Here is a 57212-nt window from a genome sequence, read left to right as displayed (position 1 = left end):
GTGCGTGGACGTGTCACCGAAGTCGAAGGTCAGGGTCTCCCACGCCCCGGCGACTGTGGTGAACGCATCCGTCTCGACGTTCTGCCCCGGGTTGGCGGCGTTCTCGGCTTTGATCCGCACCCGCACGCCCGCAGCGGGGCTGTAGACCCGCATCGCCATCCGGGTCTGTGTTGCCGTGAACGGGATGGTGTCGACGGACAAGTTCGCACCGGTGGACACCGTGGATCCCGCCGTCGCCGACGCCGTGACGGCCTTGGACACCGTGGCGACCTTGTTCGTGCCACCGGCCGGGTCGGCCACGACTGCGCCACCGTTGTTACCGAAATCGGTCAACGTGTACGTTTTCGCGGGGTCATCGAAGGTGATCGCCCAGGACGGCGGCGGCGGCGGCGTTGAGGTCGTGTTGTAGGCCTGCTGCGCGGCGGTAGCGGTGGTGTTCGCGTTGCCGGCCAGATCCGTGAACGTGCCCGCGGCCACGCTGACCCGGGCGGTTCCCGTCGAGTCGGCCGGAGGCGAAACCACGAGGGTCGCGTGAGTGGCATCGACGCGAACGAACGCGCCGTCGGTGCCACCGGTGGTCACGATGTCATCGGCGGTGAAGCTGGTGCCGACGTCCCTGTTGAACGCGAACGCGAACGTCACATCACCGGTCGCGGTTGCGGTCGGGACATTGTCCGTGATTGCGAGCGTCAGCGGGGTTGTCGTGTTGAACCCCTGCTGGGCGCTGGCGGCCGCGGTGTTGGCCGTGCCGGGCAGGTCGGTGAACGTGGCCTCGGCCATGCTCACGTTGATGGTTCCACTCGAGTTCTCAGCGGGCGGCACAACCAGGGTGGCCGTTTTGGCATTCACGCGGGTGAAGGATCCCCTCGAGCCACCGGTGACGACGATGTCGTCGGCGGTGAAGCTGCAGACATCCTCGCTGAAGGTGAAGGTGAAGGTGACCTTGCCGGTTGCCGTGTCGCCGTCGACGTTATCGGTGATGGCGACCGTGGGCGGCGTAGCGTCGTCCGAGGGATAGAGGACCACGCAACTGGGAATCCCGACTCCGGCCGAGTTCACCGCCAGGCCCTTGTCGTTGATGACGTGGTCAAGGGTTCCGGCACCGAGCTGGACGCTCAGCAGGTTGTGCATCTTCACGCCCGGCTTGCGGGGCACCTCGAAACCGACCGAGGCGTGGATGGTGGGATCGACGTTGTTGAAGACGTAGCTGCCACCGCCCCACAGCTCGTTCTTGGTGACCGTGTCGGCGACCTTGTAGCCGGCCCAACCGAGGACGCCGTCGTGCTGCCAGGCTGCCTGGTTGGGGGCGTCATAGGGGAGTTCGTTCTGGAAGAAGACTGTTCTGCCGTTCTCCCCGTTCCAGATGACGTTGTACTGCTGGTAGTGCTCGACGAAGAGTCCGGTGGCGGTGACGTTGTCGCCATTGACGATGACGCCGTTCTGGCCGGTGTTGATGTCCCAGCCGACGCTGCCGGGCCTGCCGTGATCGGCACGCCAGGCCCAGATGTCGTCGAGGATGGTGTTGTCGTTGTTGACCTCCAGGCTGACGGTCGCCTTGCCCACGTGCGGTCCCCCGACGCGGAAGAAGACGTCCTGCAGGGCGGTCGGGTTGGCCGCACTCGTCGTCCCCCGATGGCCCGTCTTGGTGCCGATTTTCAGCAGCACCGGTGAGTTCATTGTTCCCGCATCGATCGTGATGCCGGCGATGTCGATGCCTTGAACGTCGGCGGTGCTCATCACGACGGCACCGTTCACGGCCGTCAAGGTGGCCAGGCCCATGCCCAGCACCACGGTGTTCGCGTTCTTGACCGTGATCGTCTTGTCGACGTCATAGACCCCGGGCGTGAATAGCAGGTTCAGGCCTTTGGCGAGCTTGCTGTTGATGGCGGACACCGAGTCGGACGGCTTGGCGACGAAGAACTTGGACAGCGCGATCGCGCGACCGGGCGTGGGCCCGTTCTCCCAGGTGGTTCCGGTGTAGTTGGTGCGGGGAGCCGGCATGAAGACCTGCCACGCGCCCGCGGAATCGATGAAGAGGTAGGGCTTTTCCTTGCTGGCCGGGCTCTTGGCGAGGGTGGTGTACGGCGGGTCGGGGTAGGACTGCGCGGGGGCGCCCTGCACTCCGGCGAACACCTGGTTCCAGACCCCGTTCGACCAGGCACCGATGCTGCTGTCCCGCACCAGATACTGCTGCTGGGAGCCGTTGATGATGTCGCCGGTCTTGGAATCGGCGATGAAGCCGCCGCTGGCGTACTGCGGTCCGTCGGTGCAGTAGTCCATCAGGGATAGTTTGCCGCCGGTGATGTTCACCCGACGCATCGGCGAGGCCTGCGATGCAGCCCAGAAGTTGGTTCCCGCCCGGCAGCCGTCCCCGCCCGTGACGTTGATCGTGAGGTTCGACACCGAACGCCAGAAGCTGTCCAGGGCGAAGCAGCCCGTCTCCGGCCGGCACCGGTTGTAGACGTCGACGTGGCCGTTGATTGTGACATCCGTCGGTGAAGCGCCCAGGCCCGCCACCTCGGTGTAATAACCGACCTGAATGATGAGGGGTTTCTCGGCGCTGCCGTAGATGCCCGGCTTGAACAGGAGGGAATAACGGTTCGTTCCCATTTCGTCATTGACCTGGGTGTCCCTGATGGCATCGACCGTGGCCTGGATGTCGGCTACGGGCATGCTGGGATCGAAGATCTTGACGTTCGGGCCGAAGTCCGGGGCGGCCACGGGCGGCGGCTTGGCCGGCGCGGCGAAGGCCGCATCGGGGACCAGCCCTGTTCCGGCAGTCAGGACGCCCAGCAGCACGGCAACGGCGCCGGCAACCAGCCGCGTGCGGAGGCGAGAAGGCCTCCCGATCGGAGGCCTTGGGGCAACCTGCCCCGTTCGGAAAATGGATAGCGACATTGCTCGTCCTGCTCTCTGTGGAGGTCGCGGGCTCCGGTTTGCGGCTGAGACAACAGCGTGAGAGCGCTCCCACGCGAGAGTGTAACACCCCCATCCGGGGCTAGGCAAGAGCTTTTCGCCGAGCCCGGAGTGCGGGCAGGCCGCAGCGCGGGCTGGGTCAGCGGGCGGGATGGGTCAGCGGGCGGGCTGGGTCAGCGAGCGGGCTGGGTCAGCGAGCGGCGGGCGGCGACGGATGCCGGTGCGCCGTAGCGAGCGCGGCCGCCGCGAACGCCGTGGCCGTGCCGCGTGCCCGGAGGCTGACCCGGCTGCCGACGACGGTGCCGGTGGTGCCGTGCTGCCGCACGTGCACGATGGTCTCCGGGCTGCCGGGCACGTGCAGCCGCACGGCCAGCTGCACCTCGGCTCCGTAGAAGTCGACCGCCTCGACCTGGCCGGTGCAGGCTCCCGTGCCGGTTCCGTCGGCGTCGCAGGGCTCCACCACGATCTGCTCGGGGCGGAGCATGATGCAGGCATCCCCGTGCAGGGTGGTCGGGGCGACGCTGACCTGGCCGAGGGCGCAACTGGCGACCCCGTCACCGATGCTGGCCGGCAGCACGACGGCGTCGCCGAGGAACCGGGCGGTGAACAGGTCGACCGGCCGCCAGTAGACTTCCCGCGGCGAACCGACCTGGCCGAGGTGGCCGTCGCGGAGCACCGCGAGCTGGTGGGCGAAGCTCATTGCCTCGGCCTGGTCGTGGGTGACGAGCACCGTGGTGATCCCGGCGCGCTCGAGGGTGTCGGCGACGATGTCGCGGGTGGCGGCGCGCAGCCCGGCGTCGAGGGAGGAGAACGGTTCGTCGAGCAGCATCACCTTCGGGCGGCGGGCGAGCGCGCGGGCCAGGGCGACGCGCTGCTGCTGGCCGCCGGAGAGCTCGTCGGGGCGGCGGTCGGCGAAGCCCGGGTCGAGCGAGACCATGCCGAGGAGTTCGGCGACGGCCTTCTTGCGCTCCCGGCGGGTGCCGCCGCGGAGGGCCGGGCCGAGGCCGAACGCGATGTTCTGCCCGACCGTGAGGTGCGGGAACAGGGCGCCGTCCTGGGCGACGTAGCCGATCTCGCGCCGGTGCGCCGCGACCTGGGCGCCGGGACCGGCGACCAGGCGGCCGTTGACGGTGATCGTGCCGGCATCCGGAAGCTCGAATCCGCTGATCAGGCGGAGCAGCGTGGTCTTGCCGGACCCGGAGGAGCCGACGATGACCGTGCGGCTGCCCTCCGGCACGGTCAGGGAGACCCGGTCGAGGATGGTCGTGCCGCCGAAGCTCTTGCTGACCCCGGCGAGCTCGATCGCGGCCCGGCCGGCCGGCATCCGCTCGGCCGCTGCGCCCGCACCCGCACCCTCGGCCGCACCGGCTGCCGCACCGGCGGCCACACCGGCGGCCGCACCCTCGGCCGCACTGGCCAGGTCCACGTCGGTCACGAGACGCTCGTCAGGCGGGAGCGGGCGAACAGGAGGTAGGTCACGGGGAGGCTGAGTGCGATCATCAGCAGGGCATAGGGGGCGGCGCCGACGTAGTTGATGTCATTCACTTTCGACCAGAATTGGATCGCCAGGGTGCGGGTGCCGTTCGGGGCGAGCAGCAGGGTGGCCGTCAGCTCGGTGACGATCCCGAGGAAGACGAGCGCGCCGGCGGCGAGCGCGGACGGGGCGAAGAAGCGGGCGGTGACGCTCAGGAACGCGCCGATCGGGTGCTTGCCGAGCGACCGGGCGGCCTCCTCCAGGCCCACCGGCACCTGGGCGAGCCCGGCCCGCAGGTTCACGAGCGCCCGCGGCAGGAACATCAGCAGATAGGTCGCGATCACCAGCACCACGGACTGGTAGAGCGGCTGCACGAAACGGATGCTCACCGTCACCAGGGCGAGCGCCGTCACGATGCCGGGCAGGGAGCTGGTGAGGTAGTTGACCGACTCGAGGCCGCGGGCGAGCCGACTGGGGTAGCGTACGGCGAGGAACGCGATCGGGAAGGCGAGCAGGCAGGTGGCGACAGCGCCGATCAGGCCGTAGCCGACGGTCTGCAGGAAGGCTTCGCCGACGACTCCGTCGGCCCAGACCGCGGGGCCGCCCTGCACCAGCCAGCGGAGCACGCTGGTGAACGGCACGCCGATCGAGAGCACGAACAGCCCGCCGAGCACCAGGTAGCCGAGCGGCGTGAACCGGCCGAGGGAACGGCGCGGGGCGGGGCGGGCCACGCCGGAGCCGATCCGGGCGTAGCGGGCCCGGCCCCTCGCACCGGACTCGCCGACGAGGAGGAAGAGGCAGCAGAGCACGAGCACGCCGGCGAGGGCGTTCGCCGCCGGGCCGTTGAAGGTGGACCGGTACTGCTCGACGATGGCCGTGGTGAAGGTGTCGAAGCGCACCATCGCGAAGGCGCCGTACTCGGCGAGCAGGTGCAGGCCGACCAGCAGAGACCCGCCGAGGATCGGCAGGCGCAGCTGGGGCAGGATCACCCGGAAGAAGACGCCCCATGCCCCGCTGCCGAGCGAACCGGCCGCCTCCTCCACGGTGGGGTCCAGCCGCCGGAGCGCCGCCGCGCAGGGCAGGTAGACCAGGGGGAAGTAGGAGAGGGTGGCGATCAGGACGCCCGACCAGAGACCGTTCAGCGACGGGATGGCGCTCACCCAGCCGTAGCTGTTCACGAACGCCGGAACGGCGAGCGGCGCCGCGAGCAGCACGGCGAAGACGCGCGCGCCGGGCAGCGAGGTGCGGCCGACCAGCCAGGCCGCGCCGACCCCGATCGCCGCGCAGAGCGGCACCGTGATCAGGACCAGGCCTACCGTGTTGACCAGGAGCTCGCCGACCCGGGGCCGGAACACCAGCGCCGAGAGTTCAGGCCAGCCGGTGAGGATCCCGGTGACGATGACATAGCCGAGCGGGAGCAGTCCGAGCAGCGAGACCGTGCACGCCACGGCGACGATGAACGGGGAGGGGCACCGGCCCACCCGGCCGACGGCATCCGTGCGCTCCGGACCCGCGTCGGCCGCCGGCCCGGCCGGGCGGAGGGACGCCGGATCCGGGCGCTCGGGCGCCGGGCTCGCGGGTGGCAGGGTGACGGACATCACTATCGAGTTTACAGAAGCCCGGCCTGGGTCATCAGATCGGTGACCTTGGTGCTGTTCAGCTTCGACGGGTCGATCTTCGGCGCGTCGAGGTCGCTGATCGGCAGGAGCGCGGGGTTCGCGCTGACCCCGTCGGCGATGGGGTATTCGAACGAGGTGCCGGTCTGCAGGATGGTCTGGCCGGCCTTGCCGGTGATGAAGGCGAGGAACGCCTGCGCAGCCACCGGGTTGGGGCTGGACTTCAGCACGCCGCCGCCGGAGAGGCTGAGGAAGGCGCCCGGGTCCTGGTTCTTGAAGTAGTGCAGCTTGGTGCTGTCGCTGTTCTCGCCCGTGCCGGCCTGGTCGCCGAACCAGTAGTAGTGGTAGATCACGCCGCCGGGGATCTCGCCCGCGTTGATGGCCTTCATCACCGTGCTGTTGCCCTTGTAGACGACGGTGTTGCTCTTCATCGCCGTGAGCCAGGCGCTCGTCGCCGACTCGCCCTTGACTGCGAGCATGGCGCTGACGATGGCCTGGAAATCGGCGCCCGACGGGGAGGCGGCCCAGCGGCCCTTCCAGCTCGGGTCGGCCAGGTCGAGCAGCGACGCGGGCAGCTGGTCTTCGGTGAGCAGGGCCGGGTTGTAGGCGAACACGGTCGAGCGGGCGGCGATGCCGGTCCAGTTGCCGGAGCTCGGCTGGAACTGTGCGGGCACCTGGGCGAGCGTGTCGGCATCGACCGCGGTGAAGAGCCCGGCGTTGTCGACGAGGCTGATCGCCGGGGAGTTCTCGGTGAGGAAGACGTCGGCCTTCGATGCCGACCCCTCCTGCACGAGCTGGTTGCCGAGCTCGGAGTCGTCGCCGTTGCGCAGGGTGACCTTCACCCCGGTCTCCTTCGTGAACTCGTCGGCCCAGGCCTGGGTGAGCTCCTCGTGCTGCGCGTTGTAGACGGTGATCGAGCCGGACGGCTTGCCGCCGGACGATGCCTCAGGGCCGGATGCCGCGCCGTTCCCACTGCAGGCGGTGGCGCCCAGCACGGTCACTCCGGCGATGCCGGCAATCATGGCCCATCTGCGTGTCAGTCTCATCGTGTCGCGTGCCCCATCTGTCGTGCGGGCATCGCCCGCGGTATTAGGTAAGCCTACCCTAATTCATCGACGAGTTCGTCGAGGTGCGTGTCGTGGAGCCGAGCGCCCCGGCGAACAGGCCGAGTTCGTGTTCGGCGACCGTGCGCACGAGCCCGCGCAGCGACCCGGCATGGCCGTAGCGCACGATGGCGTGGGCGTTCAGCCCGTCGATGATGCCGAGCAGCTGCCAGGCGACCGCGTCGGGATCGGCGGCGGTGAACTCGCCGGCGGCGACCCCCGAGCGGAGGAGCCCCGAGACGAAGGCCTGCCAGGCATCCATCTGCACGCCGACCTCGACGGCGAGCGCCGGGGTGCGCCGGCCGAGGCTCCAGGCATCCAGCCAGAGCGCGGTGACCGGGCTGCGCTCCGGTCCGAGCAGGGAGTCGATCAGGGCGCCGAGCGCGGCAACCGTGCTCGGGCACGGCGCCAGCTCCTCGGCGACCTCGCCGATTTCGGCCGAGACGATGGCGCCGAAGGTGTCGGCGACCAGCACATCCATGCTCGGCTGGTAGTGGCTGACCAGTGCAGGGGTCACCCCGATCCGGGCGGCGACGCCGCGCAGGGTGATGCCGGCCAGGCCGTCGGCCAGGGCGATCTCCCGGGCCGCTCCGGCGATCTCCGCCGCGCGGTCGGCCGGCGACTTGCGGCGGGCGCCTGGCCGAGGTTCGCTCTGGACGGTTGACATGGAACCTCAGTGTATATAGCTTTGCTTCTACCTTGTTGATCGCACGATCAACTAATCCCCGCAGCCCCACCGGAGAACTCATGCGCCTCATCCTTGCCCCCGGCATCGCCGTTCCGCTCACCCGCGTCGCCCCCGCGGTCTCGCCCCCGCTGCGGGTCGCGCTCGTGCAGCATCGGTGGCACGCGGACCGGGCGGCGCTCACCGCGGAGCTGGCCGACGGCATCCGTCTGGCCGCCGCGGAGGGCGCCCGGGTCGTGTTCCTGCCCGAGCTGACGCTCTCCCGCTACCCCGGCAACGAGCGGGCCACGGGCGTCCCCAAGCTCGGCGCCGAGGACCTGCTGACCGGGCCGACGTTCGCCTTCGCGGCGGCCCAGGCCCGCGAGCACGGCGTCGTCGTGCACGCCTCGCTCTACGAACGCCCGGACGACTCCGACGCCCCGGCCGACCCGCGCGGCTACAACACCGCGATCCTGGTCTCGCCGGCCGGCACGCTGCTCGGCCGCACCCGCAAGCTGCACATCCCCGTCACCGAGGGCTACTACGAGGACACCTGGTTCCGGCCGGGCCCGGCGGAGGACGCCTACCCGGTCTACGCGCCGGACGAGCTCGACGGCGCCCGCCTGGGCCTGCCCACCTGCTGGGACGAGTGGTTCCCCGAGGTGTCGCGGCTGTACGGCCTGGCCGGCGCGCAGCTGCTGGTCTACCCGACGGCGATCGGCTCCGAGCCGGGGTTCCCGGCCTTCGACACCCAGCCGATCTGGCAGCACGTGATCGTGGCCAACGGCATCACCAGCGGCCTGTTCATGGTCGTGCCGAACCGGCACGGCGACGAGGGCGACCTCACCTTCTACGGCTCGTCGTTCATCTCCGACCCGTACGGCCGCGTGCTCGTGCAGGCGCCGCGGGACGAGTCGGTCGTGCTGGTGGCCGACCTCGACCTGGCCCAGCGGGAGGAGTGGCTCGCGCTCTTCCCGTTCCTCGGCACCCGCCGGCCCGACAGCTATGCCGGGCTCACGGCGCCGGTCGACCGGGCGCGCCCGTTCGGCGCGGCGGGGTCCCCCACGGGCATCGACGCGGCAGCCGGGGCCCGGTCGTGACCTGGCGGATGCCTGCGGAGACGGCACCGCAGGACCGCGTCTGGATGGCATTCCCCGCGTCGGCCTACACCCTGGGCGACGACGCCGGCTCGGCCGCGGAGGCCCGCCAGGCCTGGGCCGACGTGGCGCACGCCGTGCTCGAGTTCGAGCCGGTCACGATGGTCGTCGACCCGGCCGAGGCCGACGCGGCCCGCCGCTACCTGTCCGCGGCGGTCGAGATCGTCCAGGCGCCGCTCGACGACGCGTGGATGCGCGACATCGGCCCGAGCTTCGTGCTCGGCGAGGCTGGGCCCGGCGCCGCTGGGCCCGGCGCCGGCACGCTCGGCGCGGTGGACTGGACGTTCAACGGCTGGGGCGGCCAGGACTGGGCGCGCTGGGGCAAGGACGCCGAGATCGGCCGCCTGGTCTCGGGATTGTCGGGGGCCACGGGCATCCCCTCGTCGCTCGTGAACGAGGGCGGCGGCATCCAGGTCGACGGGCTGGGCACGGTGCTGGCCACCCTGAGCGTGCAGCTCGACCCCGGGCGCAACCCGCTCGCCGACCGGGCCGCGGTCGAGGCCGAGCTCGCGCGCACGATCGGGGCCACCCACGTGGTCTGGCTGCCGCGCGGGCTCACCCGGGACCAGGAGCGCTACGGCACCCGGGGCCACGTGGACATCGTCGCGGCGATCCCGTCCCCCGGCACGCTGCTGGTGCATTCGCAGGACGACCCGGCGCATCCCGACTACCAGGTCAGCCGGGAGCTGCGGCGGGTGCTCGCCGAGTCGACGGATGCCGCGGGCACCCCCTGGACGATCGTCGACCTGCCCGCCCCGGCCGTGCTGCGCGATTCGGAGAGGTTCGTGGACTACAGCTACGTCAACCACCTCGTGGTGAACGGGGGTGTGATCGCCTGCAGTTTCGGCGAGGAACGCGCCGACGAGGCCGCACGGGAGATCCTTGCCGCCGCCTACCCCGGCCGGAGCGTGGTCGCGGTCGAGGCGCGGCCGCTGTTCGCGCGCGGCGGCGGCATCCACTGCATCACGCAGCAGCAGCCGTCCGTCCCGGCCTGACGCTGCCGGCCTCCACGGTGCCGAGCGCTCCACTTCCGCCGCGACGCTCCTGGTGCACCTGGCGCGGAACGGCGCAAGTGGCGCGCTCACCCGCTGAGGCCTGGCCGCGGCATCCGCGGACACGGCGCGATCACGTCACGGATACGGCGCGGACACGGCGCGGGCGGCTATCGGGTCAGCGCGGGGGCATCCGGATGGCGCCGTCGAGCCGGATCGTGTCGCCGTTGAGCATCGGATTCTCCACGATGTGCCGCACCAGCGCGGCGAAGTCGGCCGGGTCGCCCAGCCGGGCCGGGTGGGGTACCGATGCCGCGAGCGACTCGCGCACGCTCTCCGGCAGCCCTTGCAGCAGCGGGGTGTCGAAGATGCCGGGTGCGATGGCGACCACCCGGATCAGCGAGCGCGCGAACTCACGGGCGAGCGGCAGGGTCATCGCGGCGACCCCGCCCTTCGACGCCGCGTAGGCGGCCTGCCCGATCTGCCCGTCGAAGGCCGCGACGGAGGCCGTGTTGATGATCACGCCGCGCTCCGGGATGCCGGCCGGCCCGCCGGGGTGCGACACGACGGCCTCGGCTGTGTCGATGCCGGTGCCGGTGCCGGTGCCGGTGCCGGTGCCGGTGCCGGAGCCCGCACCCGAGCCGATGCCCGCGGCGCCGACCGGGTCGGTCGCCTGGATCGCGGCCGCGGCCAGTCGGATCACGTTGAAGGTGCCGACGAGGTTGATCCGGATCACCCGGTCGAAGTCGTCGAGCGGCAGCGGTCCGTCCCGGCCGACCGTGCGGTGCCCGGGGGCGATGCCCGCGCAGTTGACCACGATCCGCAGCGGTCCGAGCCCGGTCGCCGCGTCGACGGCGGCCTGCACGTCCTCGGCGCGGGTGACGTCCCCGGCGACGAACCGGGCCGGGCCGCCGAGCGCGGCGGCGGCCTGCTCTCCCGCGGAGCCGGGCAGGTCGAGCAGCACGACCGCCGCGCCGGCCGCGGCGAGAGCGCGGGCGGTCGCCAGGCCGAGGCCGGATGCCGCGCCGGTGACGAGCGCGGAGCATCCGTCGATGCGCATCAGAGCCTCTCGATGATGGTGGCGTTGGCCATGCCGCCGCCCTCGCACATGGTCTGCAGGCCCCACCGCCCGCCGGTGAGTTCGAGGTGGTTGAGCAGGGTGCCGAGCAGCCGGGTGCCGGACGAGCCGAGCGCGTGCCCGAGGGCGATTGCGCCGCCGCGCGGGTTGAGCAGGGCCGGGTCGGCGCCCATCTCGCGCAGCCAGACGAGCGGGACGCTGGCGAACGCCTCGTTGACCTCGTAGGCGTCGAGGTCGTCGATGCCGAGGCCGGAGCGTTCGAGGATGCGCCGGGTCGCCGGGATCACCCCGGTCAGCATGAGTTTCGGGTCGCTCCCGGTGACCGCGAAGCTGTGGAACCGCGCCCGCGGGTTGAGCCCGAGCCGGGCGGCCCGCTTCGCGCTCATGATCAACGCCGCGGAGGCCCCGTCGGTGAGCGGCGAGGAGTTGCCCGCGGTGATGTGCCAGTCGAGCTTCGGGAACCGGGCGGCCAGCGCGTCGGTGCGGAACGCCGGCGGCAGTGCGGCGAGGGAGTCGAGGGTGGTGCCGGGGCGGATGGTCTCGTCCTCGGTGACGACCCGGCCGTCGGGGAGGGTCGTCGGCCGGAGCTCCCCGTCGAAGTCGCCGCGGTCGGCCGCGGCGGCGGCGAGTCGGTGCGAGCGGGCGGCGAAGGCATCCAGCTCGCCGCGGCCGAGCCGCCACTGCTGGTTGATCAGTTCGGCCGAGACCCCCTGGTTGACCAGGCCCTGCGGGTAGCGGGCGTGCATCAGGGCGCCGTGCGGGTCCAGGCCGGGACCCTCGGTGCCGGGGTCCTGCCCCGGCCTCGGCCTCGCGCCGAGCGAGGAGCCCAGCGGCACCCGGCTCATCGATTCGACGCCGCAGGCGATGACCACGTCGCAGCTGCCGGACATGACCGCCTGCGCGGCGAAGGCTGCGGCCTGCTGGCTCGAGCCGCACTGCCGGTCGATGGTGGTCCCCGGCACGGATTCGGGGAACCCCGCGCTCAGCAGTGCCGTGCGCACCACGTTGTAGCTCTGTTCGCCGACCTGGCTGACACAGCCGCCGATCACATCCTCGACGAGCGCCGGGTCGAGGCCGTTACGGCTGACCAGTTCGCGCAGCACGCCGGCCAGCAGGTCGGCCGGGTGCACACCCGAGAGGGCACCCCCCGGCTTGCCCCGGCCGGACGCGGTGCGCACGACATCGACGATGACAGCATCATTGCTCATGCCCTCAGCCTAGGCTTCCGCGCCGACGCCGCGTCGTCCGCGCGCGTCGCCCCCTGCCGACCCGCCCCGCGAGTGTGGCCAACTCAGGAGATCCGGCGCGGCATCCGCGCACCGCCGCACTGGTCCGGGGGCGCGGACGCGGCCGCCCCCCGGAATTCCTGAATTAGCCACGGGGGTTGTGCCTACTCGGGCGTCAGGAGCCGCGGGTCGGCTGGGGCGGGTCGGCCGCGGGTCAGCCAAGGGCGGGGTCGGCCAGGGCCGGTCGGCCAGGGCCGGTCAGCCAGGGCCGGTCAGCCGGGGGCCGGTCAGCCGGAGAGCGCCCACATGGCGACGGCACTGGCCGCGGCCACATTGAGCGAGTCGATGCCGTGCTTCATCGGGATCTGCACGATGCTGTCGGATGTCGCGAGCGCGTCGCCGGTGAGCCCCTCACCCTCCGCGCCGAGCAGCAGGGCCAGCCGCTCGTGCTCGGCGCCGCGGAAGTCGCGCAGGCTCACGGCATCCTCGGCCAGGGCGAGGGCTGCCACGTGGAAACCGTGCCGGTCCAGCAGGGCGCGGGTGCTCGGCCAGTCGCCGACCCGGGTCCACGGCACCTGCAGCACGGTGCCCATCGACACCCGGATCGCCCGGCGATAGAACGGGTCGGAGCAGCGCGGCGTGACCAGGATCGCATCCGCACCGATCGCGCCGGCCGAGCGGAAGATCGCGCCGACGTTGGTGGGGTCCGACACGTTCTCGAGGATGACGATCCGGCGGGCGCCGGCGAGCAGGACGTCGGGGGCCGGAAGCTCGGGCCGGTGCATCGCCGCGATCACCCCGCGGTGCAGGATGTACCCGGTCAGCTCCGCGAGCAGCTCGCCCGGGCCGACGAAAACGGGCACGTCCTCGCCGACGAGAGCGCGCGCCTCGTCGACGGTGTTGCCGAGCGCCAGCACCGACCGCGGCCGATGCCCGGCCCGCAGCGCACGCTGCAGAACCAATGCCGATTCGGCTATATACAGGCCGTGCTCGGTTCCACGCGCCTTCTTCAGGGCGACATCGGTCAGATGGGCGTAGTCGACCAGCCTCGGATCGCTGAGGTCGCTGATCTCGATGACGGGCATCCGCAAAGTCTAGCCGCGGGCCCGCCGGCCCCGGCCCGAGCGGGCGCAACGGTGGCCAACTCAGGGGATCCGGGAACAGACGGGCAACCCGGCCCCGGACCAGTGCGTCGAATCCCGGATGCTGCCGCAGTTCTCCTGAGTTAGCCCCCCGCTCCCGTGCACGGCCGGTCGATGGGTCGGTGGGGACCGGGGCAGGGGGCGGCGCCCTCCTAGTCGAGGAAGGGATCGGGCAGGAGCGTGTACTTGGTCGAGAGGTACTCGTGGATGCCCTCGAGCCCACCCTCGCGGCCCAGGCCGGACTGCTTGACCCCGCCGAACGGCGCCGCCGCGTTGGAGAGCACGCCGACATTCAGGCCCATCATGCCCGTGTGCAGGCGTTCGATCATCCGGTGCCCGCGGGCCAGGTCCTGGGTGAACACGTAGCCGACCAGCCCGTACTCGGTGTCGTTGGCGAGCCGCACGGCCTCGTCCTCGTCGCCGAACGTGGAGATCGCCAGCACCGGCCCGAAGATCTCTTCACGCAGGATGTCGCTGCCCGGCGCGACGCCCGAGAGCACCGTGGGCTGGTAGAAGGTTCCGTGCCCGGCGATGGCGGACCCGCCGGTCAGCAGCGTCGCCCCCCTGCCGAGCGCGTCCTGGACGAGCGTGTCGGCCTTGTCGATGGCGGCCTGGTTGATCAGCGGGCCGATGGTGACGCCGTCCTCTGTGCCGCGGCCGACCGTGAAGTCGGCGACCTTCTCGGTGACCCGGCGCGCGAATTCGTCGGCGATGGACTCGTGCACGATGAACCGGTTCGCCGCGGTGCAGGCCTGGCCCACGTTGCGGAACTTCGCGGCGATCGCGCCGGCGACGGCCTTGTCCAGGTCGGCGTCTTCGAAGACGACGAACGGGGCGTTGCCGCCGAGCTCCATCGAGGTGCGCAGCACGCCCTGGGCGGACTGCTGGATCAGCTTCTGCCCGACCGGCGTCGACCCGGTGAAGCTGAGCTTGCGCAGGCGCGGGTCGGCGATGATCGGCCCGGACACCGCGGCCGACGTCGAGGTCGTGATCACGTTGACGACCCCGGCCGGCAGACCAACCTCCTCGAGCAGCCGCACGAAGAACAGGGTGGTCAGCGGGGTCAGTTCGGCGGGCTTGATCACGACGGTGCAGCCCGCGGCGAGCGCCGGGGCGATCTTGCGGGTCGCCATCGCGAGCGGGAAGTTCCACGGGGTGATCAGGAAGCACGGCCCGACCGGGTGCTGGGAGACGATCATCCGCCCGGTGCCCTCCGGGTTGGTGCCGTAGCGGCCGGTGACGCGCACGGCCTCCTCGCTGAACCAGCGCAGGAACTCGCCGCCGTAGGCCACCTCGCCGTACGCTTCGGCGAGCGGCTTGCCCATCTCGATGGTCATCAGCAGGGCGAACTCCTGCTTGCGCTCCTGCAGCAGGTCGAAGGCCCGGCGCAGGATCTCCCCGCGCACCCGGGGCGGGGTGGCCGCCCAGCCGGCCTGCGCTGCGACGGCCGCGTCGAGGGCGGCCGCGCCATCCGCGACGCCCGCGTCGGCGATCGTCTTGATGACCTTGCCGGTGGCCGGGTCGTGCACGGTCAGGGTGGCCCCGTCGGCGGCGGGCACCCATTTCCCGTTGATGAACAGCTCGTTGGGTACGTGCTGGAGCAGTTCGGCTTCGGTGACATGCGTCATAGGGTCTCCCATACTTGTGTGTGCCCGTCGAGCGACGGTCGAATTCTATCCAAGGCAACGTGGTCGGGGCAGCAGCCCGGGTTCACCCCCAGGGCAGCGGCAGGAGCATGCCGGCGGCCATGGCGGCCATCGCCAGCGCCATGCTCACCTGCTGGGTCGCCTCCAGCCTGTCAGCAACACCGGCTCCCCGCCACCCGGCGCGGTGTTTCGCCGCGCGCACGGCGCGCACGGCGGCGGCCGCCAGGGCGACGGATGCCGCCACCACCAGCCAGCCCAGCAGCACCGCGCCGCCGGTCCACGCCGGCCCGTGCCCGGAATGCCCGGCCGCGGACACCGCCGTGCCGGCGGCCGATACCGACGCCCCGGCGGCCGACAGCCCGGGCGCTGACGCGGCCGCCGCATTCCCGCCGTCGGCGCCACCACCCGCCGCCGTGCCCGGCAGCATCCCGGCCCACATCACGGCCATCAGCAGCAGCGCCGCCGCGTGGTGCGCCGCCGCGACCCGTCGGCGCCGGTCCAGCAGTGCGAGGAGGGCCGCCCCGACCAGCAGAGCGGCCCAGGCCAGGGGGCTGAGCAGGTGGGCATCCGGCCGGACCATGTCGAACGTGGACGCCGCCATCACCACCATGGCCGGTGCCGCCGCGGCGCTGCGCCCCGGCGTGCGGAGCGCCGCGAGCGCGCAGACGGCAGCGAGGCCGGCCGCACCGGCGGCGGCGGCCAGGCAGACGGAGACCCAGATCGCGCTCATTGAGCACCACGCTAGGCCGGTCCACCCGGTCCGTGTTGATTCTCGGCGCACGGCTGCGGCGGGCCGGCGCACGACCGCGCGCACACCCCCGCCCGCGTCCGGTTGCCCGGCGCAGCCCACCCTCCGCTCCGGGTCGCTGCGGCGCGGGGCCAACTCAGGAAGACTGCCTGGCCGACCGATCGCCGCCCGCGGACCAGTCCGGCCGCCGACTCGCCGTCCCGTCATTCTCCTGAGTTAGCGGCACCCGAGACCTCGCCGGGGAGGCGGATGCGAGAATGGCGACGTGTCGATGCAACCCAGCCAGGCCGGCGCGAGCGCCGCGCCGCACTCGCAGACCCTCTCCCGCGGCATCCGCGTGCTCGAGATCCTGGCCGACGCCGACTCCCCGCTCACCATCGCCGAGGTCGCCGCCGCCCTCGGCGTGCACCGGTCGATCGCCTACCGGATTCTCCGCACCCTCGAGGACCACGGCGTCGTGGTGCGGAACGCCGCCGGCGCCGTGCGCCTGGGCCCCCGGATGGCCGCGCTCGCCCGCGGGGTGTCCCGCGACCTGCAGGCCGCGGCGCTGCCCGAGCTGACCAGCGTCGCGAACGAGTTCGGGATGACGGCCTTCATCGCCGTGCTCGACCGGGTCGAGGTCGTCACCCTCGTCAGCGTCGAGCCCCGGCAGGCGCACGCGACGGTGGCCCAGCGGCCGGGGACGCGGCATCCGCTCGCCGCCGGTGCGCCGGGGATCGCCATCCAGTCGCTGCTCTCCTCAGCCCAGTGGGCCGAGCTCGGCGGCGACGCCGGCCGGCGGGCGGAGGCCTCCGCCCTCGGCGCCCCGGGTTTCGCGACGAGCCACGACGAGGTCATCCCCGGCCTGGCCTCCGTCGCCGTTCCGCTGTCCGTGCCGGGCGAACCGCCCGCCGCCCTCGCCGTGGTCTACCTGGCCGGGGCGCGTGAGCCCGCCGAGCTCGGCGCCCGGCTCGGCCTCGCCGCCGCGGCGATCGCGGCACGGATGCGCTAGCCCGGCCAGGCGCGCAGGTCACGGTCCCGCGTCGGTTCGGCCCCCTGCCACACATAATATACGATTTGTGATATGGTCCTCGCAGATCGTGACGCACCATCTGGGCACCGCCCGTGCACCACCGCTCGACTTTCCCCGCACCGAATACAAGGGAGTATTCCATGGCTCTGACGCATGAACCAACGACGACGAACGCGAAACGACTCGAGGAACGACGCGTCCTCGTCGGCACCATGGTTGGGACCACGATCGAGTGGTACGACTTCTTCATCTACGCGCAGGCCGCCGGCCTCGTACTGGCCGGCCTCTACTTCGCCCCGCTCGGCAGCGACAACGCCGCACTCGCCCAGCTCGTCGCCTGGGCGTCGATCGGGATCAGCTTCCTGTTCCGCCCGCTCGGCGCGATCGTCGCCGGGCACCTCGGCGACCGGCTCGGCCGCAAGGCCATGCTCGTGGTCACCCTCGTGATGATGGGCGCGTCGACCGTGCTCATCGGCGTGCTGCCGACCTACGCGCAAATCGGTGTCGCGGCTCCGCTGCTGCTCATCCTGCTGCGCATCCTGCAGGGCTTCTCCGCCGGTGGCGAGTGGGGCGGCGCCGCACTCATGTCGGTCGAGCACGCGCCGGACAACAAGCGCGGCTTCTTCGGCGCCTACCCGCAGATCGGCGTGCCGTCCGGGCTCATCCTCGCCACCGGAGTCATGCTCGTCGTGACCAACTCGATGACCGAGGAGGCATTCCTCGCCTGGGGCTGGCGGATCCCGTTCCTCCTGTCCGTCGTCCTGATCGGGATCGGCTACATCATCCGTCGCTCCGTCAACGAGAGCCCGGTCTTCACCGAACTCCAGGAGCGCAAGAAGGAATCCGCCGCACCACTGAAGGAACTCTTCGCGCACAACTGGCGCCAGGTCGTGCTCACCGCCCTCATCTTCATCGCCAACAACGCCGCCGGCTACCTGCTGATCGCCTTCTTCTCCTCCTACGCCACGAAGCCGGCCGAGGCCGGCGGCCTCGGCATGGAGCGCTCCCCGGTGCTGCTGGCGAGCACGGTCGCTGCGGTCTTCTGGCTGGCGGCCACGATGTTCGGCGGGATCCTGTCTGACCGGATCGGCCGCATCCGCACCTTCCAGATCGGCTACGCCTGGCTCTTCGCCTGGGCCATCCCGATGTTCCTGCTGATCGACACGAAGAACATCGTCCTGTTCGCGGTCGCCCTGGTCGTGCTCGCGGTCGGCCTCGGCCTGTCCTACGGCCCGCAGGCCGCGCTCTATGCCGAGATGTTCCCGGCCCACGTGCGCTACTCCGGCGTGTCGATCGGCTACGCCCTCGGGGCCATTCTCGGCGGGGCCTTCGCCCCCCTGATCGCCCAGCTGCTGCTCGATGAGACCAGCTGGTCGCCCTCGATCGGCATCTACATCATGGTGCTCGCCGCCATCTCCTTCGCCGCGGTCTCCGTGGTCAAGGAGACGCGCGGGGTGCACCTCGGGGTGTCCGCCCGCGACTAGGGCAGACGGCAATGACGGGGCAGGGGAGCGGCGGAAACGCTGATCCCCTGCCCCGCCGTTTGCCCACGTTGTGCCGCCGTTGTGCCGCCTGCCCAGATCGTATATGATTTGATACATGCCGGTCGAGAAGGCCGGCGGCCACCAGCACCGCAGGCTTCAACACCGCAAGCACCAACACCGCAGGCTTTCAACACAGAGGAGTGTGGGATGAGCGACACCATCGCATCCGCCGTCGAGGCGCTCGTCGGTGCCCGGCCCGGCAAGGTCATCGCCGTGCACATCAACTACCCCAGTCGAGCCGCGCAGCGGGGACGGGTCCCGGCCCAGCCGTCGTACTTCCTGAAGCCCGCCAGCTCGCTCGCCCTCTCCGGCGAGATCGAACGCCCGGCCGGCACCGAGTTGCTCGCCTTCGAGGGGGAGATCGCCCTGATCATCGGCCGGACGGCCCGCCTGGTCGACCCCGTCGAGGGCTGGAACGCGGTGGCCGGGGTCACCGCCGCCAACGACTTCGGCGTCTACGACCTGCGTCACGCCGACAAGGGCTCCAACCTCCGCTCCAAGGGCGGCGACGGCTTCACCCCGATCGGGCCGGCCGTGCTGCCGGCCGGCGAGGTCGACCCGGCGGCCCTGCGCATCCGCACCTGGGTCAACGGCGTCCTCGCCCAGGAGGACACCACCGGCACCCTGTACTTCCCGTTCGGCCGGCTCGTCGCCGACCTCTCCCAGCTGATCACCCTCGAACCGGGCGACATCATCCTGACCGGCACTCCCGCCGGCGCCTCGGTGCTGCGGCCGGGCGACGTCGTCGAGGTCGAGGTCGACGCCCCGACCATACCGACGCCATTGTCCACGGGCCGGCTCCGCACCGTCGTCGTCGACGGCACCGTCCCGCTGGCCGGCTACGGCGCCGCACCCCAGGTCGATGACCTGCAGCGCACCGAGGCCTGGGGCTCGGCGGAGGCCGCCGGGCTCGCTCCGGAGGCTCCCGCATTCACGCTCACCGCCACCCTGAAGGAACGCATCAACAGCGTCGGCACCGCCACCCTGAGCGCCCAGCTGCGCAAACGCGGCCTCAACAACGTGTCGATCGACGGTCTCCGCTCGACCAGGCCCGATGCCCGCCTCGTCGGCCGGGCGCGCACCCTGCGCTATCTGCCGAACCGGGAAGACCTGTTCGAGTCCCACGGCGGCGGCTACAACGCCCAGAAACGCGCCTTCGACTCGCTCGGGCCCGACGACGTGATCGTGATGGAGGCCCGCGGCGAGCGCGGCACCGGCACCGTCGGCGACATCCTCGCCCTGCGCGCCCAGGTTCGCGGCGCGGCCGGGATCGTGACGGATGGCGGCGTGCGCGACCTCGCGGCCGTCAGCGCCCTCGCCATCCCCACCTACCATGCCGGCGGGCACCCGGCGGTGCTCGGCCGTCGCCACGTGCCGTGGGACACCGACCTGGCGATCGCCTGCGGCGGCGCCGCCGTGCAACCGGGCGACGTGATCGTCGGCGACGCCGACGGCGTTCTCGTCATCCCGCCGCACCTGGTCGAGGAGGTCGTCGCCTCCGCCATCGAGCAGGAACGCGAGGAGGCCTTCATCGCCGAGATGGTCGCCGCCGGCCACGGCGTCGACGGGTTGTACCCGATGAACGCGGACTGGAAGGCCCGCTACCGGCACTGGCAGGAGGAGAAGTGATGACGGTTTCCCCGGGTTCGGCCGCCGACGGCCTGAGCAAGGCCCAGCTGGCCCACCAGTGGATCAGGTCGCGGATCAGTGACGGCACCTACAGTCCCGGCTACCGCCTGGTGCTCGGCCAGATCGCCCGCGAACTCGACGTCAGCGCGGTTCCCGTGCGGGAGGCCATCCGCCTGCTCGAGGCGGAGGGCCTGGTCACCTTCGAACGCAACATCGGCGCGCAGGTCGCGATGCTCGACGCCACGGAGTACGTGCACACCATGCAGACGCTCAGCCTGGTCGAGGGCTACGCCACGGCGCTCTCCGCGCCCGTGCTCGACGCGGACACGCTCCAACGCGCCCGGCGGATCAACGCGGAGATGGCCGACTGCCTCGACCATTTCGACCCGGTCAGCTTCACCCGGCTGAACCTGGAGTTCCACTCCACCCTGTTCGAGGCCTGCCCCAACCCGCACTTGCTCGACCTCGTGCACCGCGGCTGGAGCCGGCTGAGCGCCCTCCGCGACTCCATCTTCAGCTTCGTGCCCGGCCGCGCCCACGAATCCGTCGCCGAACACACCGCGCTGCTCGACCTGATCGAGAACGGCGCGGACGCCCTGCAGGTTGAGCTCGCCGCCCGCAACCACCGCCTCGGCACCCTCGACGCCTTCCTCACCCGCCAGAAGTCCCCTTCCGCCCCCTAACAGCCGCAACTGTTCCCGTACCGGACATCTGTTGCCCGCACACCGGGAACATCCGTCCGATTCGGCAACAGTCGCGAACGCATCCGTTGCCCTCGAAAGGAAGAACAATGAAGTTCCGCAGTGACCCCAGCCAGATCAGGGGCTCCATCGCGCCCCTGATGACGCCGTTCACGGCCGACGGCGCGCTCGACCATGCCGGCCTGGCCAACCTCGTCAACTGGCAGCTGGCCTCCGGCACCCACGGGATCTCGCTCGGCGGGTCGACCGGGGAACCGAGCTCGCAGAGCATCGCCGAACGCGCCGCCGCGATCCGCACCGTGGCCGAGACCATCGGCGACCGGGTTCCGTTCATGCCCGGCACCGGCTCGGCGAAACTCGACGAGACCCTCGAGCTGACCGCCGCCGCGCGGGACGCCGGCGTGGACGCCGCCCTGATCATCACCCCGTACTACGCCCGGCCCACCCAGGAGGCCCTCTACGTCTGGTACAAGACGGTGGCCGAGGAGTTCCCCGACCTGCCGATCGTGGCCTACAACGTGCCCAGCCGCACCGCCGTGGACATCGCCCCAGAGACCATCAATCGGCTCTACCGGGACTTCGACAACTTCGTCGGGGTCAAGGAGACCACCAAGGACTTCGAACACTTCTCCCGGGTGCTGCACCTCTGCGGAAAGGACCTGCTGGTCTGGAGCGGAATCGAGCTGCTCTGCCTGCCGCTGCTCGCGCTCGGCGGCGTCGGCCTGATCAGCGCCACCTCCAACATCGCCCCCGTCGCCCACGTCGAGCTGTACAACGCGTGGATGGCCGGCGACCTCGCCCGGGCCCGGGAGATCCATTACGGCCTGCACCCCCTCGTCGACCTGCTCTTCGTCGAGACCAACCCGGCACCGGGCAAGTGGGTGCTCGAACAGCGCGGCCTGATCGCCTCGGGGTTCGTGCGCCCGCCGCTGATCACCCCCACGGATGCCGGCCTCGTCACCATGAAGAAGTTCCTGGCCGCCGGCGAAGCCTACCTCTCCCCCGTCGACGGTTTCACGATCGACGGCCACACCCCGGCAGGAGCCTGACCATGACCACGACCGACGCCACCACGACCACCGCCGGCTCCCACGCGGCCGGCCACTTCGTCCCCGAGAACCTGCCGACCCGCATCCAGCACTACATCGGCGGCCGCTTCGTCGACAGCGTCTCCGGCAGGACCTTCGACGTGCTCGACCCGGTCTCCAACCAGACCTACGCCACCGCCGCCGCCGGCCAGCAGGAGGACATCGACCTGGCCGTGGCCGCCGCCACGGAGGCCTTCGAGAACGGGCCGTGGCCGGGCATGAAGCCGCGCGAGCGGTCCCGCATCCTGAACCGGATCGCCGACGCGATCGAGGCGCAGGATGCCCGCCTCGCCGAACTGGAAACGTTCGACACCGGCCTGCCGATCACCCAGGCCCTCGGCCAGGCCAACCGGGCGGCCGAGAACTTCCGCTTCTTCGCCGACCTGATCGTGGCGCAGGCCGACGACACCTACAAGGTGCCCGGCAGCCAGATCAACTACGTCAACCGCAAGCCGGTCGGCGTCGCCGGGCTGATCACCCCGTGGAACACCCCGTTCATGCTGGAAAGCTGGAAGCTCGCCCCGGCGCTGGCCTCCGGCTGCACGGTCGTGCTCAAGCCCGCCGAGTTCACGCCGCTCTCAGCCAGCCTGTGGGCCGGGATCTTCTCCGCCGCAGGTCTCCCCGACGGGGTCTTCAACCTGGTCAACGGCATCGGCGAGGAGGCCGGCGACGCGCTGGTCAAGCATCCGGGCGTGCCCCTCATCTCGTTCACCGGCGAGACCACGACCGGCCAGACCATCTACCGCAACTGCGCCGCCAACCTCAAGGGCATGTCGATGGAACTCGGCGGCAAATCCCCCGCCATCGTCTTCGCCGACGCCGACCTCGACGCCGCGATCGACTCGACCCTGTTCGGCGTCTTCTCGCTCAACGGCGAACGCTGCACGGCCGGCAGCCGGATCCTGGTCGAACGCACGGTCTACGACGACTTCTGCGCCCGCTACGCCGCCCGCGCCCGGAACATCGTCGTCGGCGACCCGCACGACCCGAAGACCGAGGTCGGCGCGCTCGTTCACCCCGAGCACTACGCCAAGGTGATGAGCTACGTCGAGATCGGCAAGACCGAGGGCCGCCTGCTCGCCGGCGGCGGCCGCCCGGCGCACCTGGCCGAGGGCAACTATGTGTCGCCGACCGTGTTCGCGGATGTCCCGCCCACGGCCCGCATCTTCCAGGAGGAGATCTTCGGCCCGGTGGTGTCGATCACCCCGTTCGACACCGATGAGGAGGCCCTGGCGCTGGCCAACGGAGTGAAATACGGCCTCGCCGCGTACCTCTGGACCGGCAACCTCACCCGGGCGCACACCTTCGCCCAGGCGATCGAGGCCGGCATGGTCTGGCTCAACTCGCACAATGTGCGCGACCTCCGCACCCCGTTCGGCGGGGTCAAGGCCTCGGGACTGGGCCACGAGGGCGGCTACCGTTCGATCGATTTCTACACCGACCAGCAGGCCGTGCACATCACCCTCGGCGCCGTGCACACCGCCCGCTTCGGCGCCGCCTGACCTGGATCTCGACAGGCTCGATCACCGGCGGTCAGACTCGATCACCGACGGCTGAGCCCGTCACCGGCGGTCGAGCCCGTCGAGACCACAACCACTGACACTCAATGAGGAGGATCCCCATGACCACCACCCCCATCCCCACCCCCGCGGCCACCCCGCCCGACATCCTGCGCTGCGCCTACATGGACCTCGTCGTCACCGACCTGGCCGCCTCCCGCGAGTTCTACGTGGACATCCTCGGCCTCGTCGTGACGGAGGAGAGCGACACCGAGATCTACCTGCGCAGCTTCGAGGAGTTCATCCACCACAACCTGGTGCTGCGCCAGGGCCCGGTGGCCGCGGTGTCCGCGTTCGCTTTCCGGGTGCGCTCCCCCCTCGACGTGGACCTTGCCGAGGCGTACTACCGCGAGCTCGGCTGCCGCACCGAGCGCCGCGCGAACGGCTTCGTCACGGGGATCGGCGACTCCGTGCGCGTCGAAGACCCGCTCGGCTTCCCCTACGAGTTCTTCTTCGACACCGAGCACGTGGAACGCCTCGCCTGGCGCTACGACCTGCAGGGTCCGGGCGCGCTCGTGCGTCTCGACCACTTCAACCAGGTCACCCCCGACGTCGGCCTCGGCCGCGGCTATCTGGAGGACCTCGGCTTCCGGGTCACCGAGGACATCCAGGACGCGGACGGCGTCACCTACGCGGCCTGGCTGCGCCGCAAGGACACCGTGCACGACACCGCCCTGACCGGCGGCGACGGCCCGCGGATGCACCACATCGCCTTCTCCACGCACGAGAAGCACAACATCATCTACATCTGCGACAAGCTCGGCGCGCTGCGCAAGTCCGACCTGATCGAGCGCGGCCCCGGCCGGCACGGCGTGTCCAACGCGTTCTACCTCTACCTGCGCGACCCCGACGGCCACCGGGTCGAGATCTACACCCAGGACTACTACACCGGCGACCCCGACAACCCCGTCGTCACCTGGGACGTGCACGACAACCAGCGTCGCGACTGGTGGGGAAACCCGGTGGTGCCGAGCTGGTACACGGATGCCTCCCTCGTGCTCGACCTCGACGGCACCCCCCAGCCCGTGATCGAACGCACCCAGTCGAGCGAGATGGCCGTGACCGTCGGCGCCGACGGCTTCTCCTACACCCGCAAGGGCGAGGAGATGCCCGAATACAAGCTCGGCCACCAGCTCTAACCGCCCGGGCGCCTCGAGGGCGATGAGAAGTGTCGCCGATGCGGACAATAGTCGCCGATGTGCGGGCGACAGTCGTCCGGCCTGGCGACAGTTGTCGAACGAAGGAGCAGGGGCCGGTCAGGTGGCGCGCAACTCGCCGCGCACGATGGAGTCGCCGGAGTGGGCCGGGTCGCCGTTGTCCGGTTCGGCGGACACGTCGACGAGCGGGTACTGGGCAAGGTCGAGCCCGTCGGGGATCGAGAACCGGCCGGTGGCGCCGTCGAGCAGTCCGATGCTGACCAGGCCGGAGGCATCCGCCTTGATCAGCCACACCTCGCGCAGGGGGGCGCTGCCCGTCCCCCCGGTGAGGTCGACCACCACCTCTCGGTGGCCGTCGGCGGCCTTCTCCACGTAGGCGGTGCCGCCGGCCGTCCAGCCGGGGAACGGGTCCAGTGTCGCCTCGGCGATCTTCGCTTCGACGACGGGGGGCGCGGCGTCCTGTCGCAGCGACTCCCACCAGATCCCGCCGCCGAGGCCGCCGACCAGGCCGACGATCCCGGCCGCGACGGTCAGCGGCAGCCAGAAACGGGCGCGGCGGGACCGGCCGTGAGCGTCGATCCGGGCGACCGGCGCGGGTCCGGCCGGAGGCGCCGGCTCGACGGGAGCCGAGACGGGACCGGGAGCCGGACCGGGACCGGGAGCCGGACCGGGACCGGGAGCCGGGCCGGGAGCCGAGACGGGACCGGGAGCCGGAGCGGGAGCCGAGACGGGACCGGCAGCCGGGACCGGACCGGGGACGGCTGGCGCGAGCGCCGCGGCATCCGTCACCGGTGCTGCGCGTGCCGGCCCCGCGCTCGCCGGAAAGTCGGAGCGCCGCGGAGTGCCCGCGACCGCGTCGGAGAGCCCGAGGGCGGAGTGGATGCGACCCCAGACGGCGTCGCCCGGCTCGAGGAGTTGCACGTCGCGCGCCGCGCGTCCGACCGCGACGGTGTGCTGCAGCGAGATCAGTTCGAGCGAGCACTCCGGGCATTCGGCCAGGTGGCGGCGCTCCGGTTCGGTGAGGTCGAGCTCAGCCATGGCTATGAGCGCGAGATCGTCCCGGTCAATGTGTGTCATCGTTCGCCTCCAATCTGGTGCGCAGCCTGGTCAGGCTTCGTCTGATGTGACTCTTCACGGTGCCGAGGGGCAATCCGAGGTTATCGGCGATTTGCGCGTGGGTCAGGTCGTCGTAGAACGCCAGCTGCATCACCCGCTGCGGCACCGGTTCGAGGCGTTGCAGCTCCTCGCTGATCAGCAGCCGGTCGGCGACGTCGGCCGATTGGTCGGGCTGGCTGAACTGGAGTTCCCCCATCACAGCCGCCTCGATCCGGCGTCGCCGCGAGCGGGCTTCGTGCGCGTCGGCCACCGCGTGCCGGGTGATGCCGACGAGCCAGGCCGGAAGCCGGGCGCGGGAGGGGTCGAAGCCGGCCCTGCCGTTCCAGGCTGAGATGAAGACCTTCTGGGTCACGTCCTCCGCCTCGCCGTGGTCGCCGAGCGAGCGCACGGCGATGGTGTGCACGAGCGCTGCCCAGCGGGCGTACGTCTCGGCGAGCGCGCGTTCGTCCCCCGAACGGAAGGCGGTGGCCAGCCGTGCGTGGTCGTCTGCATCGGTGATTGCGCTCACCACGCTGGGGTGCCTCCCGGTCGAATGCCGCTGCGACTGGTCGTACACCTCAGGCCTCCCCGCGAAGGACGCCTCGACCACCGTCGGCCTCAGCATAGCCACACCTTCTCACTCTGGGATGGATCGTGATCATGGGAGCGGATCCGCCGAGACGATCACGTTGGAGAGGTAGCGCTTCGCCTCGTAATCGAATTCGCCGCCGCAGGTCACCAGTGTCAGCCGGGAGGCACCCGACCGATCGAAGACACTGTCCCACGGGACGTCCGGTTTGAGGATCGACTGCACGCCGGTGACCGAGTAGCCGCGCTCCGACCCGTCGCTGAGCGTCAGAACGACCCGGGTTCCGGCAGACGCCGAGGCGAGCCGGGCGAACGGGCCGATGTCGTAGACGAGCGAGTCGACATGGGCGGCGATCACGGTCGCCCCGGCCGGGCTGGCCGGTGACGGGCCGAACCGGTACCAGGCGGCCACGGCGGGGTTCTTCGGCAGTTCCATGACGTTCTCCGCAGTCTGGCCGACCGCCTCGACCGCCATGTCGATGCCCAGGGTCTCCACTCGGATCCGGACGGGGGGTAGCGGGGCCGGCGCCTGGTTGGCGCTCAGGGTGGCGCTCACCGTCGGCACCGTCACCTCGGGGGCCGGCGCGGGGGCCGGCCTGGGGGGCGGAAGCACGGATGCCGGCGCGGGCGTCGTGACCGCCGTCGGCGCGGATGCCGGCGGAACCTGAGCCCCGGAGCATCCGCTGAGCAGAACGAGAGCCACAGCGAGCATCCCGATGGCGCCCACTGTGGCTCTCATCGTGCGGTCCCTGCTAGCGGCGCGCGGCCGCGGCCGAGCGACGCAGTCCGACGACCGCGGCCGCGCCGAGTGCGAGCAGCATTGCGGCGAAGGCGCCGAGCCAGAGCCCGGTCGTGTCCGCCGGCTTGTTCGTGGCGACCAGGCCTGCCTCACCGGCGGGGATGTTGCCGGGGTTCGAGTGCAGTCCGGCGATCGTCTGCACGCCGAGGGCGAGGTTCTTGTCGGCCAGGCTGCCCCAGGCGTAGACGATCGTGTTCGTGCCTTCCGCGACGTTGACATCCGCCGGCCCGATCACCGGGGCCGTGGTCCCCGTGGCGGCGACCGCCGCCGAGATGGTGGCGGCCGGCAGGTTCAGCACCGACTCCTTCGGGTTGACCAGGTTGGTGATGGCGGCCGCTCCGTTGGCGAGCACGTCGACCGCGGGCGCAGCGGCCACGTGCCGCACGGTCAGCCGGCCCTGGCCGGCCTCCAGCTTGCCGATGTCGTTGGTGAAGAGCGTCGCGGTCGGCTTGCCGGCGGCGTCGAGATGGGCGACGGCGGTGTAGTCCATCCCCGCCACGAGGGGCAGGTCAACCGGCCCGATGGCGGGCTTGCTCGCGTCGGCCGCATCCGACGCGGTGATCGCAACCTTGTAGGTGCCGGCCGGCAGGTCGAGCGGCCCGGCGAGGTCGCCCGGCTTGAAGTTGTCCAGGGTCAGCTTGTCGTTCACGTACACGTCGACGGTGAGGCCGGGTACGCCGTGGAAGACGGACAGTTTGGCGACCGGGTCGGCTGCCTGCGCCGGTGCGAGGCCGGTCAGGGCGATGAGGGCGCCGAGCGAGGCCGCCGTCATGCCGATCGTGAGGGACTTGCGCATGATTTCCTCCTGATGTGTGGGTCGCGGGGGGAATCCCCGCCGGGTGTGCCGGAGCACTCTTTAGCCATTACTTCCGGCGGACGGCCCGGATCGGATGCACCCGAACCTGATTTCTTTCACCCGGACACGTCGAGGGCCGCACGTCAACTGTCGTTGGGCGTGCGGCCCTCGAGGTGCGGACGAAGCCCCGTCGGTCGATGCGACCGGGCGTCGTAAGTGGCGATCCTTACTTGTGGTGGTCGTTGTGGTGGTCGTCGTGGTGGTCCTTGTGGTGGTGGTGTCCACCCCCGGTGAGGCCGACCGTCTGCACGGCGAACGCGAGGTTGTCAGCGTCCAGGCTGCCCCAGGCGTAGACGATGGTGTTCGTGCGCTTGGCGATCTCGACGTCGGTCGGCCCGATCAGCGGGTCGGTCGTTCCGGTTGCGGCCACCACGGCGGAGATGGTGCCGACCGGCAGGGTCAGCTCTTCCTCGTCGGGGTTGGTCAGGTCGCTCACCGCGGCCGCACCGTTCGCGAGCACGTCCACGGATGGCGCGGCCGCGATGTGGCGCACGGTGAGGCGCCCGTTGCCCTTGCCTGCCTTGTCGAGGTTGTTCGTGAACAGGGTGGCGGTGGGGTCACCGGCTTCGGTGAGGTGCGCTGCGACCGTGTAGTTGTCGCCTTCTTCCAGCGTCAGGTCGATCGGACCGATCACCGGGTGGCTGTCGTCGGTCGCGTCGGCGGCCGTGACGGCCACCGAGTACGTTCCGGCGTCGAGGGTGAGAGTGTCGGAGAACGTGCCCGGCTCGAAGTCGTCGAGGGTGAGCGCGCCGTCGACGTAGACGTCCACGGTCAGGCCCGGCACGCCGTGGAAGACGGTGAGTTCGGCGGTGCCTCCGTCGGAGTGGTGCCCGTCGTCACCGTGGTTTTCGCCGGCGCTGGCCGGCAGGATTCCTGCGAGAGCGACGAGTAGGCCGGCTGCGGTGCCAATTGCGATGGTCCTGTGCATGGTTACCTCCTGCATTTCGTTGGACGGGTGACCGCGCGGCCTCCCGCTGTCAATTCCAGCAACAAGGTAGTTCTGGATGCAACCCTTGAAGAAAAGTTTGACAAACCCCCCCGAATAGGGGACGGAATCAGGACAGGAAGTCCAGGGCCGCCTGCTTGAACTCGCGGGAGGTAAGCGAGTTCACGTGATCGCGGCCGGGCAGCTCCCGGTAGGCGGAGCCGCGGGCACGGGCCAGCTCGGCCACCCCGTCCGGGATCGGGTCGGCGCCGCCCGCCACGTACAGCACGGGGATGCCCGGCGGCAGGTCGAGTGCTGCCCCGGCGAATCCCTCCACGCAGGCCAGCAGGGCAGCCAGGTCTCCTCCCGCGGCGACGGCGGATGCGAGCACGGGTCCGAGCACGGCCGCGACCACCGGATCGGCCGGGGTCTGCCCGGCCAGCAGCCCGGCCAGCGTCGCCGGGCCGACGGACTCGAACAGTTCGACCGGCCCCGCTCCGCCGAGCACCAGGCGACCTACGCGTTCCGGTGCCAGCCGGGCGAGCGCCGCCGCGACCCGGGACCCCATCGAATAGGCCACCACGTCGACCTGGTCCAGGCCGAGCGCGTCGAGCAGGACCACGAGGTCGGCGGCCAGCTGCCGGGGTGCGTAGTCGGCGGCCCGGTGCGGTTTGTCGCTCCGCCCGTGGCCGCGCAGGTCGGGCGCGATCACGCCGCGTCCGGCCTCCTCAAGGAAGCGCAGCCAGCCCGTGCCGGCCCAGCTGAGCCTGGCGGTCGACGCAAACCCGTGCACGAGGAGGATCGGGCGATCCCCCGGCACGACGTCGTAGGCGATCCGCACGCCGTCGAGGCGCCGGGCGAAGGAGTCCAGCACGGGCGCGGGTCCGGCCCCCACCTAGGCGACCACGTCTGAGGTTGCCAGGACGGCCCCCGCGTAGGCCAGTTCGGCCAGCGCCGCCTCGCTGGCATCCGGGTTGACCCCGGCGACAAGGTCGGTGAGCACGCGCAGGTGCTGGCCGTGTTCGAGGGCATCGAGTCCGCTCGCGCGCACGCAGTGGTCGGTGGCGAGGCCGACGATGTCGACATCCGTCACACCGTTCGTGATCAGCAGTTCGCCCGTCTTGTCGCCGCCCTCCGAGACGCCGTCGAAGATCGAGTAGCCGGCCTCGCCCTGGCCCTTGCGGATGTGGATGGTGTGTTCCGGCAGCGTGAGCGCCCGGTGGTACTCGGCGCCCGGGGTGCCCGCCACGCAGTGCACCGGCCAGCTCTCGGAGTAGTCGGGTTCGCCGGACAGGGCGAAGTGGCCGCCGTTGTCGCCGTCGGGGTCGTGCCAGTCCCGGGAGGCGAACACACACGCGTAGGCGTTCGGGTGCTGTGCCAGGAGCGCGCTCACCCCGGCGGCGACGGCCGACCCGCCCGCGACGACAAGTGCGCCACCCTCTGTGAAATCGTTCTGGACGTCGATGATGAACAGTGCCCGTGTCACAGGTGGCTCCTTCGCTCGCCGGATGGGATCAGGTGTTCGACAGGTTGTCACCGCATCGGTAGAAACCGGCGGTGATGGTGTCGATCGCCTGCTTCGCATTATCGCCCACATCCCCGAGCGCGTAAACGGCGAAGGTCAGCGGCGTGCCGTCCGCGGCGTGGATCACACCGGCCAGGGTGTAGCCGGTGTCGATCCACCCGGTCTTGGCGAAGACGGAACCGTCCGCGACGGCGTTGTCGCCCGTGAACCGGTCGCTGTAGGACAGTGACCCGCTGTCCCCGCCGGCGACGGGCAGGCCGTCGAAGATGACGCCGAGGTTCCCCTCCCTGGCATTGATCTTGACGAACAGTTTCGTCAGGTAGGACGGCGGAACGGCGTTGTTGTCGCTCAGGCCTGAGCCGTCGGCGATCAGGATGCCGGTCGTGTCGATGCCGTAGGGGGCGAGCCCGGCGAGGGTGGATTTCTGCAGTGCCCCGAAGGTGTTCCCGGCCCCGGATTTCACCGCGACGAGCCGGGCGAGCATCTCGGCGAGCGCGTTGTCCGACACGATCAGCGCCTGTTTGATCAGGGTGGACACCGGCTGGGACTGCACCGAGGCGAGCTCTGCGGCGCCTGCCGGGGCCGTTCCGCGGCTGATCTCCACGTTGCCGCCGAGCGCGTCGGCGAACGCCTGCCCGGCGCGCCCGATCGGGTCGCTGCTGCGGGCGGAGGTGCTGCGGCCCGGGTTGTCCCGGTCGCCGTCGACCTGGAGGGCGGTGATCTCGGGCATGTACCCGTCGCCGAGTTCCTTGCGGTTCCAGCTCGGGTCCCAGCCGGGGTCGCCGAAGGAGGAGGAGTCGAGCACGAGCCGCGTGATCGGCGGATGCGCCGGGTCGGCCTGCCACGCCGCGATGGTCTTCGCGGCAAGGTCGTCGAGGTGCGCGGCCCCGGTGTACACCGATTCATCGCCGGTCGGGGTGCGGGACAGGGTGAGGTCTCCCCCGCCGACCAGCACGACCGTTCCCGGTTCGCTGCCGGCCAGCACTGTCGTCGTGGCCCGGTAGTCGGGGCCGAGCACGCTCAGCGCGGCTGCCGAGGTCAGCACTTTGAGCACGCTCGCGGTGCGGGACGGCGTGTTGCCGCCACGGTCGAAGAGGACCTCGCCGGTGCTGGCGTTGACCACCTGGGCCTGGAAGTTCGCGAGCCGGGGGTCGGCGGCCAGGCCGGCCACCGAGCAGCTGCGGAGCCGGCTGGCGGTGGTGGCATCGGACGGGGCGGGCCGGGGCGGCGCGGCCGTCGGGGTGGGGCTGGGGGTGGCGGCCCGGACACGGAGGGCGGCGGGAGCGTTGGCCGGGACGGTCGAGGCGCCCGCGACGACGGCCCCGGTGCCGAGGAGGGCGAACAGCGCCGCACCGGCTCCGATCAGGGCCAGCGTGCGGTGCCGGGCGATGAAGCCGGCGATGCCGGGCCGCGGGGTGTCCTGTTCTTCCACCCGTGTACTGTACCTGCCGTCGATGTGAGGCAGCCTCGGCTTGGCGGGCCCGCGTCTCCGCCCGTTACGCCGTGGCAACCGCCGCGCGACGCAGGAGGAGCCAGGCGTCCAGGTCGGCCACGGGGAGCGGCCGCGACAGGTGGAATCCCTGTGCTTGGTCGCAGCCGTACCGCACGAGCTCGTCGTAGGCCACGGCATCCTCCACTCCCTCGGCGACGGCGCTCATCCCCAGGCTGTGGGCGAGGTCGACGATGGAGGAGACGAGCGCCGCGGCGCGCGCGTCGTCGGCCATCGGCATGATGAAGGACCGGTCCAGCTTGAGCTCGTCGATGGGCAGGTCCCGCAGGTAGGCGAGCGAGCTGTAGCCGGTCCCGAAGTCGTCGACGGCGATCCGGATTCCCGTCTCGCGTAACTGGGTGAGGATCTCCTGCGCCCGCTCCCGGTCGTTCAGCAGGAATTCCTCGGTGATCTCCAGGGTCAGGGCGGAGGTCGGCAGGCCCCGGGACGAGAGCTGCGCGCGAACCCGCGCCGGCAGTTCGGCGTCGAGCAGTGAACGCGCCGAGAGGTTCACGGCGACCGCGAGCGGATGACCCTCGGCCCGCCAGAGCGCGGCCTGGTCGAGGGCCTTGTCGAGCACCACATGCGTCATGGCGTGCATCAGCCCGGATTCCTCGACCAGATCGAGGAACTGCCCCGGTTGAAGCAGGCCGCGGGCGGGGTGCTGCCAGCGCACGAGCGCCTCGACGCAGTTCACCTGCCCCGTCGGCAGGTCGATCTTCGGCTGGTAGTGGAGCACCAGCTGGTCCTCGTGAATTGCCAGGCGCAGCTCCTGCACGGTGCGCAGCCGGGCGTCCCCGTGGCTGTCGTCGGAGCTGCGGTAGACGTGGTGCCCGGTGCCGCCGGCCTTCGCCTTGTACATGGCCATGTCGGCCTTCCGCAGCAGCCCGGTCAGGTTGTCGCTCTGCTCCGGGTAGAGCGCGATCCCGACCGAGACGCTGGTCTGCAGGGTGATCCCGGCGAGGGTGAACGGTTCGGCCAGGGCCGCCTGCACCGTCGCCGCGACGGCCTCCGCCTCGGCGGGGCCCGCGTCGTCGAGGAGGATCGCGAATTCGTCTCCGCCGAGGCGTGCCAGCAGGTCCCGCGTTCGCAATTGGTCGGCCAGGCGTCGACCGACCTGCACGAGCAGCTCGTCGCCGACATCGTGGCCGAGGCTGTCGTTCACCTCCTTGAACCGGTCCAGGTCGAGCAGCATCAGTGCGCTCCTCGGGCCTCCCGAGGCGAGGCGTAGGGGCACGTCGAGGTAGAGCGCCCGCCGGTTGGGCAGTCCGGTGAGGTCGTCGGTGCGCGCCTGGCGGCGGAGGTCGGCCATCCGGCCGAGATCCCGGAACGCGACGGCCGTGCGCAGGCTCGCCCCGGCGAGGGTCGCGGTCGCCAGCACGACGGCGAGGAGGGAGAGCCTCACCTGGGTGCCGAGGAGGAGCACCAGGACCCCGGCGGCCGTGGCCACCACGGGCACGATCAGGGAGAGGACGCCGGTCAGCCGGCGGCCGACCGCACCCGGCGGCCGGGTCAGGCCGTCCACCCAGAGGGCGATCAGGGTCAGGCCGACGGCCCAGCCGCCGTCCAGCAGCGTGCCGATCGCGTAGCTGTCGCCGGCGATCTGCTCCGCGTAGATCACGTCGGTGGCGGCGAAGACCAGTAGGCCGGAGACGAGGATGCCCCAGCGACCGCCGACGTCCAGCCCCCGGGCGGAGGCGACGCCGACCACGGCGGCGACCAGCACGAGGTCGAGCAGGGGGAAGGCGGTCGCGACCGCCGTGGCAAGACTGAACCCGCCGGCCTGGGCCGCGAGGAGGATCGGACTGAGCAGAGCCGCGAGCAGGGCCGCGGCGCCGAGCGCGCCGACCGCGCTGTCGAGCGAGACCGCCCGGGGAAGCGCGCGAAGCTGCCGGGAGACCAGAATGGCGAGCGCCCCGAGGATGAGCGGGTAGAACAGCAGGTATCCGAAGTCGGCGGGCGAGGGGAAGCTCAGCGCCTCCCCATCGCCGAGCGCCAGCACGTAGTACTGGTTCGAGGCCGCGAAGACGGTGACGGCGGCCCCGGCCAGGAGCACCAGCATCCGTCGGAAGCCGGAGCGGTAGACCGCGCGCCAGCACAAAGCCGCGGGGATCCACTGGGTTATCGTGCCCAGCCAGCCGTTGACCACCGGACGGAGGTCGTCGCTGGGGAGCGCCAGCCCGGCCAGGTAGACGGTGAGCAGCAGCAGCATCGCCCAGACCAGCCGGTTGCCGGGTCCGAACACGCGGGCGGAACGTGTCGGCAGGCTGGTCGTCGCGGCTGTCCCCACACCTGCCCCCTCCTGCTCCTTGATCAGGATATCGGCGGCACCAGGCGGGCCGGCCGGTTTGGCCGGCCCGCGCGCACCCCAGAATGGGTGACGCGGCAGAGTCCGGCGGCTACTCGCCGGGGTAGCGCAGCCCGATCTGCTCGCGCACGGCGTCGAGGGTCTCCATGATCGCGACCATCTCCTCGACCGGCAGGATGTCGCTCGAGATCTTCCCTGCCCGGATGAGCTTCTCGGCCTCGATCGCCTGGAAGTGCATGCCGCGCCCGGTGATCGGGGCGCTGAAGGTTTCGATGATCTCGTTCGCGCTGTCGCGCACCCGGATCGTCGTGGGCGCGTACCAGGTTCGGTCGATGTCGATCCGGCCGGCGGTGCCGAGGATGGTCGCGGTGTTCGGGCCGGCCGTGTCGCTCGCGGAGAGGGTCTGGGCGATCTGACCGCCCGGGTAGCGGAACGTCGTCGCGACCTGGGCGTCGGCGCCGGTCGGCTTGAACGTCGCGGTCGCCAGGATCGTCTCCGGGCGCCCGAACAGTTCGGAGGCGAAGGTGAGCGGGTAGATGCCGAGGTCGAGGAGGGCGCCGCCGCCGAGTGCCATCGAGTTGAGGCGGTGCTCCGGGGCTTCCGGCAGACTCTGGGTGTGGTCGGCGATGAGCGTGTGCACGTCCCCGATCGTGCCGGCGGCGAGGATCTCCCTGATCCGCACCATGTGCGGCAGGAACCTGGTCCACATGCCCTCGAGCACGAGCAGCCCCTTGCTCGCGGCGAGGTCGACGATCTCCCGGGCTTCGCGGCCGTTCAGCGTGATCGGCTTCTCGATCAGCACGTGCTTGCCCGCGTTGAGCATCAGGCGGGCGTTCTCGGCGTGGAACGGATGCGGCGTGGAGATGTAGACGATGTCGACGTCGGGGTCGTCGGCGAGGGCCTCGTAGCTCGGGTGGGCGGTGGGGATGCCGAACTCGGCCGCGAACGCGTCGGCAGAGGCCTGGGCGCGGGAGGCCACCGCCTGCACCCGGAAACCGCCCAGGACGAGGTCGTTGGTGAATGCGTGGGCGATCCCGCCCGTGGCCAGGATTCCCCAGCGGATTGCGTCGGTCATGGGCTTCAGCCTACCCACGGCGGAATAGCCCGCCCCCGCGCACCTCCCGTCGAATTCGACGGAGATTTTCACGTTTTGGCGCACAGAACGCCGTTTTTGGGGCATCCAGGCCAAAATCTCCGTCGAATTCGACGGGCAGGGCGCTCGCGGCGCCGCTGTGAGAAGCCGGCGCAGGGTGCCCCGTGAGCCGGCTTCCAGGACGCCGGCCACGAGAGACAGTGGAGCCGCCTATCAGAATCGAACTGATGACCTTCTCATTACGAGTGAGACGCTCTACCGACTGAGCTAAGGCGGCGTGACGCACGATTCCTCCCTCACGGAAGGGCTCGGTGACACAGCAACAAAGCTTAGCTGGTCCGGAGGGTCATCTCGTACAGTTCGGCGAATGACGCGCTGACCTGGTCGGCCAGCGGCCGGGACGCGTCGCCCTCGGCCCAGCACCGCCAGGCGTGGCGTACGGCGGCCACGGCCACGAGCGTGAAGAGCAGCGCGCGCTGGTGCAGCCGCACCGGGTCGGCGGCGAGGTCGGGATCGTCGGCGGCGAAACGTTCGGTGATGATGTCCTGCAGCCGGGCTTCGAAGTTGCGCAGGGTCGCCATCCGCAGGCCGAACAGGTAGGGGTTCTCCTTCATCACGGTGCGGCGCAGCTGGTGGATCTCCCGGTCACCCTCGGTGTTCTTCAGGCTCGAGGCGAGCAGTTCGGCGAGCTGGGCGAGGATGTCCCCCGAGGGACCGCCGTGCACGAAGGCGGCGATGTCTTCCGCGGAGGCCAGGTCCAGTTCGTCGCCGACCATGGCGGCGTCCTTGGAGGAGAAGTAGTTGAAGAAGGTGCGCGGGGACACGTCGGCGGCCCGGCTGATGTCCTCCACGGTCACCTTGTCCATTCCGCGCTCGCAGGAGAGGAGCAGCACCGCTCGCTGGATGGCTCGCCTGGTGGCCAGCCGCTTACGCTCGCGCAGGCCTGGTTCTTCGTGTTCCGCCGACATCCTTCAATTCTTACACAGTGCGCAATTCTGCACCCCGGCAGTCGAGGATGGTCGATTCTCCGGCCCGGACGGTCAGCACCTGGGGTCGGTCGCCGGCACCGTGCCCTTGAGCAGGAAGTCGTCCACCGCGTTGTTGACGCAGGCGTTGGACTTGTTGTAGGCGGTGTGGCCCTCGCCCGTGTAGGTGACGAGGTGGCCGCTGTCGAGCTGGCCGGCCAGGTTCTTCGCCCACACGTAGGGGGTGGCCGGGTCGTTCGTCGTGCCGACGACGAGGATCGGTGCGGCGCCCGTGGCGTGGATCTGCGTGCGCTGACCGGTGAACGTGTGCGGCCAGTTGGCGCAGCCGATGTCCCCGAACGCCATGTACTTGCCGATCACGGGCGCGGCGGCCTCGATCTGGGCGGCCTGGGCACGCATCGCGGCCGGGTCGTCGTTGTAGCTGTAGTCGACGCAGTTGATGGCCATGAACGCCTCGGTGGAGTTGTCGCGGTAGCTGCCGTCCTTGTTGCGGCCGTTGTAGCCGTCCGCGAACTGGAAGGCGGCATCCGCGTCGCCCTGCAGAACAGTGGTGAACATCTCGCTCAGGTTGGGCCACGCCTCGGCCTGGTAGAGCGGGTAGATGATCGCGGTGAGCAGCGTGTTGGCCCCGAGCTTCCTGCCGTCGGTGGCCGTGATCGGGCTCGCGTCCACCGAGGCGAGCAGCGAGCCGATGGTGGACATGGCGTCGTCGACGGTACCGTCGAACGGGCACTTCGCGCCGTCGAGACAGTCGGCGAGATAGGCGCGCAGCGCATTCTCGAAGCCCGTCGCCTGCACCCGGGTCACCTCGGCGTTGCTGGTGGACGGGTCGAGCGCGCCGTCGAGGGCGAGCCGGCCGACCTTGCCGGGGTAGAGGTCTGCGTAGGTGGCGCCGAGGAAGGTCCCGTAGGAGTAGCCGAGGTAGCTGAGCTTCTTGTCGCCGAGGGCGGCGCGCAACAGGTCGAGGTCGCGGGCGGCGCTCACGGTGTCCACCTGCCCGAGCAGCGCCCCGGTGTTCTTCGCGCAGGCTGCGCCGAAGTCGGCGGACGCGGTCTCGAGCTCCTGGATCCAGGCATCCGTTCCGCGCGCGGCCGTGGTCAGGCCGTAGAGGTACTGGTCCATCTGGGCGGGCTGGTAGCACTTCACCGCGGAGGACCGGCCGACCCCGCGCGGGTCGAAGCCCACGATGTCGAACCCTGCCTGCAGCTTCGCATCCGTGGCGTAGTCCAGCGAATCCTTCACGAAGTCATAACCGGAGCCTCCGGGGCCGCCGGGATTGACCAGCAGCGAGCCGACCCGGCTGCCGGAGGCAGGGTGACGCACCAGGGCGAGGTCAACGGTGCCCGCCGCCGGGTCGGCCCAGTCCAGGGGCGCGGATGCCGTGGTGCACTGCAGCCCGGAGCCGCAGTCCTTCCATTTCAGCACCTGGCTGTAGAACGGTTCGAGGTCGGCGCTGACCTTCTCGGTGGTCGGCGATGAGGTGGACCGGGCCTGCTGGGGAAGGAACAACGGCACGCACGCGCTCAGCCCCATCGTCACTGCGAGCGCGGCCGCCAGGGTCGTCGCCAGCACCGTGACGGTGCGCGTGCGGGTTCGTCTGCTCAATGGTTCCTCTTCCGTGAAGGGTGCTGTACCGGGCTAGGTGCGGCGGATCGCGGACACCAGCATCGCCTCGAGGGCGAGGGCCGGTGCAACGTTCGATTCGATTCTCTGGCGGGCCAGGGCGATCGCATCCAGGGTGGCGAGCGTCGCGGTCGGCTGGCAGGCGCTGCCGGCGCCGCGCACCTCGGTGAGGAGCTCGCGGTTGATCACGCTCTGTTCGCGCCCCAGCTGCACCATGATGACGTCGCGGTAGAGCGAGGTGAGGTCGACCAGGATCCGGTCGATGCCGTCGCGGAGGCTGCGGGTCGCCCGCCGTTTCTGGTCGTCCTCGAGGGCCTTGATCTGGCTGCGCAGCCCCGGCGGCACGGACTGGCCCGGCTCGACTCCGAGGGAGCGCAGAACGCCCTCCCGTTCGACGGCGTCCCGCTCCAGGGTGATGGCCTTGGCGTCGTCGCTGGCGATGGCGAGCAGTCGGGCCGCCGCATTGACGGCGGCAGACACCCCGCGGATGCCGAGGGCCGCCCGCAGGGTCTCCTCACGCCTGGCCCGCGCCTCGGGGTTGGTCGCCAGGCGGCGGGCCATGCCGATGTGGCTCTGCGCCTCCCGGGCCGCCCGTTCCGCGGTGGCCGGTTCGACGCCGTCGCGGCTCATCAGCAGTGCGGCGACGTCGTCGACGCTGGGCACGCGCAGGCGCACCGAGCGCACCCGGGACCGGATGGTGGGCAGCAGGTCGGCTTCGCTCGGGGCGCAGAGGATCCAGACGGTGCGCTCAGGCGGCTCCTCGAGGGCCTTGAGCAGCACGTTCGAGGTGCGTTCGACCATCCGGTCGGCGTCTTCGACGACGATCACCCGGTAGCGGCCCACCGACGGCGAGTACTGGGAGCGCTGCACGGCCTCTTTCACCGACTCCATCTTGATGATGACGCCCTCGGTCGACAGCACGATCAGGTCGGGGTGGGTGCGCGCGTCGACCAGGCGGCGGGCGCTCTCGTCGCCCTCCGGCGTGCCGGGGCTGAGCAGGGCCGTGGCGAAGGCGAAGGCGAGGTTGGACCGGCCGGACCCGGGCGGACCGGTGATCAGCCAGGAGTGCGTCATCGACGACCCCGCGGAGGACGACCCCGCGGAAGAGGACCCCGCGGTCCCGGAACCGGGCGTCCGGGCCGCTTTGGCGGCCGGCCGCTCCGCCGCCGCCCGGAAGATGGCGATCGCGTCCGCTTGACCGGTCAGGTCATCCCACACGTTCATCGGACCAGAATACCTTTCGTCGGTGACACTCTCCTGAGCAGACGCGTCGGCCCGCGAGGGCTAGCGGAGGAGGGTGGCGACCCGGGCCCGGATGGTCGCGGCGATCGTCTCGACCGGCTCGGTGGCATCCACGATGAGGAATCGCTCCGGTTCGGCGGCGGCCAGCCTGAGGAAGGAGGCGCGCACCCGGCGGTGGAAGTCGGCCTTCTCCGCCTCGAGCCGGTCGAAGCGCTTGTTGGCGTTGTCGAGTCGTCCGCGGGCGGCGGTTTCATCCAGGTCGAGCAGGATCGTCAGCTGTGGCAGCAGGCCCTCCGCCGCCCAGAGCGACAGGTCGCGGATCTCGGTGCCGCCGAGTACCCGGCCGGCACCCTGGTAGGCGACCGAGGAGTCGAGGTAGCGGTCCTGGATGACGACCTCGCCGCGAGCCAGGGCCGGGCGCACCGCGGTCGCGATGTGCTGCGCGCGGTCGGCCGCGTAGAGCAGGGCCTCGGCGCGGGGCGCCACCTCGCCGCGGTGGTGCAGCACGATGTCGCGGATCAGGACCCCGACCGGCGTGCCGCCGGGCTCGCGGGTGCGAAGCACCGTGCGGCCCTGGCCGGCGAGCCAGTCGGAGAGCAGCCCCGCCTGGGTGGACTTGCCGGAGCCGTCGCCGCCCTCGAGGGTGATGAAGAGGCCGGTCACGACTGCGCGGATGCCGTCGCCGCCGCCGCCTTGATCGCCGCGTTCGTTGCACGGGTGGCTGCGGCCTTCGCCGCGGTGGCCGCCTTCTGGGCCGGGGTGGCCGGCTTGCGCACGGTCGTGCTCGCCCCCGATGCAGCCGGCTTCCTGACGGCAGCCTTCTTCACGGGCGCCTTCCCGGCCACGGCCTTCTTCGCCGGCGCCTTCTTCGCCGGCGCCTTCTTGGCGGCCGTCTTCTTCACGACGGGGCCCTTGGCGCGCTTGTCGGCGAGCAGCTGAACGGCACGGTCGAAATCGACCTCCTCGACGCTTTCGGCCTTGGGGATGGTCGCGTTGGTGACCCCGTCGGTGACGTAGGCGCCGAAGCGGCCGTCCTTGATCTTGATCGCCTTGCCGCTCTCGGGGTCGGGCGTCTCGAACTCCTTGAGCGCGCTCGAGGCCCGTTTCGCCCCGTACTTGGGCTGCGCGTAGAGTTCGATCGCGCCGGCGAGGTCGATCTCGAAGATCTGGTCCTCTTCGCTCAGCGACCGGGTGTCGACCCCCTTCTTGAGATAGGGGCCGAACTTGCCGTTCTGCGCGGTGATCTCGGCGCCCGTCTCCGGGTCGATCCCGACGACGCGCGGAAGCGCCAGCAGGTGCAGTGCGGTGTCCAGGTCGATCGTGGCCAGGTCCATCGACTTGAACAGCGATGCGGTGCGGGGCTTGACCGCGGCCGCCTTCTTCGCGGCCGGCTTGCGCTTGGGCTTGGTAGCGGTGGCGGTCGCGGTGGCTGCCGGAGCGGCCGAGTCGGCCAGCAGGGTCACCTCGCCGGTGACCGGGTCCACGGTCTCGCCGGGCTCGATGACCTCGGGCTCGGGCTCCAGCTCCGTGACGTACGGGCCGAACCGGCCGTCCTTGGCCACGATGGACTTGCCGTTGTCGGGGTTGATCCCGATCACCCGGTCGGTGATGACCGGCGCGTCGATGAGCTCCCTGGCCTTGGCCGGGGTCAGCTCGTCCGGTGCGAGGGCCGGCGGGATGTTCACCCGGCGCGGCGGGGCATCCGGGCCGGCGTCGGGGTCGGGGACCTCGAGGTAGGGGCCGTACTTGCCGATTCGCAGGGTGATGTCGTCGCCGATCGGCATCGAGTTGACCCTGCGGGCGTCGATCTCACCGAGGTTGTCGATCACCTGGCGCAGGCCTCGGTGTTTGTCCGAGCCGAAGTAGAAACTGGTCAGCCAGTCCACCCGGTCGGCCTTGCCGTCGGCGATGCGGTCGAGGTCGTCTTCCATCTCGGCGGTGAAGTCGTATTCGACCAGGTCGGAGAAGTATTCCTCGAGCAGCCGCACGACGGAGAATGCGATCCAGTTGGGCACGAGCGACTGGCCGCGGGGAGTGACGTAGCCGCGCTCGGTGATCGTGGAGATGATGGACGCGTACGTCGACGGGCGCCCGATGCCGAGCTCCTCGAGCTTCTTGACCAGGCTCGCCTCCGTGTACCGGGCGGCCGGGGTGGTCTCGTGGCCCTTGGCTTCCATTTCGAGCATGGTCAGGGCCTGGCCCTCCGCGAGCGGCGGCAGCTTCGACTCGGTCGGGTCGGTCGGGGCGTTGCGTTCCTCGTCCCGGGATTCCTCGTAGGCGAGCAGGAAGCCGCGGAAGGTGATCACGGTGCCGCTGGCCGAGAACTCGGCGATCGCGCCGGATGCCGCGGGGTGCTCGGCGGGGCCGGTGGGGCCGGCCGCGATGGTGACCGACGCGGTCGAGCCGGTCGCATCCGCCATCTGCGATGCGACGGTGCGCTTCCAGATCAGGTCGTAGAGCTTGTAGTCGTTGCCGCGGAGCGACGACGACAGCGAGGCCGGCGTGCGGAAGGTGTCGCCCGACGGGCGGATCGCCTCGTGCGCCTCCTGGGCGTTCTTGCTCTTGCCCTTGTAGAGGCGCGGCTGGGCCGGCACCGTTTCGGGGCCGTAGAGGGCGGACGCCTGGGTGCGTGCGGCGGTGATGGCCTGCTGCGACAACGACGGCGAGTCGGTACGCATATAGGTGATGTACCCGTTTTCGTACAGCGACTGGGCCACGCTCATGGTCTGGCGGGCGGTGAAGCGGAGCTTGCGCGCCGCTTCCTGCTGCAGCGTCGAGGTGGTGAACGGCGCGGCGGGGCTGCGACGGTAGGGCTTGGAGGCCACCTTCGTCACGGTCACGGCAACGTCGGGCGCCTTGAGCGCTTCGGCGAGGGCGAGGGCGGATGCCTCGTCGAGGGTCGCCGCGGCCACCTTCGGCTTGAGCTTTCCCAGGTCGTCGAAGTCGCCACCGGTGGCGATGCGCTCGCCGCCGAGGCGCACGAGCTTGGCCTGGAAGGCGGCATCCGTCTGGCCGGCGCCGGGAGCGAGCTGCGCCAACAGGTCCCAGTAGCCGACCGAGACGAACGCGAGGCGTTCACGTTCGCGTTCGACGACGAGCCGGGTCGCCGCGGACTGCACCCGGCCGGCGGAGAGGCCGGGGCCGACCTTGCGCCAGAGCACCGGGGAGATCTCGTAGCCGTAGATGCGGTCGAGGATGCGCCGGGTCTCCTGGGCGTCGACCAGCGCGGTGTCGAGGTCGCGGGTGTTGTCCCTGGCCTGGAGGATGGCCTCCTTGGTGATCTCGTGGAACACCATGCGCTTCACGGGGACCTTGGGCTGCAGCACCTGCAGAAGATGCCAGGCGATGGCCTCGCCTTCGCGGTCCTCATCAGTTGCGAGCAGGAGTTCGTCGGCGTTCTTCATCGCCCGCTTGAGTTCGGCGACGGTCTTCTTCTTGGCGTCGGACACCACGTAGTACGGTTCGAAGCCGTTGTCGACGTCGACGGAGAACTTGCCGAGCGGGCCCTTCTTCAGCTCGGGCGGCAGATTTTTGGGCTCGATCAGGTCGCGGATGTGGCCGACCGAGGACAAAACCTCGTAGCCGTCGCCCAGATAAGCCGCAATCGACTTCATCTTGGTCGGCGATTCGACAATGACCAGCTTCTTAGTGCCTGGCACCAGACTCCTCTTTATAGGTAACGACCCAATGAGGGGCCAAGGCACACCATACACACAGCAATCGGGTGCCTGCCTAATCGGCCGCGCCGGTGGCGGGCTTGGTGACCGGCTTGGTGACCGGCTTGGGGACAGGCTTTGGGGCTTGCCAGTTCTGCGCTGGTGAGGACAATGGAGGCATGGGTACACCAGCAACGGGCACATACACCGCGAAGCTCACGGACGGCCCCCTCGAAGGCAAGACCATCACCACCGAGTTCCTGGAATCGGGTGACCCGCGACCCCGGCTTGAGATCCCGGCGGACACGGGCGCCAAACGCTACCTCTATACCCGCGGCGCCGGACTCGAGTTCGAGTCGTCGGAATTCCCGGAACGGCCGACCACCGTCGACTACCGGTACCTCGAGGCCGTGTTCGACTGATCCGCCCCGTTCTGATCCGCCGGGCGCTGATCCGCCCCGCGCTGATCCGCCCCGCGCTGATCCGCCCCGCGCTGATCCGCCCCGCGCTGATCCGCCCCGCGCTGATCCGCCCCGTTCAGATCCGCCCCGACTGATCCGCCCGGCACAGCACCGGGCGGGGGTCCGGCACGGGCGCGCGAGCCGAGTTCGAAGCCCAGCACGGTGCGCGCCACGGTGACGGATGCGATCAAGCCGTCCACCGCGCACCCGGTCAGCGCGGCACCGCCGAGTTCCGCCGCCGTGGCGGCGGCCTGGCACGGCACCCCCGCCACCAGGCCTGAGGCCGTGTCGGCCGCGGCGAGCGCGGCCGCATCGGCGGCGGCCCGCACGGCCGCACCGGCGGCGAGCAGGGACATCAGCGGCAGCAGCACGGCGGTCAGCGCGAGCACGGCGCCGATCACCCCGACCGCGAGGACCGAACCCGACCCTCGCTCCGCCCGGCCCGGTCCGTCCCGTGGGCGGTTCATCACGCGCCTCCGCCGAGCGCGCAGGATGCGGCCGCGACCGTGACCCCGAACGCGGCGAAGGCGCCGAACCCGCTCGGCATGCGCAGGCGCACGCAGACGAAGTCTCCCTGCCGCTCGGTGGTCATCGAGGCCGGTCCGACCAGACGGCGAACGAGCCCGGCGGCGGCGTCGTCGCCGTCGCCGCGGGCCAACGACCGGGCGGCGGCGGCCGCGGCACCCGTGAGGCGCACCTGTTCTCCGGAGACCTGCACCGCACCGAGGCAGAGGGCGAGCACCAGGAGCACGGCGGGAACGACCGCGGCGAACTCCGCCGTCACCGTGCCCCGGTCACCCCACGGTGAGGGCATTGCGCACCAGGTCGGTCAGGATGCCGCGCACCTCGTCCCCGCGCAGAATCACGATGAGCAGGCCGGCGAAGCCGACAGCGGCCATGGTCGCGATCACGTACTCCGCGGTGGCGGCACCGGCGTCGGTGCGCAGGCGGCGCAGGAATTTCCTGGGGTCCGCAGGCGGGGTGTGTCCGGGCATCTGTTCGTCTCCTCTCGCGTCCCTCGACGCGGTTGTGGGCGGCACGACCGGCACCAGCCTCGCCTGCGGCGCCCGGCCGGTGCGGCGTCGGGACCGATCGGTGCGCAAGATCGGTCGACGCGGGCAGTGGTGGAGAACACGCTCCGCGTGGCCCGTCGGTCCCTGGCCGGCCGGCCGTGGGCTTGCCCTTTTCGTGAGTTGGTGGATCATTTTCGCGGAGCTCTTCCGCCCGGTCGTTTCGAGGCGTAGTCTTTGTCCACCGGAGCCAATGGGCTCGGAGAATCGGGGCGCTGATGGCAGACCAATCACCGAAGAAGAGCACAGGTAAGACCGTCGCAACGGAGTCTCTGAAAGTACAGCGCGCCGCCTTGAACATCAGAACGGCACGGAACAGCTAGAGCAGTTGGACGGCAGTTGCCGTGACTTCGGGAGCCGGGCCTCGGGCCCGGCTCTTTTCGTTAACCGGACACTGTCGGCATCGCCGTTCGGCATCGCGGTTCGGCATCGCCTTGCGGCATCGCCGCCGTCGTCTCAGAACGCGGTCAGGGTCGACGACAACACCGTCATCAGCAGCGGCACAACGCCGACGAGCATGAAGGCCGGAAGCACGCACACCCCGAGAGGAATCATCAGCGTCACCTCGAGCGTCGCGGCTCGGCGCTGGCCCTCGGCTCGGGCGTCCCGCCGCAACTGCTCCGCCTCGGCGCGCAGCAACTCGGCGGCCGGCACTCCCGCGCGAACCGACAGGTCGAGCACCTGCCCGATGGCGGTCGTTGCGTCGGCCCGGTGCAGCGCGAATCGGTCGACCGTGTCCTCCACGATGGCTCGCGCGCGGTCCACGGAACCGCCGCCGCCCATGGCGATCGCGGTGAGGTCGAACTCGAGTCCCGGAGTCGGGTCCCTGGCTCTGGCCGTGCTCACCAGGCGCCGGTTCCACCGGTCCGCGGCGAACATCAGGGCCGCTCCGGCGACGAGGCAGAGCCACCCCGGCAGGGTGAGGAAGAGCATCTGCAGGGTGTTGAAGCCCATCAGGCTGCCGAACAGCAGGCCGATCACGGGCAGGAACATCACCATGCGGGCTGTCGCGGCCGGCCCGGCGAGCGCCACCGCGAGGTCGGCGTGCAGGCGGCCCAGCTCGCGAAGCGACGCGGCGAGCTCTCGCAGGCAGGCCGCCAGGGGTGAGCCTGCCTGGGTTGCCACGCGCCAGGCCGCGGCCAGGCCGAGCCAGGCCTCACCGACCTGCCCGCCGGCCGCGCCGGCTTCGGCGGCCACGGCATCCGCGATGCTGTCGCCCGTCTGCCCGGCGGTGGCCGCCGCCCGGATGATCCGGGCGGTCGGCAGCGGCTCCGCGCCCGAGCCCCGCGGCGGTCGTCCGGGTCGCGGCGAGCCCGGAGGTTCGACCTCGACCAGGTGCTGCCAGGCGGAGGTCGGGGTGACTCCGGCTGAGAGCAGCACGGCGAGCCGCTGGGCGACCCGGGCGACATCGTCGATGCCCGGGGATGCCTCGCGCCTTCGCTGCCTCACGTGATCGCCCTTTGCGGCACGGTGTCTGCTCCGGCTCCGGGCCCGGCGCCCGCGCCGCCGCCTGCGGTGACGGTCCCGAGCCGTTCCGCCTCGTCCAGCACGAACCGGCCCACCTGCGCGAGCCGGCGCCGGCCGCCCCGGCGTTCGAGGTGCAGCACCAGGCCGATCGCGCTGACCGCCTGGCGGGCCACGGCCTCGGCGCTCATCCCGGCAAGGGCGCCCAGGGCCTCGAGCCGGGCGGGCACGTCCCGGAGCGAATTGGCGTGCAGGGTGCCGGCGCCGCCGTCGTGGCCGGTGTTCAGTGCGGCGAGCAGCTCCCGGATCTCCGCGCCGCGGCACTCGCCGAGCACGAGCCGGTCCGGCCGCATCCGCAGCGCCTCGCGGAGCAGGCTGTCCAGGCCGATCCGGCCGGCACCCTCCAGGTTGGGTTGTCGTGACTCGAGGGCGACGAAGTGCGGGTGGTCGACGCGGAGCTCGGCGACGTCTTCGATCGCCACGATGCGTTCTCCCGGCGGGGCCTCCCCGAGCAGGGCCGCGAGCAGGGTGGTTTTGCCGCTGCCGGCCGCGCCCGTGATGAGCAGGTTCTCCCGGTCGCTCACCGCGGAGCGGAGCCGGTCGACGAGCAGCCGGGCCGGCTCCCCGGTGCCGCACAATCCGGCCGCGGCGAGGGCCGCCAGGTTCGGCCGCTCCGCCCGCGGCAGCCGGATCGACAGCAGGGTGCCCGTGCTCGAGACCGGCGGCAGCACGGCGTGCACCCGGATCCCGTCGGACAGCCGCACGTCCACGCACGGGCTGGCCTCGTCGATGTGCCGCCCGCCGAGGGCGATCAGGCGCACGGCGAGCTCGCGCACGGCCGTCTCGCCACGGTCCCAGCCGGGTTCTCGCACGAGTCCGCGGCCGGCGTCGACCCAGAGGCCGGCCTCACCGTTGACGAACAGATCGGTGACGCCGGCGGCGGAGGCGAAACCGGCGAGCGGGCCCAGTGCGGAGAGATCGACCCGGGCATCAGGCGGCGAAACGGCGGGCATCGGGACGGCGGCTGGTGGGACAGGTGCCGTGAAGCCGAGGCGGCCGATGGCATCCGGCACGAGAAGGCGTGCACCGAATCCTCCCGCCCGCGCATGCCGGGGCGGCACGCGCGCGGGCACGCCCTCCCCCGGCTCGGTCATCGGCGACGTCAACAGGTTCGCCAGCGGGTTCGCCAGCGGGTTCGCCGGCGGGTTCGCCAGCTGAGCCGTCAGCGGCTCTGCCGCGCCTGCGCTGGCGAACGACGGGACAGCGACGAAGGGTTCCGGCATGGACCGACCCTAGGCCGGCCGGGCGCCGGCCCTGAGACGAGACGCCGGCCCGGGCGCTGTCGCCGCCTGGCGCTCCTGTGGAGGAAGAGACGGAGGAGCGGACGGCCACAGCGACCGGCACAGCCGTTACAGCCGTCACAGCCGTTAAAAAAAGGGGGGCGGCACCTATTGGGGGGAACAGGTGCCGCCTCGGCAGCACGTTGATTGGGGGGAACCAAACGCACCGCAGGTCAAAACTTTCGTTCGGACGTGTCCAAGTGTATAAGGAAAACGGAGATGCGCAAGTCCCTTTTGTCCTCATAAATGAGGACACGGAACCGGCACGCCCTTTTCACCCCCTCAAGGGGACGTTGCAAGGGGTCGCAATCGGTCGCAACCCGTCGGTTCAGACCCGCGGAGTATGGTTCAGGGGGGCTGGCTACGCGCCCATCAATGCATCGCAAAGGAGCGAACCAGGTATGAGCGTAAAGATCGACAACCTTCTGCACGAGACCCGCAGGTTCCCGCCGACGCCCGAATTCGCCGCACAGGCCGTCGGAACCGCCCAGCTCTATCGGGATGCCGCCGCCGATCGTCTTGAATTCTGGGCTGATCAGGCACGCGAATTGCTGCACTGGCAGAGGCCGTTCACGAAGACGCTGGACTGGACGAACCCGCCGTTCGCGAAATGGTTCGAAGACGGCGAACTGAACGTGGCCTGGAACTGCCTCGACCGGCACGTTCTAGCCGGCAACGGCGACCGCGTCGCCCTGCATTTCGAGGGCGAGCCGGGCGATTCCCGCGACATCACCTACGCCGAACTCACGGCCGAAGTGAAGCGTGCTGCGAATGTGCTGAGAAAGCTCGGCGTCAACGCCGGGGACCGGGTGGCGATCTACCTCCCGATGATCCCTGAGGCCGTGATCGCGATGCTCGCCGTGGCCCGGATCGGCGCCGTGCACTCGGTCATCTTCGGCGGGTTCAGCGCCGAGAGCCTGCGTTCGCGCATCGACGACGCCAACGCCGTGCTCGTGATCACCGCCGACGGCGGTTACCGCAAGGGCAAGGCCTCCGCACTGAAACCGGCCGTGGACGAGGCCCTGGCCGGCAACGACACCACCGTGCGCAACGTTCTCGTGGTCAAACGCACGAACGGCGAGGTGGACTGGACCGAGCGCGACCTGTGGTGGCACGACGAACTCGCCTCGGTCGCGGGAGAGCACGAGGCGGAGGGCTTCCCCGCGGAGAACCCGCTGTTCATCCTCTACACCTCCGGCACGACGGGAAAGCCCAAGGGCATCCTGCACACCAGCGGCGGCTATCTCACCCAGGTGGCCTTCACCCACAAGAACGTGTTCGACCTGCACCCCGAGACGGATGTCTACTGGTGCACCGCAGACGTCGGCTGGATCACCGGCCACAGCTACGTCGTCTACGGGCCTCTCGCCAACGGCGCCACCCAGGTGCTGTTCGAGGGAACCCCCGACACCCCGCACCCCGGCCGGTGGTGGGAGATCGTCGAGAAGTACAAGGTGAGCATCCTCTATACGGCGCCCACCGCCATCCGTACCTTTATGAAGCTCGGCCGGCAGATCCCGCAGGGCTTCGACCTGACCAGCCTGCGGCTGCTCGGGTCGGTCGGCGAGCCGATCAACCCCGAGGCCTGGATGTGGTACCGCGAGGTGATCGGCGGAAACGTCGCCCCCGTGGTCGACACCTGGTGGCAGACCGAGACCGGCGCGATCATGATCTCCGCCCTGCCCGGGGTGACCACGACCAAGCCCGGCTCCGCCCAGGTGCCGATCCCGGGCGTCGTGATCGACGTGCTCGACGACGAGGGCAACCATGTCGGCCGGGACAACGGCGGGCTGCTGGTGGTGACCGAGCCGTGGCCGTCGATGCTGCGCGGAATCTGGGGTGACCCCGAACGGTTCAAGGAGACCTACTGGGAGAAGTTCGGTTCGGAGAACCCCCGGTACTTCGCCGGAGACGGCGCCCGGCTCGACCGGGACGGCGAGATCTGGCTGCTCGGCCGGGTCGACGACGTGATGAACGTGTCCGGGCACCGCCTGTCGACGGCGGAGATCGAGTCGTCGCTGGTCGCGCATCCGATGACCGCCGAGGCCGCCGTGGTCGGTGCGCACGACGACACGACCGGCCAGGCCGTCGTCGCCTTCGTGATCATCAAGTACAGCCACCTGGAGGAGTCCTCGCACGCGGACCTCACCGCGGTGCTGCGGGCGCACGTGTCCCAGCAGATCGGCGCGATCGCCCGGCCCCGGCAGATCTTCATCGTGAGCGAGCTGCCGAAGACGCGGTCGGGCAAGATCATCCGTCGTCTGCTGCAGGATGTGGCCGAGGGCCGGGAGATCGGCGACACGACCACCCTCGCCGACACCTCGGTGATGACGGCGATCATGTCCACACTGAAGTAGCCCCCGGCCCGCCCCGTCGCCCTGGCCCACCGCCACGGCGGCGAACTGTGAGAAAAGTCGCCCCGCCCGGGAGGCGGCTTTTCTCACAGTTCGGCGGAGGACGGTGACGGATGCCGCGCGGAGGGAATTCACAAGGGGCTCCCCTACCGTGGGGTCAATGTCCCGACTCCCCTCGCCCGGCCGTCTGGTTGCCCTCGATTCCCTGCGCGGCGTCGCGGCCCTGATCGTTCTCGTGCACCACGTCTCGATGACGGCGCCGGCGGTCTCGGCCGCCTACGAGTCGAGCGCCGGCGTCGAGTTCCTGTCGGTCGGCTGGTGGACGACGCTGTCGCCCCTGAAGCTGCTCTTCGCGGGGCCGGAATTCGTGCTGGTGTTCTTCGTGCTGAGCGGCTTCGTGCTCGTGCGGTCTCCCCTCGCCGCGCCCGCCTACGACTGGATGGCCTACTACCCGCGGCGGGTGATCCGGCTCGTCGTTCCCGTCGTGATCTCGGTGGGGCTCGCGGCGGCCTGGATCTACTTCTTCCCGCGCACCGGCGACCCGGGCGGCGGCGCGTGGCTGGCCCGGCAGGACAACCCCAGCCTCGGCCTCGGCAACCTGCTGCGCGAGGCGAGCATCATCACCGAGACCAGCCGGCCCGACGTCAACCCGCCGCTCTGGTCGCTGGCCTGGGAGATGTGGTTCTCGCTGCTGCTCCCGGTGGGCGTGGTGCTCGCCGCGGCCACCCGGCGCTGGACCGGGCTCTGGGCCGCGCTGTTCCTCGCCGTCTCCGCCTACGGCTACCTCACCGGGATCGAACCGCTGATGTACCTGCCCGCGTTCGCGCTCGGCGCCCTGCTGGCGGCCAACTTCGAGTCCCTCCAGGCGGGCGCGGCCTCTCTGGCCGCCCGGCGCTGGGGCACGGCGGCGTGGATCGGCCTCACCGTCCTGGGCCCGCTGCTGCTGATCGCGCACTGGCTCGCGCGCCCGCTCCTGACCGGCCCGTGGAGCGATCTCACCCTCGCCCTGCGCGTGCCGGGCGCCGTGCTGGTCGTCGCCGCCGTCGCGCTCTGGCCGCCGCTGCACCGGCCGTTGACCGCGCGCCCGCTGGTCTGGCTCGGCACGGTGAGCTTCACCCTCTACCTTGTGCACTTCCCGATCGTGGTCACCTTCGGCAACCTGTTCGGGCCGGAGCTGTGGTGGCTCGGCGCGCTGGTCTCGGTGCCGCTCAGCCTCGTGCTCGCCGAGCTGATGACGCGCTGGGTCGAACAGCCCTCGCTGAAACTGGCCGCCGCGGCCGGACGGGCGTTCGCGCATCCGTTTCACGCCGCGAGGCTCCAAGCCGACAATGGTCGCGCCGACAACTAGTCGCGCCGACAACTAGTCGGCTGGCGCCCTAGCCCGCGCCCGTGCGCCCGGCGCCCGCGCCCGTGCGCCCGGCGCCCGCGCCCTGCCGAGCGCTCCAGTTGCGCCGCTGCGCGCCAAGTGTGCCTGGCGCACAGCGGCGGAAGTGGCGCGCTCGCGAGTGACCGGGCGGCGCGCCGGCGCGCTCGCGAGCGACCGGGCGGCGCGCCGGCGCGCCCGCGAGTGACCGGATGCCGGCTAGGCGAACGAGACGATCAGCTCGACCTCGACCGGGGAGTCCAGCGGCAGCACCGCGACGCCCACGGCCGACCGGGCGTGCACGCCCTGGTCGCCGAAGATCTCGGCCAGCACCTGGGAGGCGCCGTTGATCACGCCGGGCTGGCCGGTGAACGACGGGTCGGATGCCACGAAACCGGTGACCTTGACGACCTGCGTGATCCGGTCGAGCGACCCGATCACGGCCTTGATGGCGGCCAGGCCGTTGAGGGCGCACTGCCGGGCGTACTCCTTGGCGTCACCGGCCGGCACGAGACCGTGGCCGTCGCCGACCTTGCCCGTTGCCGGGAGGGCGCCGGACACCATCGGCAGCTGGCCGGAGGTGAACACGAGCGACCCGGACACGACGGCGGGCACGTAAGACGCCACCGGGGGCACCACGCTCGGCAGGTCGATCCCCAGTTCGGCGAGACGCGCTTCGATTTGCGACAAGACTATGATCCTTCCGTTGGGGCGACCGGGCGCTTGAGGTAGGCGACGAGCCCGCCCTCCGGCCCAGGGACGACCTGCACCAATTCCCAGCCGTCAGAGCCCCAGTTGTTCAAGATTGCGGCCGTGTTGTGAATCATCAGCGGCGTCGTAAGGTACTCCCAGGCAGGCATATGGCTCCGATTCAGGCGGTCTTTCAGGTTTTGTCCCGTAACCTCAAGTGTATGTCTGCCAAAAATCGAACGGTTAGCGGAGCGCTCGGCGGGTTCCTGGGCTTCGTCGGGATGAGTGCCATCGCCGGCATCCTCGTCACCGCCGCTGTGACCCCCGCTCTCGCCCTGTCCGGTATGGCCGCAACGAACACGATCAACGTGTTCGAGAACCTTCCCGACTACCTGGCGATCGACCAGCTCGCGCAGCGCAGCAACATCTACGCCACCCGCAGTGACGGATCGACCGGCCTTCTGGCATCGTTCTACGACCAGAACCGCGTGGAGGTGAAGTGGGACGCGATCAGTCCCTTCGTCAAGGATGCGGCGATCTCAGGCGAGGACCCTCGCTTCTACGAGCATGGCGGCGTCGATCTGCAGGGCACGGTCACCGGCCTGGTCACCACCCTGGCCAGCGGATCGGCCCGCGGCGGATCGTCGATCACCCAGCAGTACGTCAAGAACGTTCTCGTGCAGAAATGCGAGGTGCTCACCAGCCAGAAGAAGCGCACGACCTGCTACGACGCGGCCACGGAGACCAGCCCTGATCGCAAGCTCAAGGAGATGCGACTCGCCATCGGCGTGGAGAAGAAGTACCCCAAGGACGACATCCTCCGCCAGTACCTGAACATCACGGGCTTCGGCGGCACGGTCTACGGAATCGAATCCGCCTCCAACTACTACTTCAACACCACGGCCGCGGCGTTGACCCTGCCGCAGGCGGCCAGCCTCGTAGCGATCGTGAACAACCCGGTCAAATTCCAGCTGGACTACCCCGACAGCAAGACCAACGGCGCGGCGAACGGCTACGCGGCGAACAAACAGCGCCGCGACTACATCCTCGGCGAAATGCTCAAGTACAAGAAGATCACCCAGGCCGATCATGACGCGGCGATCGCCACCCCGATCGAGCCGGTCATCACCGAACCGAGCACGGGATGCACGACCGCCGGCACGAGCGCCTACTTCTGCGACTACGTCACCAAGATCCTCCAGACCGACCCGACATTCGGTCCGGATGAGGAAACCCGCTTCGCGAACTTCCGCCGCGGCGGCTACAACGTCTACACGACCCTGGATCTCGACCTGCAGAACGCGGCCGTGGACACGATGAACAAGTACGTGCCCAAGAGCTACGACGGCTGGGACGTCGGCAGTGTGATCACGAGCGTGCAGGTGGGCACCGGGCGCGTCCTGGCGATGACCCAGAACAAGGACTACACGCAGGACCCGGAGGTTGCCAAGACCAACCCCAACGCCACGGGCGTCAACTACAACACCGACATCGACCAGGGCGGGTCCCACGGCTTCCAGCCCGGATCCACCTACAAGGTCTTCACCCTCGGTGAGTGGCTGACCGAGGGGCACTCCCTCAACGAACGGGTCGACTCCCGGCGCAAGTCGGACTGGGGCACGTTCAAGGACTCCTGCAACGGGCCGCAGAACTTCCCCGGCTACAACCCCAAGAACGACGCGAACGAGGCCGGCACGAACTACACCGCTCTCGAATCCACGGTCGGCTCCATCAACACGGGCTTCATCGGCATGGCCAAGAAACTCGATCTATGCGGCATCCGCAAGACGGCCGAGAACTTCGGCGTGCACCGCGCCGACGGCGATCCTCTCGAACAGGGCGTATCGGCGGTGCTCGGCACGAACGAGGTCGCTCCCCTGAGCATGGCCGTCGCCTTCGCCGGGATCGCCAACAACGGCGTCACCTGCAGCCCTGTTGCGATCGACAAGATCACCGGGCCTGACGGCAAGGAGCTCACGGCGCCGAAGTCCGACTGCAAGCAGTCGGTCGACCCGGCCGTCGATGCGGGGATGACCTTCGCCATGCAGAAGGTGATGACCAGTGGTACGGCCACGGCGTCGAACGGCGCGACGTCGCCGAAGGTCCCGATGATCGGCAAGACCGGAACCACCGACGGCAACAAGGACACCTGGATGAGCGGTGCGAGCACCAAGGTCGCCACCGTGGTCGGCGTGGTCAGCGTCACCGGCGACATCAACCAGCGACAGGTGAGCTTCCCGGGCGGCACGGCCGCCACGGCGCGCCACCGGATGTGGCCGGACGTCATGTCGGTGGCGAACGCGAAGTATGGCGGAGACGCGTTTGCGGAGGCCTCGTCCAAGATCCTCCAGGCCGTTCAGGTGCCCATCCCGGATCTGCGTGGCAAGACGATGGCGGATGCCCAGTCCACTCTCGAAGCGGCCGGCTTCAGCTTCGCGGACGGCGGCGTGACGGACTCAGAGATGCCCGCAGGCACCGTCGCCCGGACCGACCCGGCCGGCGGCACGAGCGCCAGCCGCGGATCGACCGTGACGGTGTTCTCGAGCAACGGAACCCAGGTTGTTGTTCCCGACGTCGTCGGGAAGAGCGAGGCCGAAGCCCGGGCAACCCTGAGCGGCTTCGCCGTGACCAAGGCCGAACAGGACGTCACCGATCCCAAGCAGGTCGGCGTTGTCCTGGCGATGACGCCGGCGGCCGGTTCCGGCTCCGCGCCCGGCGGCCAGGTGTCGATCACAATCGGCAAGCTCGGCGCCGGCAACGGCAATGGAAAGGGCAACGGATGACCACCGGCGGTAAGGCCGTCGCGGTGAGCCTCGGAGCCCTGGCCACGGCCGGGCTCGCCGCCTTCGCCTGGGGTTCCCTGGTCGAACGCCGCCTGTTCACGCTGCGCGAGGTGACCGTTCCGGTGCTCGCCCCCGGGTCTGATCCGATCAAGGTGCTGCACCTGTCCGATCTGCACATGGCGCCGTGGCAGCGCGACAAGCAGGAGTGGGTGCGCGGCCTCGCCGACCTCCAGCCCGACCTCGTCGTCAACACGGGCGACAACCTCGGCCACGAGGACGGCGTTTCCGGCATCGCCTACGCGTTGGAACCGTTCAAGGGCGTGCCGGGCATCTTCGTCAACGGCTCGAACGACTACTTCGGCCCGATTCTCAAGAACCCGTTCCGCTACTTCGGCGCACCGTCGCTGCTGCGGAACGCGATGCACCAGAAGCTGGACATCGACAGCCTGCACCGCGTCTTCGCCGACCTCGGCTGGACGGACCTGAACAACACGGCGGAGGCTCTCGACGTCAACGGCACGCACCTGGAACTGTTCGGCGTCGACGACCCGCACATCCGCCGCGACCGGCTCGATGTGATCACCCGCGCGGTCGACGACCTGCGCGCGAACGACCCGCTGGCCGACGAATCCTGGCCTGACCCGGAGGAGGCTGCCGCGCCCCGGCCGACGCTCACCATCGGCGTCGTGCACGCGCCCTACCAACGGGTGCTGAATTCCTTCGTGAACCACGGCGCCCAGCTGATCCTCGCCGGCCACACCCACGGCGGCCAGGTCTGCGTGCCCCGGTTCGGCGCCCTCGTCACCAACTGCGACATCCCGCGCAAGCAGGTCAAGGGACTCAGCCTCTGGGACTCCGGCCTGCACACCGCGTACCTCAACGTCTCGGCGGGGCTCGGCACCTCCATCTACGCGCCCGTGCGGTTCGCCTGCCCGCCCGAGGCGACGCTGCTCACCCTCACGTCCGCTTAGGTCTGTCGAGACCCACCTCCCCGGTGGGGTTATACTTGACAAGGCTTACGGGCCATCGGGGTATGGCGCAGCTTGGTAGCGCGCGTCGTTCGGGACGACGAGGTCGCAGGTTCAAATCCTGTTACCCCGACAAATGCACACAACCCCCACTCTGCGGAGTGGGGGTTTTGTGCATTCCGGATCACCCCGCATCCGGTTGACTTGCAAGACTACTCATGCGAGAGTAAGCGGATGTCGTCAATCCGCCTGTTCATTCTCGGCTCCCTTGCCGAACGCGGGCCCATGCACGGCCACCAGCTGCGGCTCCTCGCCGAGCAGGAACACGTGCACCTGTGGACCGACATCTCCGTCGGCTCGGTCTACGGCGCGATGAAACGGCTCGCCGCCGAAGGACTGATCGACGTGGTCCGGGTCGAGCGGGAGGGCAACTACCCGGAGCGCCAGGTCTACGAGGTCTCGCCGACCGGCCGGCAGGCGCTGTCCGCACTGCGGCTCGAGGGCCTCTGCACGATCGTGATCAAGCCGGATCCGTTCGACCTCGCCATGACCCGGCTCGACCCCGATCGCCTCGACGAGCTCCCCCGGATGATCGACGCCCGGCTGCTCTCCCTTCGCGCCATGCTCGCCGACGCCGAGGCCGTCACGGCCTCGGCACTCCCCTATCTCACGGCCAGTGAACGCTTCGTCATGCGCCACAAGGCCGATCGCATCCGTGCCGAGATCGCCTGGCACGACCACCTCGTCACCGTGCTGCCCGACATCATCGCCGACGAACACGCCCGAAAGGACCCTTGACCATGTCAGACACCACCCAGGCCGGCCGCCCCGTGGCGGTCATCCCCCGCCACGCCTGGCAGGCCCTCGTCGTGCTGCTGGCCGGCATGTTCATGGCCCTGCTCGACACGACCATCGTGAACGTGGCACTGCCGACGATCCGCACGAGCCTGAACGCCTCCGAGGCGACGCTCTCCTGGATCATCTCCGGTTACGCCCTCGCCTTCGGCCTGGCCCTGATCCCGTCCGGGCGTCTCGGCGACCGGATCGGGCACAAGTGGGTCTTCTTCACCGGTCTGGCCTTGTTCACCCTGGCCAGCCTGGCCTGCGGCCTGGCCCAGAACGACCTCCAGATGATCATCGCCCGGGTGGTGCAGGGTCTCGCCGGCGGCATGTTCGTGCCTGCCGTCACCGCGGTGATCCAGCTGTTGTTCCCGCCGATGGCGCGCGGCAAGGCCTTCGCGATCATGGGCTCCGTCATCGGCGTCTCCACGGCGCTCGGGCCGATCCTCGGCGGGCTGATCATCCAGGCCTTCGGCAACGAGAACGGCTGGCGCCTGGTCTTCTGGGTCAACCTCCCGATCGGCGTCGCGGCGTTGATCGCCGCCGCCCTGCTGCTGCCGTCCGGCTCCGAACGCGCCTCCGACGAGGCCCGCTCGGGAATCGACTGGGTCGGCCTGCTCCTCATCTCCGCGGGCCTGGTCGCCCTCCTCGTGCCGCTGATCGAGGGCCAGGACCAGGGCTGGCCGCTCTGGACCTACCTCACCCTCGCCGCCGGCGCACTGCTCGTCGTCGCCTTCGGCGTCTGGGAGGTCATGTTCACCCGCTGGGGCAAGAGCCCGCTGGTCCCGCCGCGGTTGTTCCGGCATCCGGCGTTCTCCGGCGGAATCGTGCTCGCCCTGGTCTACTTCGCGGCGTTCACCAGCATCTTCTTCACCATTTCCATCCTCTGGCAGGCCGGCCTCGGCCACACCGCGCTCGAGTCGGGGTTGGTGTCGATCCCGTTCGCGTTCGGCACGATCATCGGCGCCTCGCAGAGCAACCGGCTGGCCCAGCGCCTCGGCCGAACCGTGCTCGTCATCGGCGTGGCCCTGGTCACCGTCGGCCTGGTCTGGATCTGGCTCGCTCTGCTCCTGATCGGCCCGGAGATCACCAACTGGCAACTGCTCCCGCCGCTGGCGATCGCCGGCCTCGGCAGCGGGTTCTTCATCGCGCCGAACGCCCAGTTCATCGTGGCGACCGTGGACCGCACCGAGGCGGGTGCGGCGAGCGGCGTCGTCGGAGTGATGCAGCGAGTCGGCAGCG

Annotated in this window: 48 protein-coding genes and 2 tRNA genes (1 of these 50 running past the window's edge); 17 read left to right on the top strand and 33 right to left on the bottom strand. The window is 70.5% G+C overall.

What is annotated here, in order from left to right; genetic code table 11:
- The 5 genes from E3O32_RS17830 to E3O32_RS16785 form a co-directional block, all read right to left on the bottom strand.
- Positions 1-2799 (bottom strand): Ig-like domain-containing protein (locus E3O32_RS17830; RefSeq protein WP_420898118.1); only part of this gene is annotated, 2799 nt, incomplete at its 3' end.
- A gap of 307 nt (positions 2800-3106) precedes the next feature.
- A complete protein-coding gene (locus tag E3O32_RS16805) occupies positions 3107-4351 on the bottom strand; it encodes an ABC transporter ATP-binding protein (protein ID WP_241975076.1) in 1245 nt (414 codons plus the stop codon).
- Positions 4348-5988, bottom strand: coding sequence for an ABC transporter permease (locus E3O32_RS16795; protein WP_134510979.1), 1641 nt, complete (start codon positions 5986-5988; stop codon positions 4348-4350). Before E3O32_RS16795 ends, E3O32_RS16805 begins: the two co-directional genes overlap by 4 nt.
- A gap of 11 nt (positions 5989-5999) precedes the next feature.
- Complete coding sequence (locus E3O32_RS16790; protein ID WP_241975075.1) at positions 6000-7028, bottom strand: iron ABC transporter substrate-binding protein; 1029 nt, start codon at positions 7026-7028, stop codon at positions 6000-6002.
- 82 nt (positions 7029-7110) lie between these two features.
- Positions 7111-7776, bottom strand: a complete 666-nt coding sequence (locus tag E3O32_RS16785; RefSeq protein WP_134510977.1) for a TetR/AcrR family transcriptional regulator — start codon at positions 7774-7776, stop codon at positions 7111-7113.
- Positions 7777-7856: 80 nt separating this feature from the next.
- Here E3O32_RS16785 and E3O32_RS16780 point away from each other — a divergent pair, with 80 nt between their 5' ends.
- A complete protein-coding gene (locus E3O32_RS16780; protein WP_134510976.1) occupies positions 7857-8873 on the top strand; it encodes a nitrilase-related carbon-nitrogen hydrolase in 1017 nt (338 codons plus the stop codon).
- Positions 8874-8881: 8 nt separating this feature from the next.
- On the top strand, positions 8882-9925 hold the full coding sequence (locus tag E3O32_RS16775; protein ID WP_198417590.1) for an agmatine deiminase family protein: 1044 nt from the start codon (positions 8882-8884) through the stop codon (positions 9923-9925).
- 175 nt (positions 9926-10100) lie between these two features.
- Here E3O32_RS16775 and E3O32_RS16770 read toward each other — a convergent pair whose 3' ends face one another.
- From E3O32_RS16770 to E3O32_RS16750, 5 genes are all read right to left on the bottom strand, one after another.
- On the bottom strand, positions 10101-10982 hold the full coding sequence (locus E3O32_RS16770) for an SDR family NAD(P)-dependent oxidoreductase (protein ID WP_134510974.1): 882 nt from the start codon (positions 10980-10982) through the stop codon (positions 10101-10103).
- Entirely contained in the window at positions 10982-12208 is a 1227-nt protein-coding gene (locus E3O32_RS16765; protein WP_134510973.1) for a thiolase family protein, read from the bottom strand. The genes E3O32_RS16770 and E3O32_RS16765 overlap by 1 nt, the downstream gene beginning before the upstream one ends.
- Positions 12209-12513: 305 nt before the next feature.
- A complete protein-coding gene (locus E3O32_RS16760) occupies positions 12514-13311 on the bottom strand; it encodes a TrmH family RNA methyltransferase (protein ID WP_134510972.1) in 798 nt (265 codons plus the stop codon).
- 209 nt (positions 13312-13520) lie between these two features.
- Positions 13521-14996, bottom strand: a complete 1476-nt coding sequence (locus E3O32_RS16755) for an NAD-dependent succinate-semialdehyde dehydrogenase (RefSeq protein WP_134510971.1) — start codon at positions 14994-14996, stop codon at positions 13521-13523.
- A gap of 82 nt (positions 14997-15078) precedes the next feature.
- Complete coding sequence (locus tag E3O32_RS16750; RefSeq protein ID WP_134510970.1) at positions 15079-15744, bottom strand: hypothetical protein; 666 nt, start codon at positions 15742-15744, stop codon at positions 15079-15081.
- A 289-nt stretch (positions 15745-16033) separates the two neighbouring features.
- Between E3O32_RS16750 and E3O32_RS16745 the strand changes: the two genes are divergently transcribed.
- From E3O32_RS16745 to hpaD, 7 genes are all read left to right on the top strand, one after another.
- Positions 16034-16753 (top strand): IclR family transcriptional regulator, encoded by a 720-nt coding sequence (locus E3O32_RS16745; RefSeq protein ID WP_134510990.1) that lies wholly within the window; start codon positions 16034-16036, stop codon positions 16751-16753.
- A gap of 161 nt (positions 16754-16914) precedes the next feature.
- Positions 16915-18258, top strand: a complete 1344-nt coding sequence (locus E3O32_RS16740; protein ID WP_134510969.1) for an MFS transporter — start codon at positions 16915-16917, stop codon at positions 18256-18258.
- Between the two features lie 207 nt (positions 18259-18465).
- Positions 18466-19947, top strand: a complete 1482-nt coding sequence (locus tag E3O32_RS16735) for a fumarylacetoacetate hydrolase family protein (RefSeq protein ID WP_134510968.1) — start codon at positions 18466-18468, stop codon at positions 19945-19947.
- Positions 19947-20630, top strand: coding sequence for a GntR family transcriptional regulator (locus E3O32_RS16730; RefSeq protein WP_134510967.1), 684 nt, complete (start codon positions 19947-19949; stop codon positions 20628-20630). Before E3O32_RS16735 ends, E3O32_RS16730 begins: the two co-directional genes overlap by 1 nt.
- A gap of 107 nt (positions 20631-20737) precedes the next feature.
- A complete protein-coding gene (dapA, locus tag E3O32_RS16725) occupies positions 20738-21697 on the top strand; it encodes a 4-hydroxy-tetrahydrodipicolinate synthase (protein WP_134510966.1) in 960 nt (319 codons plus the stop codon).
- A gap of 2 nt (positions 21698-21699) precedes the next feature.
- The gene (gene hpaE / locus E3O32_RS16720; protein ID WP_134510965.1) at positions 21700-23238 is read left to right on the top strand and encodes a 5-carboxymethyl-2-hydroxymuconate semialdehyde dehydrogenase; all 1539 of its coding nucleotides are present in this window, start codon (positions 21700-21702) and stop codon (positions 23236-23238) included.
- A 119-nt stretch (positions 23239-23357) separates the two neighbouring features.
- Entirely contained in the window at positions 23358-24434 is a 1077-nt protein-coding gene (gene hpaD / locus E3O32_RS16715) for a 3,4-dihydroxyphenylacetate 2,3-dioxygenase (RefSeq protein WP_134510964.1), read from the top strand.
- Positions 24435-24551: 117 nt separating this feature from the next.
- Here the strand turns inward: hpaD and E3O32_RS16710 are convergent, their stop codons facing one another.
- From E3O32_RS16710 to topA, 16 genes are all read right to left on the bottom strand, one after another.
- A complete protein-coding gene (locus E3O32_RS16710; RefSeq protein WP_134510963.1) occupies positions 24552-25529 on the bottom strand; it encodes an anti-sigma factor in 978 nt (325 codons plus the stop codon).
- A complete protein-coding gene (locus tag E3O32_RS16705; RefSeq protein WP_134510962.1) occupies positions 25516-26172 on the bottom strand; it encodes an RNA polymerase sigma factor in 657 nt (218 codons plus the stop codon). The genes E3O32_RS16710 and E3O32_RS16705 overlap by 14 nt, the downstream gene beginning before the upstream one ends.
- Before the next feature lie 33 nt (positions 26173-26205).
- On the bottom strand, positions 26206-26874 hold the full coding sequence (locus E3O32_RS16700) for a class F sortase (protein WP_134510961.1): 669 nt from the start codon (positions 26872-26874) through the stop codon (positions 26206-26208).
- Positions 26875-26887: 13 nt separating this feature from the next.
- Positions 26888-27730, bottom strand: a complete 843-nt coding sequence (locus tag E3O32_RS16695) for a DUF4397 domain-containing protein (protein WP_134510960.1) — start codon at positions 27728-27730, stop codon at positions 26888-26890.
- Positions 27731-27956: 226 nt separating this feature from the next.
- Positions 27957-28718 (bottom strand): DUF4397 domain-containing protein, encoded by a 762-nt coding sequence (locus E3O32_RS16690; RefSeq protein WP_134510959.1) that lies wholly within the window; start codon positions 28716-28718, stop codon positions 27957-27959.
- A 127-nt stretch (positions 28719-28845) separates the two neighbouring features.
- Positions 28846-29610 (bottom strand): alpha/beta fold hydrolase, encoded by a 765-nt coding sequence (locus E3O32_RS16685; RefSeq protein ID WP_241975074.1) that lies wholly within the window; start codon positions 29608-29610, stop codon positions 28846-28848.
- Positions 29611-30201, bottom strand: coding sequence for an isochorismatase family protein (locus E3O32_RS16680; protein WP_134510958.1), 591 nt, complete (start codon positions 30199-30201; stop codon positions 29611-29613).
- 28 nt (positions 30202-30229) lie between these two features.
- The gene (locus E3O32_RS16675; protein ID WP_166790885.1) at positions 30230-31672 is read right to left on the bottom strand and encodes a D-alanyl-D-alanine carboxypeptidase/D-alanyl-D-alanine-endopeptidase; all 1443 of its coding nucleotides are present in this window, start codon (positions 31670-31672) and stop codon (positions 30230-30232) included.
- A 64-nt stretch (positions 31673-31736) separates the two neighbouring features.
- Positions 31737-34019 carry a putative bifunctional diguanylate cyclase/phosphodiesterase gene (locus E3O32_RS16670; RefSeq protein WP_134510956.1) on the bottom strand — a complete coding sequence of 761 codons (2283 nt, stop codon included), beginning with the start codon at positions 34017-34019 and terminating at the stop codon, positions 31737-31739.
- Between the two features lie 109 nt (positions 34020-34128).
- On the bottom strand, positions 34129-35112 hold the full coding sequence (locus E3O32_RS16665; RefSeq protein WP_134510955.1) for a Gfo/Idh/MocA family protein: 984 nt from the start codon (positions 35110-35112) through the stop codon (positions 34129-34131).
- Between the two features lie 219 nt (positions 35113-35331).
- Positions 35332-35407: transfer RNA gene (locus E3O32_RS16660), tRNA-Thr, on the bottom strand.
- Between the two features lie 52 nt (positions 35408-35459).
- Positions 35460-36098, bottom strand: coding sequence for a TetR/AcrR family transcriptional regulator (locus E3O32_RS16655; protein ID WP_134510954.1), 639 nt, complete (start codon positions 36096-36098; stop codon positions 35460-35462).
- A 72-nt stretch (positions 36099-36170) separates the two neighbouring features.
- Positions 36171-37721 carry an alpha/beta hydrolase gene (locus E3O32_RS16650; RefSeq protein WP_241975073.1) on the bottom strand — a complete coding sequence of 517 codons (1551 nt, stop codon included), beginning with the start codon at positions 37719-37721 and terminating at the stop codon, positions 36171-36173.
- A 33-nt stretch (positions 37722-37754) separates the two neighbouring features.
- Positions 37755-38963: a DNA polymerase III subunit delta' gene (locus E3O32_RS16645; protein ID WP_134510953.1), complete on the bottom strand. Its 1209-nt coding sequence runs from the start codon at positions 38961-38963 to the stop codon at positions 37755-37757.
- Positions 38964-39023: 60 nt separating this feature from the next.
- Entirely contained in the window at positions 39024-39644 is a 621-nt protein-coding gene (gene tmk / locus E3O32_RS16640) for a dTMP kinase (RefSeq protein ID WP_241975072.1), read from the bottom strand.
- A complete protein-coding gene (gene topA / locus E3O32_RS16635) occupies positions 39641-42640 on the bottom strand; it encodes a type I DNA topoisomerase (protein ID WP_134510951.1) in 3000 nt (999 codons plus the stop codon). The genes tmk and topA overlap by 4 nt, the downstream gene beginning before the upstream one ends.
- 176 nt (positions 42641-42816) lie before the next feature.
- On the opposite strand from topA, the gene E3O32_RS16630 reads away from it, so the two are divergent.
- Positions 42817-43059 (top strand): hypothetical protein, encoded by a 243-nt coding sequence (locus E3O32_RS16630; RefSeq protein ID WP_134510950.1) that lies wholly within the window; start codon positions 42817-42819, stop codon positions 43057-43059.
- On the opposite strand, the gene E3O32_RS16625 is transcribed toward E3O32_RS16630, so the two are convergent.
- The 5 genes from E3O32_RS16625 to E3O32_RS16605 all read right to left on the bottom strand — a co-directional run bounded on the left by E3O32_RS16625 (position 43029) and on the right by E3O32_RS16605 (position 46915).
- Positions 43029-43565 carry an Rv3654c family TadE-like protein gene (locus E3O32_RS16625; protein WP_166790890.1) on the bottom strand — a complete coding sequence of 179 codons (537 nt, stop codon included), beginning with the start codon at positions 43563-43565 and terminating at the stop codon, positions 43029-43031. The genes E3O32_RS16630 and E3O32_RS16625 overlap by 31 nt on opposite strands.
- A complete protein-coding gene (locus E3O32_RS16620) occupies positions 43565-43912 on the bottom strand; it encodes a TadE family type IV pilus minor pilin (protein WP_134510949.1) in 348 nt (115 codons plus the stop codon). The genes E3O32_RS16625 and E3O32_RS16620 overlap by 1 nt, the downstream gene beginning before the upstream one ends.
- Positions 43893-44093, bottom strand: coding sequence for a DUF4244 domain-containing protein (locus tag E3O32_RS16615; RefSeq protein WP_134510948.1), 201 nt, complete (start codon positions 44091-44093; stop codon positions 43893-43895). Before E3O32_RS16615 ends, E3O32_RS16620 begins: the two co-directional genes overlap by 20 nt.
- Before the next feature lie 531 nt (positions 44094-44624).
- Positions 44625-45617 carry a type II secretion system F family protein gene (locus E3O32_RS16610; RefSeq protein WP_241975071.1) on the bottom strand — a complete coding sequence of 331 codons (993 nt, stop codon included), beginning with the start codon at positions 45615-45617 and terminating at the stop codon, positions 44625-44627.
- The gene (locus tag E3O32_RS16605) at positions 45614-46915 is read right to left on the bottom strand and encodes a TadA family conjugal transfer-associated ATPase (RefSeq protein WP_241975070.1); all 1302 of its coding nucleotides are present in this window, start codon (positions 46913-46915) and stop codon (positions 45614-45616) included. The genes E3O32_RS16610 and E3O32_RS16605 overlap by 4 nt, the downstream gene beginning before the upstream one ends.
- Before the next feature lie 458 nt (positions 46916-47373).
- Between E3O32_RS16605 and acs the strand changes: the two genes are divergently transcribed.
- A complete protein-coding gene (acs, locus tag E3O32_RS16600; protein WP_134510947.1) occupies positions 47374-49329 on the top strand; it encodes an acetate--CoA ligase in 1956 nt (651 codons plus the stop codon).
- 157 nt (positions 49330-49486) lie between these two features.
- Complete coding sequence (locus E3O32_RS16595; protein ID WP_134510946.1) at positions 49487-50674, top strand: acyltransferase family protein; 1188 nt, start codon at positions 49487-49489, stop codon at positions 50672-50674.
- Positions 50675-50908: 234 nt separating this feature from the next.
- Here E3O32_RS16595 and E3O32_RS16590 read toward each other — a convergent pair whose 3' ends face one another.
- Both E3O32_RS16590 and E3O32_RS16585 read right to left on the bottom strand, forming a co-directional pair.
- Positions 50909-51379 carry a RidA family protein gene (locus tag E3O32_RS16590; RefSeq protein WP_134510945.1) on the bottom strand — a complete coding sequence of 157 codons (471 nt, stop codon included), beginning with the start codon at positions 51377-51379 and terminating at the stop codon, positions 50909-50911.
- Between the two features lie 2 nt (positions 51380-51381).
- Entirely contained in the window at positions 51382-51516 is a 135-nt protein-coding gene (locus E3O32_RS16585; RefSeq protein ID WP_241975069.1) for a DUF4177 domain-containing protein, read from the bottom strand.
- 84 nt (positions 51517-51600) lie between these two features.
- Between E3O32_RS16585 and E3O32_RS16580 the strand changes: the two genes are divergently transcribed.
- From E3O32_RS16580 to E3O32_RS16560, 5 genes are all read left to right on the top strand, one after another.
- Positions 51601-54162, top strand: a complete 2562-nt coding sequence (locus tag E3O32_RS16580; RefSeq protein ID WP_134510943.1) for a transglycosylase domain-containing protein — start codon at positions 51601-51603, stop codon at positions 54160-54162.
- Positions 54159-55133 (top strand): metallophosphoesterase, encoded by a 975-nt coding sequence (locus tag E3O32_RS16575; RefSeq protein WP_134510942.1) that lies wholly within the window; start codon positions 54159-54161, stop codon positions 55131-55133. The genes E3O32_RS16580 and E3O32_RS16575 overlap by 4 nt, the downstream gene beginning before the upstream one ends.
- Before the next feature lie 56 nt (positions 55134-55189).
- A tRNA-Pro gene (locus E3O32_RS16570) sits at positions 55190-55263 on the top strand.
- A 101-nt stretch (positions 55264-55364) separates the two neighbouring features.
- Entirely contained in the window at positions 55365-55928 is a 564-nt protein-coding gene (locus E3O32_RS16565) for a PadR family transcriptional regulator (RefSeq protein WP_134510941.1), read from the top strand.
- A gap of 2 nt (positions 55929-55930) precedes the next feature.
- A protein-coding gene (locus tag E3O32_RS16560) for a DHA2 family efflux MFS transporter permease subunit (RefSeq protein WP_134510940.1) crosses the window boundary here: on the top strand, positions 55931-57212 show its 5' portion. It continues 188 nt past the right edge of the window; only the first 1282 of its 1470 coding nucleotides appear in the window; the start codon lies at positions 55931-55933; its stop codon lies off the right edge, out of view.

It is taken from the genome of Cryobacterium mannosilyticum (assembly GCF_004402705.1).
In the GTDB taxonomy this organism is placed as follows: Bacteria; Actinomycetota; Actinomycetes; order Actinomycetales; family Microbacteriaceae; genus Cryobacterium; species Cryobacterium mannosilyticum.
The sequence above is the reverse complement of the archived record's forward strand: the minus strand, read 5'-3'. Positions and strand labels throughout refer to the sequence as shown.

Coding starts and splice junctions, on each gene's coding strand:
- E3O32_RS16795 (WP_134510979.1), bottom strand. CDS start 5,988: ATGTCCGTCACCCTGCCACCCGCGAGCCCGGCGCCCGAGCGCCCGGAT.
- E3O32_RS16790 (WP_241975075.1), bottom strand. CDS start 7,028: ATGATTGCCGGCATCGCCGGAGTGACCGTGCTGGGCGCCACCGCCTGC.
- E3O32_RS16785 (WP_134510977.1), bottom strand. CDS start 7,776: ATGTCAACCGTCCAGAGCGAACCTCGGCCAGGCGCCCGCCGCAAGTCG.
- E3O32_RS16780 (WP_134510976.1), top strand. CDS start 7,857: ATGCGCCTCATCCTTGCCCCCGGCATCGCCGTTCCGCTCACCCGCGTC.
- E3O32_RS16775 (WP_198417590.1), top strand. CDS start 8,882: ATGCCTGCGGAGACGGCACCGCAGGACCGCGTCTGGATGGCATTCCCC.
- E3O32_RS16770 (WP_134510974.1), bottom strand. CDS start 10,982: ATGCGCATCGACGGATGCTCCGCGCTCGTCACCGGCGCGGCATCCGGC.
- E3O32_RS16765 (WP_134510973.1), bottom strand. CDS start 12,208: ATGAGCAATGATGCTGTCATCGTCGATGTCGTGCGCACCGCGTCCGGC.
- E3O32_RS16760 (WP_134510972.1), bottom strand. CDS start 13,311: ATGCCCGTCATCGAGATCAGCGACCTCAGCGATCCGAGGCTGGTCGAC.
- E3O32_RS16755 (WP_134510971.1), bottom strand. CDS start 14,996: ATGACGCATGTCACCGAAGCCGAACTGCTCCAGCACGTACCCAACGAG.
- E3O32_RS16750 (WP_134510970.1), bottom strand. CDS start 15,744: ATGAGCGCGATCTGGGTCTCCGTCTGCCTGGCCGCCGCCGCCGGTGCG.
- E3O32_RS16745 (WP_134510990.1), top strand. CDS start 16,034: ATGCAACCCAGCCAGGCCGGCGCGAGCGCCGCGCCGCACTCGCAGACC.
- E3O32_RS16740 (WP_134510969.1), top strand. CDS start 16,915: ATGGCTCTGACGCATGAACCAACGACGACGAACGCGAAACGACTCGAG.
- E3O32_RS16735 (WP_134510968.1), top strand. CDS start 18,466: ATGAGCGACACCATCGCATCCGCCGTCGAGGCGCTCGTCGGTGCCCGG.
- E3O32_RS16730 (WP_134510967.1), top strand. CDS start 19,947: ATGACGGTTTCCCCGGGTTCGGCCGCCGACGGCCTGAGCAAGGCCCAG.
- dapA (WP_134510966.1), top strand. CDS start 20,738: ATGAAGTTCCGCAGTGACCCCAGCCAGATCAGGGGCTCCATCGCGCCC.
- hpaE (WP_134510965.1), top strand. CDS start 21,700: ATGACCACGACCGACGCCACCACGACCACCGCCGGCTCCCACGCGGCC.
- hpaD (WP_134510964.1), top strand. CDS start 23,358: ATGACCACCACCCCCATCCCCACCCCCGCGGCCACCCCGCCCGACATC.
- E3O32_RS16710 (WP_134510963.1), bottom strand. CDS start 25,529: ATGACACACATTGACCGGGACGATCTCGCGCTCATAGCCATGGCTGAG.
- E3O32_RS16705 (WP_134510962.1), bottom strand. CDS start 26,172: ATGCTGAGGCCGACGGTGGTCGAGGCGTCCTTCGCGGGGAGGCCTGAG.
- E3O32_RS16700 (WP_134510961.1), bottom strand. CDS start 26,874: ATGAGAGCCACAGTGGGCGCCATCGGGATGCTCGCTGTGGCTCTCGTT.
- E3O32_RS16695 (WP_134510960.1), bottom strand. CDS start 27,730: ATGCGCAAGTCCCTCACGATCGGCATGACGGCGGCCTCGCTCGGCGCC.
- E3O32_RS16690 (WP_134510959.1), bottom strand. CDS start 28,718: ATGCACAGGACCATCGCAATTGGCACCGCAGCCGGCCTACTCGTCGCT.
- E3O32_RS16665 (WP_134510955.1), bottom strand. CDS start 35,112: ATGACCGACGCAATCCGCTGGGGAATCCTGGCCACGGGCGGGATCGCC.
- E3O32_RS16655 (WP_134510954.1), bottom strand. CDS start 36,098: ATGTCGGCGGAACACGAAGAACCAGGCCTGCGCGAGCGTAAGCGGCTG.
- E3O32_RS16645 (WP_134510953.1), bottom strand. CDS start 38,963: ATGAACGTGTGGGATGACCTGACCGGTCAAGCGGACGCGATCGCCATC.
- E3O32_RS16630 (WP_134510950.1), top strand. CDS start 42,817: ATGGGTACACCAGCAACGGGCACATACACCGCGAAGCTCACGGACGGC.
- E3O32_RS16625 (WP_166790890.1), bottom strand. CDS start 43,565: ATGAACCGCCCACGGGACGGACCGGGCCGGGCGGAGCGAGGGTCGGGT.
- E3O32_RS16620 (WP_134510949.1), bottom strand. CDS start 43,912: ATGCCCTCACCGTGGGGTGACCGGGGCACGGTGACGGCGGAGTTCGCC.
- E3O32_RS16615 (WP_134510948.1), bottom strand. CDS start 44,093: ATGCCCGGACACACCCCGCCTGCGGACCCCAGGAAATTCCTGCGCCGC.
- E3O32_RS16605 (WP_241975070.1), bottom strand. CDS start 46,915: ATGCCGGAACCCTTCGTCGCTGTCCCGTCGTTCGCCAGCGCAGGCGCG.
- acs (WP_134510947.1), top strand. CDS start 47,374: ATGAGCGTAAAGATCGACAACCTTCTGCACGAGACCCGCAGGTTCCCG.
- E3O32_RS16595 (WP_134510946.1), top strand. CDS start 49,487: ATGTCCCGACTCCCCTCGCCCGGCCGTCTGGTTGCCCTCGATTCCCTG.
- E3O32_RS16585 (WP_241975069.1), bottom strand. CDS start 51,516: ATGATTCACAACACGGCCGCAATCTTGAACAACTGGGGCTCTGACGGC.
- E3O32_RS16580 (WP_134510943.1), top strand. CDS start 51,601: ATGTCTGCCAAAAATCGAACGGTTAGCGGAGCGCTCGGCGGGTTCCTG.
- E3O32_RS16575 (WP_134510942.1), top strand. CDS start 54,159: ATGACCACCGGCGGTAAGGCCGTCGCGGTGAGCCTCGGAGCCCTGGCC.
- E3O32_RS16565 (WP_134510941.1), top strand. CDS start 55,365: ATGTCGTCAATCCGCCTGTTCATTCTCGGCTCCCTTGCCGAACGCGGG.